Origin of the sequence: Acinetobacter sp. TGL-Y2 (assembly GCF_001612555.1) — a bacterium.
Taxonomy (GTDB): domain Bacteria; phylum Pseudomonadota; class Gammaproteobacteria; order Pseudomonadales; family Moraxellaceae; genus Acinetobacter.
This window is the reverse complement of the sequence record NZ_CP015110.1, coordinates 1,613,687-1,671,357: the sequence shown is the minus strand read 5'-3', so window position 1 is coordinate 1,671,357 and position 57,671 is coordinate 1,613,687. Positions and strand designations below refer to the sequence as shown.

The following is a 57,671-nucleotide window of genomic DNA, read 5'->3' as shown; positions in this document are numbered from 1 at the left end:
GGGCGGAATCACCATTGTGCTCGCCTCGATTACCGCAGCTTTATGCATGGGTAAAGATGCGCATGAGCTCAAAGATAAACGTTATATCGCAGGCGTTGCAAATGGGTTGTTCTACATCTTAGGTGGACTCTTTGCAGGCAGTATCGTGATGTTGTTTAGCTTATTGCCTAAAGAGTTGGTGGCAGCCTTGGCAGGCTTGGCATTGCTTGGTGCCATTGGGATCAATATCAGCACTGCAATGAAAGATGAAAATCAACGTGATGCAGCGCTGATTACTTTTTTAGCCACTGCATCTGGTATGCAATTTCTGGGTTTAAGTTCGGTTTTTTGGGGGATTTGTATTGGCATCATTGCACATCTTATCCTCAGCAAAAAAAACCGTACATCGCCAGCAGTGAACACTTCAACTTCTCTCCCTGAATCCAAACAATGAAGTTCATACAGATAGATTTAGCACAGCTTAAGTAGGATACATTATGATCGATAAAAGCTCCGCTTCTTTAAAAGAAGCCCTTTCTCAAATCAAAGATGGTGCAACCATCATGATTGGTGGTTTTGGTACAGCAGGACAACCGGCAGAACTCATTGACGGTTTGATTGATCTGGGTGTGAAAGATTTGGTCATTGTGAACAACAACGCAGGAAATGGCGACTACGGTCTAGCAAAACTGCTGAAAACTGGCGCGGTACGTAAAATCATTTGCTCATTCCCTCGCCAATCTGATTCTTATGTATTTGATGAAATTTATCGCGCAGGAAAAATCGAACTCGAACTGGTGCCACAAGGCAACTTAGCATGTCGTATTCAAGCGGCAGGTATGGGGCTTGGACCGATTTATACGCCAACAGGGTTTGGAACATTGTTGGCTGAAGGTAAACCAACACTCAATTATGAAGGTAAAGACTTTGTCTTGGAAAATCCGATTAAAGCTGATTTTGCTTTAATCAAAGCCCATCAAGGCGATCGTTGGGGCAATTTGGTCTATAACAAATCTGCACGTAACTTTGGCCCCATCATGGCCATGGCGGCAGACGTGACCATTGCTCAAGTTTCTGAAGTTGTTGAACTGGGTACACTTGATCCTGAGCATATTATTACTGCGGGAATTTTTGTACAGCATGTGGTTGCGGTAATGCCGTCTACCCCAGATATTCAAGCCTAAGCGTTCAGGAGAAGCGAATGAGCTATAACAAATTAACACGTGACCAAATTGCTGAGCGTGTGGCACAAGATATTCCAGACGGCGCTTATGTCAACTTAGGCATTGGCTTACCGACTAAAATTTCAAATTATTTACCCTCAGACAAAGACGTTTTTTTACATTCTGAAAATGGATTACTGGCATTTGGCCCACCTCCTGCGAAAGGTGAAGAAGATCCAGAACTGATCAATGCAGGCAAAGAGTTTGTGACCCTGCTAGAAGGTGGTGCTTATTTCCATCATGGGGATTCATTTGCCATGATGCGCGGAGGTCATTTGGATATTGCAGTGCTGGGTGCATTTCAAGTCGCTGAAAACGGGGATCTTGCCAACTGGCATACTGGTGCTCCAGATGCGATTCCTGCGGTGGGCGGTGCGATGGATTTGGCTGTGGGTGCCAAAAAAGTCTTTATTACCACCGATCATGTCACTAAAAAAGGCGAACCAAAAATTGTCGCTGAGCTGTCTTATCCTGCAACTGGACTTCAATGTGTCGATCGTATTTATACCGACCTGTGTGTGATTGATGTCACAAACGACGGTATGAAAGTGATTGAGAAAGTCGAAGGACTGTCTTTTGAGGAATTGCAGTCGATGACGGGCGCGAAGCTGATTGATGCAACAACCTAAAGCGAAAAGTCTCTCCTTTCTTAAAGGCGGGATGAGGAGTACTGCTCCGCAAGGAGGATTAATACTCAAAGTTAATTTCCTTTAAATCCCTCCCAACCTCCCTTTAAAAAGGGAGGAGCTTAGTTTCAAGGATTCATAGAATGAAAAATGCATATATTATTGATGCCATTCGCACCCCTTTTGGTCGTTATGCAGGGGGACTCGCTCCTGTCCGTGCGGATGATCTAGGTGCATTACCCATCAAAGCCTTAATTGAACGTAACCCAAGCATCAATTGGGAAAAAATCGATGACGTGATCTACGGCTGTGCCAACCAAGCAGGTGAAGACAACCGTAATGTCGGACGCATGTCTGCACTTTTAGCAGGTTTGCCATATCAAGTGCCTGCGACCACAGTAAACCGTTTATGTGGATCATCACTCGATGCTGTTGCTATGGCAGCACGTGCGATTAAAGCGGGTGAAGCAGATCTCATCATTGCAGGTGGTGTCGAGAGTATGTCTCGTGCGCCGCTGGTGATGGGCAAATCTGAAAGTGCTTATGGTCGTGCTCAAAAGCTTGAAGACACCACCATGGGTTGGCGCTTCATCAATCCAAAGCTTAAAGAACTGTATGGTGTTGAAACTATGCCTCAAACCGCGGAAAACGTAGCGGAACAATTCAATATCAATCGTGCTGATCAGGACCAGTTTGCGCTGAATAGTCAACAACGTACAGCAGCAGCCCAAGCACGGGGCTTCTTTGAAAATGAAATCGTGCCTGTAGTGATTCCACAGCGTAAAGGTGAGCCTGTGGTGGTCGATAAAGACGAACATCCGCGTGCATCGACCACACTTGAAGCTTTGACTAAACTAAAACCTGTAGTCAAAGCCGATGGCACAGTCACTGCTGGGAATGCATCAGGAATTAATGACGGTGCAGCTGCACTTCTAATTGCATCGGAAGACGCAGTGACGCAGTACGGCTTAAAAGCACGCGCGAAAATCATCGGGGCGACCGTAGTCGGTGTTGAACCACGCATCATGGGTTTTGGTCCAGCGCCTGCTATTAAAAAACTCTTGGCACAAACAGGATTTACTTTAGCGCAAATGGATGTCATTGAGCTGAATGAAGCATTTTCGGCTCAAGCTTTGGCGGTCACCCGTGATTTAGGTCTGGCGGATGGCGCAGCGCACGTCAATCCTAATGGTGGTGCAATTGCGATGGGTCATCCGCTGGGTGCATCTGGCGCACGTCTTGTTACCACAGCCCTAAATCAGCTTGAACAAACAGGTGGGAAATATGCCCTATGTTCAATGTGTATTGGTGTCGGTCAAGGCATCGCTTTAATTATTGAACGTGTTTAATCGTCAAACAAGCCCTTTTGATCAAAGTAAACTTTAGCGGATTCAAAAAAGATTAAGGATAGATAACAATGCCAACTTTCATCTCAAACGATGCCGAAATTCATTACCAAACCTTTGGTGATCATACACAACCTGCGCTGATTTTCTCTAACTCGCTGGGTACAAATTTCAGTATGTGGCAGCCACAAATTGATGCCCTACAACATGACTTTTATATCGTGTGCTACGACACGCGTGGCCATGGTGAGTCTTCTGCACCCCAAGGTCCTTATAGCATTGATCAACTCGGCACAGATATGATTCATTTGCTTGATCATTTGCATATTAATAAAGCAATTTTTTGTGGTATTTCAATGGGTGGACTCACAGGTCAATGGCTCGCGATTCATCATCCAGACCGTTTCAACCATGTCATGATTTGTAATACTGCGGCTAAAATTGGTCAAGAAAGCGCATGGAATGAACGTGCTCAACTGGTTCGTGAGCAAGGTTTAGACGGTATTGCCTCAACTGCGGCATCACGCTGGTTTACGCCAATGTTTATTGAGCATCATGCAGAGATCGTCACCACCCTGTCAAATAATCTGGCAGCGGGTAGCCCTGAGGGTTATGCAAGTTGTTGTGAGGCATTATCTCAAGCAGATTTACGCGAACAATTAAAGGATATTCGTATACCTGTGCTTGTGGTTGCAGGCAGCAAAGACCCTGTGACCACTGTTGCAGATGCACAATATATGGTGAATAACATTAAAAGCAGTGCGCTGTTTGAAATTGATGCCTCACATATTTCCAATATTGAACAACCTGAAATGTTTAATCTGGCATTGAAGCAATTTATAGCCGCTTAAAGCCCATAAAACCGGACACATGTTCCGATTTTATTTTATTTAATTTTTCAGTTAATAAATAGATATTGTGACCTGAGCAGTGAACAGCGCCATAGCAAGGTATTGACATTAATCGATCGAATATCGATAGCATGTAAGATAATCATGGTTCAACGCACTGACAAATCGACAAATCAGTTCTGCACAGGTCATTTCCTGCGAAATTTACGGTAGTAAAATCCTACTGGTATAGTCCGGAAGATGCTGGTCGTCCAAATTATCCGAGTATGTAATATGGATAATTCTGTGAATGAACAGGTGATCTTGTTCATTCATTTATCCCCATGTTGAGTTTATCACTCTTCATTTTTTAATTTTTATATAGATAGCCAACTTAATCAACATAACATTAAGAATTAATACTTTTTGTTAAAATTAGGCTTTTATGACACTAAAGCCAATAAAGTTTCAGCATTTTCGTTCTTTAGCATTTGATAAATTTCTGCATTCAAATAATCTAATTCATTGATGTGATGGGTCACATAGATGATCGGTAAATCAAGCTCATTTATAATCCTTTTTAAAAACGGTAAAATTTGTTGTTTTAAATGTAAATCTAGCCCAGTTAAAGGTTCATCAAGCAATAATAAATTCGGGGAAGATAACAATGCCCGACCAATCGCCACCCGCTGAGCTTCACCACCTGAAAGTTGTGCTGCTTGACGTTTCAATAAAGGCTCTAACTCTAGCAGTGCTACAACCTCTTTAAACTGAAATTTTCGCTCTAAACTCGCCCCCCATTTTTCGGCATAATTTAGATTTTGCGCGACATTCATATGTGGAAATAGCAACGCATTTTGAAAAACCAAGGCAATTTTACGGCGATACATGGGAATATCAATATTTTGCTGTGTATCTAATAATCGCTGCTCATTAAACTCAATAGAGCCTTGTTGAGGCTTCAATAGTCCAACAATATTTTTTAGCAATGTGCTTTTACCACTGCCAGATACACCCACAATACCGCATAATTTATGCTGCATATCCAACTTTACATTCAGCTTAAAGTCTGCATGTTGATATTGAAAATTAAATTTCAGCATTTTAAGCTCCCAATTTGCGCTGATACTTTTGCAAAATAAAATAATTCGCAATTAATGCGGAAAATGCCAAAAGCAAAGATAAGCTCACCAAACGCATCGCCATTTCCTCGCCATTGGGTTGTTGCAAAAATGAATAAATGGCAATGGGAATGGTTCTGGTTTCCTCTGGAATATTGCCAACAAAGGTCATGGTTGCTCCAAACTCTCCCAAACTTCGGCTAAAACACAAAATACTGCCTATTAAAATTCCGGGGATCGCTAAAGGTAAATGAATGCTAAAAAATATTTTAATAGGCGACGCACCCAGAGAACCTGCAATCTGCTCAAGTTGTGGATTCATTAACTGAAAAGACAAACGAATGGGTTGTACTATCAATGGAAATGCCACAATCATGGAAGCCAAAACAGCACCTTTCCAGTTAAATGCCAGTTGTATGCCAAATGCATTTAAGTATTTACCAATCATGCCCTGATTGCCAAACAGGACCAACAGCAAATAGCCCAGCACAACAGGAGGTAAAACCATGGGCAACTGTAATAATGCTTCTACAATAAACTTAAGCCGAAATTCATAACGGGCCAGATACCAGCCCAATGCTATAGCAAAGGGTAAAGAAAAAACTGTTGCAAATAAGGCAACTTTCGCAGACAAATAAAGCGCGCTCAGCTCTTCTGGACTCAACATGCGCAGTTCCTGTTATTTTAATGTGAACATAAAGCCATACTTTTGAAAAATAGCTTTGGCTTTTGGACTGTGTTTAACAAAGTGTTCAAAGTGCACAGCCTGTTTATTGAGTCTACCTTGCCGGGTCAATGCGACTGGATAAACAATAGGGCGATGGGAATGAGTCGGAAATACGCCAATGATTTTGACTTTAGCACTCATTAAAGCATCCGTTTTATAGACAATCCCAACGTCGCATTCGCCACGCTCTACAAAAGCCAATGCTGCACGAACATCATCTGTCCCTACAATGCGACCTTTCAAGCTCTTGAACCAATTTAAGTGAATCAGACTTTGTTTGGCATATTTACCCACAGGTACAGATTCCATTTGTCCTGTACACAAATGCCCCTTAAACGCTTGCGCAAAATTGAAATTTGGTTGTGCTTGAAATGTAATATTTAAATTTTTAGGGCTGATGACCACCAGTTGATTGAATAGGAAGGGTTTAACCAAATTTGAATCGATTCGTTTTTTTTGAACTAAATAATTCATCCATTCTCGATCGGCAGAAAAAAATACATCACTGCTTGCCCCTGCTTCAATTTGTTTGGCGAGTACTGAAGTCGCACCAAATACAGCTATTATTTTAGTTTTAGGATGTTGTATTTGATAAATTTTTGCAATATCGGTCATAGCATTGCTTAAACTAGCAGCTGCATACACTTTTACCGTATCCGCATAAGAAGTTGAAGAAATGGCATAGCCTAAACAAATTGCTAAAAACACAGACTTTTTCATACATATTTCCTAAATCAATGTATAAACAGACCTTGCACGATGTGCCCTTTAGTTAAACCTTGACCCGCGGGAATACGTACCAGACAATTGGCCTGCATTAGATTACTCAGCATATGTGCCTGTTGGTTCGATAAACTGGTGACTTTCAAAATAGATTGATCAAAATGCGCCGACATTCTTAAAAAGCGTTCTCTAGCGTCCATTTTTAAATCATGGGTCAGTACTGCACTAAACCAATTGGGCAGTTGCTTTTGTCCTTGGAGTGCATTGAGTAATACTGATGTGTAAATCTGCATTCCCACATAAACCGCTGCAGGGTTACCTGGTAAACCGAGTAAATAACAAGCTGAAGTATCCTCTCGTTCCAATACGGCAAAAAATATCGGCTTGCCCGGTTTTTGTTTGACCTTCCAAAAAATTTGCTCAAAACCCAAAGCCAAGGTTACTGGCCGAATAAAATCATAATCCCCTACCGATACTCCACCCGTGGTCAGAATCAAGTCATAACTTTTTGATAATTTTTGGATTAAATCTTTTACAGCAACTTCTGTATCAGCCACATGGAAAATTTCAACCTGTTGCCCTTGCTTTTGGAAACATGTCTCAATTAAAGGTCCATTGGCATCAAAAATCTTGCCTGTGCTGTAATCCTCCATATCTCGTGCAACTTCATCTCCTGTAATCACCACCGCAACTTTGGGATAACGAAAAACTTCGACGTGTTGAATACCTGCCATACTCAAAGCGGCAATTGCACCCACAGAAAGTTGTTGTCCAGCAGGTGTCAGTAACTGACCCTCTGAAATTTCCTCACCGAGATCACGTATATCTACATGGGGTTTTAAAGGTGCTCTTATTTCAATTTTGGATAGGTCAAAGACCTGTACAATTTCTTGACGTGCAATGGTTGTCGTTCCAATCGGAGTTTCCGCACCGGTAAAGATTCGAACCGCTTGACCTACTTTGAGGTGTAACGCGGACGAATGCCCGGCTTGAATTTCACCCATTAGTTCAAATTCAGTATCAGACTCAATCATTGATGTTGCACAAATGGCGTAACCATCGACTGCACTTTGTGCGAATAATGGCAAGTTTATAGGTGAGTAAAGATCCGTTGCTAAATAACGATTTAAAGCCTGTTTTAATTCAATGATTTCAGTGCTTAGGGGTTGAATCCGAGTGAACATGAGATCCAAGGCTTGATCTACTGTGATCAAGCCTTGTTCAGCACCACATCCTAAGCCATGGCTATTCATTGATAACCGCCTGAGTGAGGTATGTTTTTTTGAACATCAAATAAATGCACCAAGGCAGGCAGCACAGCAATCAAAGATTCCTTTGCACCTTGACGGCTACCAGGTAAGGTCATGACCAGACTGCTGTCGATATAACCTGCGACACCACGACTTAAAGCTGCATATGGTGTGCGTTTTTGGCCAAAACTACGCGACGCTTCCATCAATCCCGGAATTTCTCGTTTTAATAAAGGTTGAATCGTCTCAACCGTTAAATCTTTCGGTCCGAGTCCTGTACCGCCGACAGTTAAGATCAAAGGATAGTGATTTTTTTGTGATTCAATCAATGCTAAAAGTTGCTCTGGACTGTCTGGAATCACCAGATAAGAAATATCGCTAAAGTTTGCTTCTTGCAACATTTCCAAGACATTTTGGCCTGCTGTATCTGGTTTTTTTCCTGATGCGACGGTATCCGAAAGCACAATAATCGATGCCGATAAAGGCTCTTTGAGTACACGGGTGAAATGAGATTTACCGCCTTTTTTCTGGCGTAGTTTCACCTGATCCATACATAAATTTTCAGGTTCGCAGTGCGGTTTCAGCATGTCATATAAGGTTAAACCCGCCAGACTGACCGCGGTCAAAGCTTCCATTTCCACACCTGTCGGGCCAATCGTTTCAACTGTGGCTATGATTTCCACAAAAGCATCACCCAGTTCATACTCAACTTCAGCACGGTAAATCGGCAGTGGATGACACAGTGGAATCAGCTCATCGGTACGTTTCGCCGCTAAAATGCCCGCAATGCGTGCCGTTTTCAGTGCATCGCCTTTTTCAGTCTGACCGCTACGCAGTAGTTCAATACAATGCGGTGGTGCATGCAAAATCCCTGTTGCGATCGCGACCCGATAACTCTCAGCTTTCATCCCAACATTTTTCATTACGTGATCCTATTTTAATATATTTAATTTTTACAACATTAAATTCTAAACATTGCTGCTTATAGATCAGTGCTGACACGAATGATGATGCTGAGTTGTATGTAGGGAAGTTTCTTGAATGGGTTTAACATCCGCGTCTTTACGAATACAGCAGCCCTCGACAAATTGACTGCTACCATCGGTATAGAATTCTTCTTTCCAAACAGGGACTTCATGCTTGACCCGCTCTACCGCTTCTTCACAGGCTGCAAAAGCTTCACGGCGATGGGCTGCATAGGCAATCGCGATAATAGCTTTCTCTCCAATCTCTAAAGCGCCTACACGGTGGATCACTCGGACATAGGACACCGCATATTTTTGCTGAATATCCTGCTCAATCTGACGAATCATTTTCTCAGCCACTGGTGCATAAGCTGTATATTTCAGCGCTTTCACTGCTTTTCCATCATGATGATTGCGCACAATACCGACAAAAACACCAACACCCCCACACTCAGGAAAAGTTTCAATTTCATCAAAATGATTCAAACTTAAGGCTGTATTTTGAATTCGTGAAAACTGTTTCAACATATGCATGTTCAGCCTCCAGCTACAGGTGAAAGTAGCACTAAGGTCATGTCCAAGTTAAGTTTGCGTTGACGTGAGATAATATCCTCTCCAATGGCGCAGGCGCAGCGTTCAATCATGGCCCTTGCTTCTGGATATCCTTGTCCAACTTGATCTAAAACCGTAGCAACAGTGCTATTTATAGGACATATCATTTCTAAATCTTGAGGCAACTGCTGTCCTACTGCACCAAAGGCGTCAATTTTGATCTTGATTTTTGACATCTTAACCTCCCAGCATATGCATGCTGATTTTACGACTTTTTTTATCCATACTTTTTTTATCCATACTTGGATTGTTTAAACGCTGCTGAATGGCGTGGAAACCGGCCTCTTTATTCCAAATATAAGCAGACAAAATACGGTATAAACTCACATCACTGAAAGTTTGAGATGTAGTGAGCGCTTTAATTTCTGTTTTAAGATCTAAGCCTTTTGGAGCAAATAAGCAGTTATAAAATTCACCTTGTGCCGTTAGGCGTATACGATCACAAGTGCCACAGAATGAATGAGTTATGGTCGATATAATTCCAATCGGATGACCATCAATAAAATATTGTCGTGCTGGATCTGAGCTTGCATGCGCTGAAGCTAAATGACTTGAATGAGAATGAAGTGAATCAGTCGCTTGATGAGTCATCGCATGTTTGGTCACGGCAAATTCAGTGGTTAAAGTGTCTAAAATCTGTTGTTCACTGACCACATGTTGGCTCGACCATTTTCGATCACCATCGAGCGGCATAAATTCGATAAAACGTACGCTCATTTTTTCTTGAACTGACCAACGTGCCAAAGGCAAAATCTGATCGTCATTAATCCCATTGATTAATACGCAATTCATCTTTATTGGAAATCCAACCGCTTGAGCTTCGCGAATGCCATCCAATACTGGTGACAAGTCTTTTTTCGTCAGCTGTCGAAACTGATCAGCATTCAAACTGTCTAAACTGATATTTAAATCATCGAGTCCCGCTTGTTTCAAAGCGTATGCATATTGTTTGAGATAATGCGCATTGGTGGTCATGGAAATGCGTTTAAGACCGAGCTTTTTTAAATTTTGCAACCGCGCGATAAAATGCACGAGTCCTTGTCGCATTAATGGCTCACCTCCGGTGATTCGAATAGACTCAATGCCATGGCGCACCATAAAATCACAAAATGTATAAAGTTCTTCAAAACTGAGTAAATCTTGTTTTTTTATCCAGTCTGGATGTTCGGGCATGCAATAGACACACTTAAAATTACAGCGATCGGTCACTGAAATCCGTAGCTTGCGCTTGATACGACCAAACTGATCGACAAATTGCACGTCATTTTCAAACTCAGGTCTATGCTGAGGGTTAAGCTGAGGTTTAAGCTCAAAGTTAACCAATGTCATCAGATTCATGTTCAACATCCATCTTTAGCGATTCAGCTATGGCTGCACCGATTTTGTGCGCAAGCATTCAATCGCCCCATCTTGTTCAGATATATCTTGCAATAAATGTTCCAGCTTTGTGCCAAAAAGCCAAATATTAAAATTTAAGCAGGAGCATTCGGTTTTAATGCAAAAATTTGAGTTGTTGATGCTGTTGCAATTCATCCATAGAATTAATACTGTGAAAAAATAGGGTGTGATTTTTAAAATGTGCCACTTGTGCGTGCAAATTTGTAAAACAGTGCTTTAGACTGCGCTGTTTTTGTTCAAGATGCAGCGTCAAAGTGGCTAAACTGCTGCGCTTCACCAAGCAGAATGGGTACAGTGCCTGTTTATTTATTTCTACATAGGCCACTTCTGCCAAGCCATTTTTGGCCAAAGCTTGATGTAATTTTAAAATCACCTTTGAAGGAATATAGGTCACGTCACAAGGTACGAACAGTACATAGTCTGCTTGTACATGTGACCAAGCACTTTTCATCCCCATGAGTGGTCCTAAAAAACCGCTTTCATCATCTTGATAGCAATGAATGCTCGGAATTATCTTTTGATAGATCGAATCGTCACGATGGCTATTGATCCATACCTGTGCAACATCTGATTTGAGTTGCTGATGAATCTTGATCAGCTGAATTTGATCATCAAATTTCTGCAATAACTTGTTGATGCCATTCATGCGCCGTGCTTGTCCACCCGCTAAAATCACCAAATCAGTGCTTGGATAAATGAATGGGTTGATTTGTTTTTCTATGTGTTTTTTTATTGTGCTATTCATTCCGCCCTCTCCGCTTGACAGACTTTGATCAATCCACGAATTTCAGGCAGACATGACCCGCAATTGCCACCTGCTTTTAAACAGGCGGTGACTTGTTTTTCATCATTCATATTTTGAGTTTTAATGGCTTCAATAATGCGGTTTTTACCCACTTTAAAGCAGCTACAGACCAATGGACCTTCATTGTTCGTCCTAGACATCGGTTGCCCCGCAAGCAGTGCCTTACGATGCACCGCACTCAAACGCTCACGCTTGAATAGACTTGCGACCCAATCTCGATCGGGTAGCAATGCATAAGGGGCGATATATAAACTTGCTATTAAACGTCCATCTTGGAGCACCACCGTGTGACTGATATGCGCCGTTTGATCTTCAATATTCAGCCACTCAAAGCTTTCATCGTCAAAGGGCAATCGCGCCTTTAACTGTTCCGTAATCTGAGTAAATTTGCGACGGTCTGCGAGTTCATATCGCACAGCTTTGGGAGTGGTGATTTTGGTCCACCATACACTATTTTCAATCGAAGCTTGTACGATGTGTTGAAAGCTCTGACGCACGTAAAATACGCCTTGCCACTGGCTATAAAAAGGATGAATGATCACTGGTGTATATTTAAATTCAGGTTCACCAGAAATCGCATCTACAACAGGATTAACCACTTTACCAATACGAGCGTCAGAGGCGACTTGATCGTTCCAGTGAATCGGCGCAAAGACTTGTCCGCGGCGAATATCATCGCTCAGCGTTGCTCGTAAAACACAGTTACCCCATTTCGATTTAACCTCAACCAACTCACCCGCTTTCACTCCATATTTCAATGCATCATGCGGATGAATCTCACAATACGGTTCTGCACGGTGGCCACTTAAATTCGCGGATAAACCCGTACGGGTCATGGTGTGCCATTGGTCACGAATGCGACCAGTATTTAAAATCAATGGAAATTCTTCGCAGACAAGGTGAACTGGATCAACTGCCGACGTCGCAATAAACTTGGCTTTGCCATCTACATGACTAAATTGTCCTTGAGTATATAAGCGAGCAACCACACCTTCTGCCTGATTTTTGGTCCAGACCGGCCATTGCACCGGTTTCAGCTCATCATATTCAGGCAAAGTTAAATCCGTTAAGCCGTTTAGATTGAAATAACGGAAGTTGGAGATGGTGCTTCGCGAATCAAGATGCGCGTTTTGGCAAGCAGATAATCGCGCATGTTCTAAAAAAATCTCATGACTATTGTTAAAATCAAAACCGGTAAAGCCCATCTTTTTTGCCACCTGACTGATGGCCCACCAATCTGCCTGTGCGTCTTTAGGTGCCGCTAAAAAACGACGTTGTCTTGAAATACGGCGCTCCGAATTGGTCACTGTACCGTCTTTTTCGCCCCAACCTAAAGCAGGTAAAAGTACATCCGCATATTGCGTGGTGTCGGTGTCTTGACAAATATCAGAGACCACCACAAATTCACATTTCTCTAAAGCCCGTTTGACTTGATCTGCATCGGGCAGACTGACTACAGGATTGGTTGCCATAATCCAAATGGCTTTAATTTTGCCACTTTCTACCGCATGAAATAGATCAACCGCCTTATAACCTGCTTGCTGAGCAATGAAAGGACTTTGCCAAAAGTTTTGCACCAATTGTTGATGGCTTTGATTTTCCAGTTCTAAATGTGCCGCCAACATATTGGCCAGCCCCCCCACTTCACGTCCTCCCATCGCATTCGGTTGACCGGTCATGGAAAATGGCGCTGCGCCCAGTTTGCCTATTTTTCCAGTCAGTAAATGACAGTTGGTGATGCTGTTGGCTTTATTGACGCCCTGTGAAGATTGATTAACGCCCATGGAAAATAGGCTCATCACTTTTTCTGTTTGGGCAAATTTTTCATAAAAGATCTGCAGTTTTTCTAAGGAAATTCCCGTACGCTGGGCAACATCTTCAATGGATGCTTCACTTTGACTGTTCGCTAACGCCTGCTCTAAACCTTGTGTATGGGATGCAATAAAATCCTGATCTACATGACCCTTTTTAAAGAGATACTGCAATAAACCATTAAATAAAGCCACATCTTGTCCGGGTAAAATCGGTAAATGTAGATCCGCCGCCTCACACGTACTGGTAAAGCGTGGATCAATCACCACCACAAACACATCGCGTTGCTCTTTGGCTTTCATGATGCGTTGATACAACACCGGATGACACCATGCCGTGTTAGAACCGACCAAGACCACCATGTCGGTATGTTCAAAATCTGTATAGCTGGCTGGAACTATATCTTCACCAAACGCACGTTTGTGTGCGGCAACGGCGGATGACATACAAAGACGTGAATTGGTGTCAATATTGGCTGTCCCCAAATAACCTTTGACGAATTTATTCACGACATAATAGTCTTCAGTCAACAATTGCCCAGAGACATAGAAGCCAATACTGTCACGACCATATTGATCAATATATTGTTGAAATTTGTGCGCAATTAAATCTGTTGCAGTATTCCAGTCTGTAGTTTCACGCTGTTTCTTTCGACCCAGCATCGGATGGAGGACACGCGTTTCCAGTCCCAAAGTATCGGCCAAGTTACTGCCTTTTATACACAGTTTGCCGTGGTTGGCAGGATGCTGAATATCCCCCTCGACCCTCACTTTTGACCCCAATGTGGTTTCGATCACGTGTGCAGTTACACCACAGCCCACACCACAATAGGGACAGGTGGTGTTGGTCGTTGTAGTTATTAATTCTGTAGAGCTATGCAGTTCCATTACAGGGATACTATTCATTACTGCTTTGCTCCTCATTGCTACACATTCAATTGAATGTCGCGTTTAGTCATCCACATGATTTTAAAAAATCTTTGAAATTCACGAACACATTCATGATCTAAAAACATTGACGATCTAAAATATTCACGATCTAAAAATTCTAAAATCTAGAGGTGGCATGGGTGCCACCGTTTTCCTGCGTTAAATCTCGGCCATTGAACGACTCATCAACTTTATGTACTTTTCAATGACTCTATTTAAATTAACCTGTCTGTTTTAATGCAAAATCTTTACCAAAGAGCAATTTATGACGAATCGAAGATATCGGGGTTTGATCAGCAATTAACTCGGCATACCATGCACCGTCTTCAGTATCGCCAAACAAAACTGCACCAATGACTTTATCTTTTTGAATAATAACGCGTTTATAAATTTGACGTTTTTCATCATTCAAAATAATGTCTTCATAATCCTCTTGAGGCTCATGATCATCTAGATCAATTCGTCCAGCGGAAAATACATCACAGCCACTGACCTTAAGCTGAGTGGGCACTGTCGGTGCTTTAAAGGTTAAGCTGCCATGTTCAGCCAAATGTGAAGCACAAATGAAGGCTTGCCCCCAGAGTGGTTCGACCAAACCAAATGTTTGCTGACGATGTTCTATACATTCGCCTACCGCGTAAATGCTCGGATCAAAGGTTTGCATGGTGTCATTTACCATCACGCCCCGGTTGCAACGTAGACCTGCACTTTGTGCTAAAGCCATATTCGGGCGAATACCCACGGCAAAAACCACCAGATCTGCATCTAAAACAGTGCCATCCTTGAGTTGAATGTGTTTCACATGACCCTCTTCACCCATAAGCGCCTCGGTATTGGCTTGTGTGATGATATTAATACCCTTCGCTTCAATACTTTGTCTTAACAAACTGCTTGCACGACTGTCGAGTTGACGTTCCATAATCCGATCCATCAAATGTAAAACTGTCACACACATCCCGCGTTGTTTTAGACCATACGCAGCTTCAAGTCCCAGTAATCCGCCACCAATAACCACCGCATTTTTTTTGTTTTTACAGTAATCCAGCATGGTATTTACATCATTAATATCACGAAAACTGATCACGCCTTTTAAGTTCGAACCTGAAATGGGAGGAACAAAAGGTTTTGAGCCCGTGGCCATAATCAAACGGTCATAATCAACAATTTCACCTTTTTGGGTATAGACTTGTTTACGCGGACGATCAATTTTAACTGCTGGATCACCTGCAATAAAACGAATGCCTTTATCGCTATACCATGTATGTGAATGCAGCATGATGTCCTCAATGGTTTTATCTCCCGACAATACCGGTGACAGCATGATGCGGTTATAATTACCCCAAGGCTCTTCACCAATGACTGTTATTTCATAACGCTCAGGTGCCATGTCCAGTAAATCTTCCAGACAGCGCATTCCAGCCAAACCATTGCCCACCAAAACCAACTTCATTTTTTCTTGCGTCGTGCCATTATTGGTAATATAAGTCTTTTGTGGCGTTGGACTGATATAGACACGGCCATTTTTGATCTGGGTTGGAAAGACCAACAGTTTTTGATCTTTATCTTCAAGGCAACGGCCCGTTGCTAAGCTGAAATGCTGCTTATAGATCGGAGAAGCCACCACACGTTCACCTTGCAGATCACCAATAATGCCACGAGACATGACAAATGCCTTGCTGAATGGATCTTGGTTACTTAAGGCATAGACGCGTTTCTCACACCCAACACGAAATAGCGCAATTTGTTGCTCGTTGATCAATGCACCGACCCCCGTATTCGGGGTGACATCATCGAGATGACAAATTTCGACCCATTCGAGTTCTTGTATAAGGTTCATTTCTTTTAAAATCGTCATGGTTAATTTCCTTCATTGCCCCAAAATGCTTATGCTTCAACGACAGCAATACGATTGCTCTCTCGTTCCGCGAATGTTTTTGGGCGGATTTGTCCGCGCGCCTGCGTAAACTGAATATGAGGATCATTCTGCTGTTCAGCTTTGGCATTAATAAAGGTGATAAAGCGTTTACGCACCTCTGGATTTTCAACCGCGGTACGCCATTCATCTTGATAGGTGCCGACGACATGATCCATACGGCGCTCTAACTCGCTTGCCAGTCCCAAAGAATCTTCCACCACCACTGCTTTGAGATAATCCAGTCCGCCCTCTAAGTTGTCACGCCATACGGAGGTCCGCTGCAGGCGATCAGCAGTTTGAATATAAAACATATAGAATCGGTCGATATAGCGAATCAAGGTTTGAACATCCAAGTCAGAAGCAAGCAATTCAGCATGCCGCGGCTTCATTCCGCCATTTCCACAGACATACATATTCCAGCCTTTTTCAGTGGCAATTACCCCCACGTCTTTACTTTGCGCTTCAGCACATTCTCGGGTACAGCCTGAGACCGCCATTTTAAGCTTGTGGGGCGAACGTAAACCCTTGTAACGATTTTCCAGAAAAATCGCCAATTCCATTGAATCATCGACACCATAGCGACACCAGGTACTTCCCACACAGGATTTAACTGTACGCAGGGATTTGCCGTATGCATGACCAGACTCAAAACCTGCATTGATCAGTCTTTGCCAAATTTCAGGCAGCTGATGTACTTGTGCACCAAACAGGTCAATTCGTTGTCCGCCAGTAATTTTGGTATATAAGCCATAGTCTTTCGCCACTTGCCCGATGCTGATTAGGCCATCAGGCGTAATTTCACCGCCTGCAATTCGTGGCACAATCGAGTAGGTCCCATCTTTTTGAACATTACCTAAGTAGTAGTCGTTGCTGTCTTGTAGACCTGCGTGGCTGGGTTTAAGTACAAAATCATTCCAGCAAGAAGCCAAAATATTGGCAGCGGTTGGCTTACAGATATCACAGCCTAAACCATGACCATGCTGCTCAATCAAATCATCAAAGGTTTTAATTTCATTAACCCGCACCAAGTGATATAGCTCTTGGCGTGAGTAGGCAAAATGTTCACAGAGATGATTATTGACCGTTACCCCTTGACGCTGCAATTCAGATTTTAAAACTTGGGTCACTAGCGGTGCACATCCGCCACACGCTGTTGCTGCTTTGGTGCATTTTTTCAAGGCACCGAGTGAAGTGGATCCTTCAGCGACCGCGCTACAAATATCTGCTTTAGAGACGTTATTACATGAACAAATGGTGGCACTGTCGGGCAATAAGTCCACCCCGCTGCCGCCACTTTTAGACGGTGCATTGGCAAAGCCCGGCATTATCAGGCTTTCTGGATATTCAGGTAGTGCCAATCCATTTAACATCATTTGCAGCAGGTCATTGTATTCTTGGGCACAGCCGACCAGTACAGCACCTAGCAGTTTGGTTTTATCGCGATTGACCACAATTTTTTTATAAACCATCGCTGCTTCATCAGCGTAGAAATAACTCAAGGCATCCGGTGTCATGGCATGTGCATCACCCACCGATGCGACATCGACGCCCATCAGTTTAAGTTTGGTGCTCATGTCAGCACCTGCAAACGCGTTACATTGCTGATCGATCACATGCTTGGCAGCAATACGAGCCATGTCGTAACCTGGTGCCACCAAACCATAAATTTTATTTTGCCAAAGTGCACATTCACCAATGGCATAAATATCAACATTGGAGGTTTGGCAATAGTCATTAATTACGATCCCGCCACGTTCCCCCATGGCCAGTCCACTTTGACGGGCCAATTCATCCCGTGGGCGAATACCCGCCGAGAATAAAACAATATCGGTTTCAAGTTCAGAGCCATCAGCGAACTTCATCACATGTGTGGTAGACGTACCCGCTTCGATAGATGAGGTGGCTTTTTGGGTGTGTACTTTCACCCCCAAGTTTTCAATTTTAGCTCGTAAGACTTTACCCCCAAGATCATCAATTTGTACCGCCATCAGGCGAGGTGCAAACTCAACCACATGCGTTTCAAGATTTAAATCACGTAATGCTTTTGCCGCTTCTAAACCCAGTAAACCACCACCAATCACCACGCCGGTTTTGGCGTTCAAGCTTGCTTGTTTAAGTGCATCTAAATCATCAATGGTGCGGTAAACAAAGCAATTGTGACGGTCATGACCTGGAATGGGAGGAATAAAAGCATATGAACCTGTCGCCAGCACGAGCTTGTCATAAGCAATGACCTCCCCGTCATGGATGGTGACTGTTTTATTTACAGGATCGATTGCACAGGCTTTGGTGCTCAGTCGTAAATCAATCCCATAAGCATCGGCAAAATCGCTACGACACAGCGTTAAGTCTTTGGCAGATTTACCCGTGAAATATTCAGTTAAATGCACACGGTCATAGGCTAAGCGTGATTCTTCGGCCAAGATGGTGATTTCAACTTCATCACCTGCATGCTCAAGTAATGATTCAATAAATTTGTGTCCGACCATACCATGACCAATCATGACGAGTTTCATATTTGCTCTCCAAATCTTTTGATATTTCTAGTTCTGATTTTCTAGCTGTAGATTTAGGCCAAGTTATTACGTTCGAGTACCGCTGCTTCAAACAGTTGCTGTTCTTTTTCTTTATGTTCAACCGAAAAACGAATCATCAAAATGAAACTTGCGGCAACCACCACCAATCCACCCAGTGCCATTAAACAAGTTTGAATATCCAGCATCCCTTTAAGCAAAAATCCTGCTGCGACTGCACCGACGTTGCCGCCTGCGCCGATAATCCCAGCAACACCGCCCAAGGCATCACGGTCGATAAAAGGCACTAAGGCATAGGTTGCACCGCATGCCATATGGGTAAATAAACCGAATACCGTCATGATAAGAATTGCAAGCATCGGGGTATTCATTTGTGAGAATAAAATTAAGAACAAACCTTCGAGCAAGATCATGCCGAAGAGTACTTTGGTACGGCCATCGAGTCCCTTTTTGATCGCCACTTTATCTGAAACAATGCCACCTAGAGCACGGGCAAACAGGGCCAATAAACCAAAAATACCTGCGGCAAGTCCAGCTTCTTTTAAACCAAAACTAAAGTGTTCGACGTAGTACATCGCGATAATGTTATGAATAAAAATTTCAATACCAAAACATGCCGCATAAGCCCCAAATAAAATCCAAACACGGTAGTTACGTGCTGCATGCATCAGAATTGCCATGCCACCCTTTTTATTATTACCCACCTCTATACCTTGGGCACGAAGCTCTTTAAAGTTGCCTTGTGGACAGTCTTGGGTAAATTTCCAATACATCACACCAACAATAATCATCAAAATACCAGGCACCAATAAAGCAATTCTCCAGCCCAGTGCTTGTTCAACCCCAAACATCACCAGCGCTGCCAGCATTAAAGGCATTAGGGCCTGAGTTGCACCACCGCCTGCATTCCCCCAACCTGCTGATGCAGCATTGGCAGTACCGACCACATTCGGTGCAAACATAATACTGGTGTGATATTGAGTGATGACAAAGCTTGCACCAATCGCACCAATCAATAAGCGGAAGAAAAGAAAAGATTCATAGCTGTTGGCAGAGGCCACCCCAAATACAGGGATACTGCCAAGAATCAATAATGTGGTATAGGTTTTACGTGGACCATATTTGTCGCAGAGTGGCCCCACAATTAAACGCACTAAAATAGTGATTGCGACGGCGGCAATGTTAATATTGGCAATTTGGTCTTTGGTGAGATGAAACTCACCCGCAATGACTGGCATGAGCGGTGCGCAAGCAAACCAGGCGAAAAAACACACAAAAAATGCCAACCAACTCATGTGGAAGGCTTTCATCGATGCAGTTGAAAAGTTGAATAAGTTGATTTTGGTTGCTTTTTTAGCATTTAAATTTGTAGACATTGCCATCTCCACCAGAACTGAACGTATAAAGTTATTCATTACAAGGATTGCAATAAATGCGATCAGAACGGACGCCGTTGGCCGTCTTATAAATTTTCAGAGTCTTCTTTGACTCAAATGAAATAATGCATTTCGTGTGCCAACTTTCCTAAAAAAAATTAAATCATTCATTTTTAATATTTATTTAATTAAAGCAACTCAGTTTTCTTCGCCTTTAATCATGATGATTTTAGAAATATAAAGATATATCAGATCGAAGTGGGTTGAATTGCTGCCTTTTCAAGGCGCAAGCATGTTTCATTGCAGTGCATGGAAAAACATGCGGAAATTATTTTGATGATTTTTAAGTGTAATGAGCCTGTTGATTGGTATGTTTTTTGCATTGAACAACTCAGCATATTTTTCAGGCTGTTCTGAGTGCATACATGTCAAATTTAAAAATTGCCCTGATTGATGAAGATCTCGAACGTGCTACTTTTATCCAAAAATCCCTGATCGAACATGGTTTCGATGTCGTTGCTTGCTTATCTATTGACCATTTAAATAGTGCAGATTTGAATAATTTAAATGCAGATGTGATCCTGCTCGACATGGATCATCCTCATCGAGATGTTATTGAAAGTTGCGTCAGTCAATTTGATTTACCTACCGTGCTTTTCACCAAAAACTCGCATAAAGACACCATTAAAAGTGCCATTGATGCTGGGGTGACTGCCTATATTGTTGATGGAATCGAACCTGAAAAACTAGACAGCATTTTAGAGATAGCAATTGAACAATTTAAAAAACATCAAAAGTTGGTCAATGATTTGGCTGAAACCAAAGGCAAGCTTGCGGATCGTAAAGATGTTGAGAAAGCCAAAGTGTTGCTCATGCAAATTCAAAGCCTAAGTGAAGACCAAGCCTTTCAGTTACTCAGAAAAAATGCCATGAGCCAAAGAATGACCATGGGGGAAATGGCACGGCGCTTACTGGATGCCCAAGCCCTGTTGCAATCACAATTTAAGGAATAAATATGGCTGGTTTAGAAAAGCAAAAAATTCAATTGGGTTATATTCCACTATTGGATTGTGTGGCACTGCTTTGGGCGGAACATCGTGGGTTTTTTAATGAGGTTGGACTTGAAGTCGATTTAGTCAAAGAAGCGTCTTGGGCAAGTTTGCGAGATCGACTGGCCTATGGATTTTTAGATGCAGCACATTGTTTATCTGCCATGCTTCCCGCAGCAGCAGCTGGATATGACCAGTTGGGTATTCCCTTACAAACACCCCTCATTTTGAGTCAGAATCATGCCTTTATTACACTCAGCCAAAAATTATGTTTTGAGCTGAATATTGATGCTCAAGATTCCGCAGCCGAATCTGCCCAAAAAGTTATTCATGCATTTAAAAAAGGTAAGCCATTGAATTTTGCGCATGTGTTTAAACACTCTATTCATCATTACTGTTTAAGAGAATGGTTAGCCTTAGCAGATCAGAATATCGCAGAACATATTCAACTCCATACCCTTCCACCGCCCTTTATGGTCGAAGCACTTCATCAGCAAAAGATTGATGGTTTTTGTGTGGGTGAACCTTGGAATACTCAAGCTGAAGTAGAAGGTATCGGACATATTATTCAATCTGGTCAAGACATTATTCCCAATGTCGCCGATAAAGTGCTCGCGGTCACCCAAGAATGGTCGCAGCAAAATCCGAACACCTTAAAAGCACTCTGTATGGCCATAGAAAAAGCCCAACACGAATTAAGAGGCTTGGAGGAATTTAGCGAGGTTTGGAACTTGTTACAACGCTTCGATATTATTCGCTTTGCATCTTCATCTATAGTGCATGTTAAAAAATTTTACGCAATTCAAGAAATCATTCGAGGTTTAGCACCACTTCATCTACGACCTAAAACTGAAGATTTCCAATGGCTCAGTATTCAAATGCAAAAATGGGATAAAGTCATTATTACTTCCCAAGATACGACCGAAATTTGCGAGAAATGTATTGTTCTTGTTGAATGATTTTCAAGCAGAATATTTGCAAAAACCATCTCATTTTGATCTTAATTCACCCAAATTATGAATTAAATAAGAACAATATGTAATTTGAAACACATTTTATTACATGTATTAACAGTATGTAGTTTTATAGCGATGAAATGTAAAAATATTACTTTTCATGCTTTATTTGTTTAATTATGAGGTATTACAAGTCATTAGGCATGAACAATGTTTGAGTCGAATACTGGACAAATACATGATAAAAACCCTTATATTTCAGCTTTGGATTTAATCAAAAAACTTATATATCCCGCTGAAAAATATTGTTTATTTTTAGATATTGATGGAACAATATCGGAATTTCATCCAGATCCGAGCTTAAGCTTTATCTCAATAGAAACTTTAGAACAATTAAATCATATACAAGAACATAAAATTCCTATAGCAGCGATCACTGGCAGAAGCATTCAAGACGCAATTCGATTATTTAACCCACTGGAATTGCCTATTGCAGGAACACACGGTCTAGAAATTCGCTTTTCTGATAAGCACATGCTGCAAAGCCCAATGAATTGTTCAAATTTTCAACACATTTATCAAGAGATTGAAGCTGCTTGTGCCTTATATCCAAAACTGAGAATTGAACGAAAAAAATATGCTGTTGCGATTCATTTTAGAGAATATCCAGAACTTGCCCCGTTTGCTCGACAAGTCAGTGACCGTGTACTAAGCAAATATCCTGAGCTTAAACTGAGTACAGGCAAATGTGTTTATGAGCTGATCTTGGCGCAAGCAGATAAAGGCAAGGCCATTGAACAAATCTATATACACAATAAATTAAATCAATTCACGCCCATTTTTATGGGTGATGACCGCACTGATGAATCTGGATTTCAAAAAATTAATCAAATGGGAGGAATATCCATCAAGGTGGGTGAAGGAGAAACCTGTGCACAGTACCGATTTAAAAATATCAGCACGACCTGTGATTTTATTGATCATTTTTCGCAGTTAATTCAAAAGCACGCTAAAAGACAGTCTCAAGTATCAAAAAAAATGGAGAAAAAGCATGTCTAAATTAATCGTACTTTCAAATCGAGTCAATTTACCCAGCGCTAATGGACATGCCGCGGGTGGTTTAGCAGTGGCATTACAAGATGCTTTGCAGGACATGGGTGGTGTTTGGCTAGGTTGGAATGGTGAAAGAGTAGAATCTGTCGATGAACAACATTTTAGCGTATATCAAACCGAGCAGGTCGAATATGTCACCTGTCCTCTCACACACCAGCAGTATGAAGACTATTACTGTGGTTTTTCCAATAATACCTTATGGCCTGCAATGCATGACCGTGAAGACCTTATCGAATTTCAGCCTGATGAATTTCGGACCTATCAGAAAGTGAATCAACACTTTGCCTTAGAACTGAGCCGTATTGCTGAACCTGAAGATATGATTTGGGTACACGACTACCATTTTTTAAGCGTGGCACATTACTGCCGTGAATTGGGTATGAAAAATCGGATTGGCTTTTTCTTGCATATTCCGTTTGCTGGTTTGAATATTTGGAAAGATTTAGAGGTTTCGGAAAAACTGATTCAGCACTTATCTGAATACAATGTGCTCGGCTTACAAACTGAGCAAGATCAAAAACAATGTGTCGATGTTTTACAATATTACCTAGGCGGCATGCTCACCCCAGATCAAATCTTGGTTTTGGAAAATCGCGAGGTTAAAATTCAATGTTATCCCATTGGCGTTAATCCTGAACTCATACAGCAGGCTGCTATAGACGCTGAAAACGAAAGAGCGGATACCACCTTTAGTTTTGATCAAATAGATGATCATAAGACCATAATTTCTGTAGACCGCATTGATTATTCTAAGGGTTTAATTGAGCGCTTTAACGCCTTTGCTGATTTTTTAAAACAATATCCCGAATACCATCAGCTCGTGACCGATTTGCAAGTGGCTTGCCCATGTCGTATGGACATTCCAGCGTATGAGGATTTATTCAATCAAGTACAAGCCAAAGTTGATGCGATTAATCATCAGTTTTCACAAGGTGATTGGAATCCTATTCAATGTACGCATGATACTATTGCGCATGATCAACTCATGCAAATTTATCGTCAATCCGACATTTGTTGGGTCAATTCTTTACGTGATGGTATGAATTTAGTCGCCAAGGAATTTATTGCTGCACAAGACCCTGAATGTCCTGGCATTTTGATTTTATCTAAATATGCAGGTTCAGCAGAGCAAATGCCTGAAGCGATTATTGTCGATCCTGAGTCACCCAGCAGTATGGTCAATGCCTTAAAAAAAGCATTAGTCATGTCCAAATCTGAGCGTATTGAGCGCTATGAATACTTAATTAAAGGCTTAAAGCATTTTGATATTAAGGATTGGCGCAATGCTTTCTTAAATGATTTAAAAGCGATTGCACCCACCACCATAACGCAATCGGACTCACCTGCTCGAACAGTCCAACATAGAAGCTAGCTCATGCCATGCAAAATAGTAAACGACGCAGTTCAATATGCACTGCGTCGTTTTTAATAAGAGAGCGGGTCATACTCTAATAAGAATGATTTTGCTGGAGTGATTAAGCCAGTCGTTTTGAACGCGTGAACATATTCAATAATGGAATTAAAATTACAGCCACCGCGAGTACTGTAAATACAGCTGTTAAACTCAATATTTCACTACCCAGCCCAATAAATGCAGGTCCGATCAATACCCCACTATATGCCATGGTCGATACATAAGACAATGCAACTGCTTTTGGCATCACGTTTTGACGACCCACTTGAGAAAAGATAGTCGGAACAATATTTGCACAGCCCAAACCCATCAGGAAATACCCTAACAAAGCCACGGTCCAAATGGGTGCTGCAATCACAATTGATAGCCCGATCGCAGCCAAAATTGAACCGTAAATGATGGTCTTTTTTTCACCCAAGAACGTTAACACCCAATGCCCACTAAAACGCCCCATAGTCATGGCAATAGCAAAAAAGGTGTAGGCCAAACCGGAATAAGCTGCATCGATTTTAAATTGATCGACCAAATAAATTCCGCTCCATTCCATGGCAGAGCCTTCTGTTAAAAATGCAATAAAACACATCAAACCAAAGACTAAGATCAAAGGCGGAGGCATCATCCATTTATTAGCCATGTTTACACTGTGGCTAGATTCATCAGTATTTTGAGTATTTAAATCTAAGATCTCAGTTTTTTTCAAACTGTGTGGGACTGCAACACACACTAAGATGAGAAGAATAAAACCCATTAAGACGGCGCTTAAAAAAGGTGGAACACCGACAGATAACAATAATGTCACCGCCATTACCCCGCCCAAACCACCCAGACTGCACATCCCATGAAAACTAGACATTAAGTTTTGGGTCAGTTTTTTCTCCACCACCACAGCTTGGTAATTAATCACCACCCCAAGCCCTCCCGCAGCACTGCCGAAAATAAACAATAAAATAGCCAACATTGCAGCGCTCGGTGCAAGTGTCATCAGTGGCAAAGTAAACATTAGGACCAACAAAAATGCCGCAATCATAGATCTACATCCTAACTTTTGAATGAGATATCCAGTCGCAGGCATTGCAATCATTGATCCCAAACCACCGCACAGCAAGAGTCCACCAAAATCCGCATGATTAAGACTCAGCCTTTGCTGTGCATAAGGAATTAAAGGTGCCCAAGCCGCGGTACATAATCCGAGGCAAAAGAAACTGATAACCGTCGAAAGTGAATGCTGCGACTTTTGAGTTAAGGCACGTTCAATTACGTTGGGTTTGGTGATGATCATCGCTATGTTACCGCAAAATATTAGGTAAAAATTCAATCCATGCAGAGTCTAAATCCATAGAAAAACCCCTATGTGTTTATAGCCATAGCTAAAACTATATAGGGGTTATTTGGCGAAATTATATACAATAAATTTGAAAAGAAAAGCGCTGTTTTTGTTGGGGACAGAAAGTTTTGTAACGCAGATTTTATTGATCGTTATTAGCTTTGATGCATTATTTTTAATTCATTCTATTTGTTCATATTCATGTAAATTTCAAGCTTTGATCAGCAAATAATTAATCGTTATTTTATATAATTATGTATGTACGATCAAAATGGTATTTTTCACTCAGATTAAATATCGACCATCAATGTTCAATTTTAGCTCTGATTACACTCAATCGTTTTTAAAAAGTGAGCAAATCCTTCAGGCGCTCTTCCATCCAAACGGCTGCTGGTCGTGACCCTTACCCGATTCGTCCAAGTGATATTTAAATTCATGGCTTGCATTTGCTCAACCAGTCTCACATCTTCATGACAAGCTATGGGTTGAAAACCACCAGCAGCGATATATGCAGCTGCTGAAAAACTCAAATTTGCCCCATGTATATGGGTATGATTCATACAGTCCTGATACTGAGAAATGTATTCATGTTTGGTTTTTTCGGACAAGGTGTCCCAGCGGTCGACATCCACCACGCCACAAATCACATCTGCGGGCTGCGCACGAATTTGTTCTACAAGCCACAACACATCTACAGTTGAGTCCGCATCTGTACAGGCAATCCAATCTGCACCTTGTCTAATCAGCTCTCTTACCCCTAAATCACGGGCAATGCCGACTGAATTAACGTCACATTCTAAATAAGCCGCCTTAGAATTCTGAACAATAGGCAGTGAGCCATCCTTACAACTATCCAGCACCACCAAAACTTGGGCCTTGATCTCATACTCATTTTCGGGTCCAAAGCTTTTTTTTGCGCTGGATTGTCTGTTCACCTGATGTGTTGATGTTGATTGTTGATAAATCGAAATTTGCTGAATGGCGATATCAATCGAGTCTAAACAGGCTTTTAAATAGTGCTCTTCGTTGTAAGCAGGTATGACCACACCAATGATCATAATAAACCCTCCTGCTGTGCCACACTTGCTGGATGATGTGTCCAGATATCCAATACAAAATCGGGATCCGCTAAACTGAAGGAATGGTGTAAATTCAGCTCAGTTCTTAACAGCTCATGCACCGTATTGCCATTGAGCTCAAAGCCTTCGATCGGATAGCGCCAATGACAACTCAACACCACGCCATCTTTTGACAGTGATGTTTTTATCTGCTCTAAACAGGCTGTCACCTCACTTTTGCTGAGGTAATATAAAATTTCACTGACCACAATCAGATCAAATGAACCGTTTGGAAACTCATTTGGAATGCGATGTTGGATAAATTCCACATGAGCCGCAGCGTCTAAGCGCTGCTTTGCCAACTCAATCGCTTTGGGATTGGCATCTATACACAGTAATTTTTGACAGCGCTCTGCCAGTAATTCACTCAAAAAACCATTGGCACAGCCTATCTCTAACACATGCTCAAAACTCATTTTAGGTAAGACTGACATACAAATCTGACGTTTGCGCTTTTCATACCAACGGTTGGCATAATCCCACGGGTCATCACTTTCTTCGTACATTGCTTCAAAATATTGGCTTTTACTGTCCATGCATGTACACCTCATAAGGCATTAAAATTCGATCAACCACTTCACTCGATAATATCGGTGCCTGCCCTGTAGAGGAATCAATATCTAACTGACTTTTAAAACATTGAATCGCGCGATGTTTCAGTTCCAACTCAATTGAATCTAAATCTAAACGATAAGCCTGCTCCCATGCAATTTGTGCATTATTGGGCGCTGCCCAGTGCCATGCCCAAATCAACACTTGATAATATTTGAGTTGATATTTTTTGCAGATTTGAGAAACCACATATGCGCTATGCTCATGATCGGGATGACCATCTTTTTCATAGGTGGTGACTAAAATATCATTCGGCTCAAGCAACTGTTCAAGCTTTGCGTAAAACTGAGCATGCGAGATCGCAATTGCGCCATCTTGCAAATTCAGTGCTATACGCTGGATATTTTGAATATCTAAAACTTCGAGTGCCGCTTTTGACTCAGCAGGTCGAATTTGATTCAAGTGATCCTCTGTATAAAGCGTGGAGTCAGGATGACTTTTGGTGCCATTGATAACCGCAATCAAAACAATATTGCGCTGTAATTTCGACAGCTTTTGGAGCAGACCGCCGCAGCCTAAGATTTCATCATCTGGATGGGGTGCTAGAATCAAGACGCGACTGTGTTTTGGAAAGTGTGTTTCAATCTCAAAAGGCTTAAGTTCGCTTAAACCTTTCCAGTCAAGCCATTGCTGTTTGGTGGTGCCTTGCCCATAGATCAAGCGTTGCTTATTTTCTGGATCATTTGAAGCAAGATTTAAAAAAGTATGGGATGGCTGATCGACTGCTTTTAAAGTTGCCATACATTCGACTCCTCTGACACAAGCTCCCCGATTCTTTTTAAATCAAATGCCGCATGACTTTGTCTTAAAAACACAGCTAAGTCTGTTGACAGCTGAGCAAACTGCTTGTCTTCACAATAAGGCCTTGCACCCAATGCTTTACCCACATTTTTTAAAATAAGTTCTGCAGTCGATTCGGTTTGTGCTCTGAGTATTCGAATCTCTAACTCATGACTGAGATGCGGTGCTTCATCTAGTTTCTTTGCAAGTGCATAAAAAAGCTGGCGTGTGGTTTCAACGGCTGTCATGACCTCACCTAAATACATCTGCTTAAAATCATGAGGATTCGTTTTTGCAGCTTCAATTAAATAACCTGCCAAACGAAGCGCTGCGCCAAACCAACACGCCGCCACCCCTGCTGCACCATGCCAAAATCCAGCACGATTCAAATAGGCATTCGGCGCTCCGACTTTTTCAGCTTTTACATGTTGAAAATAGATCGCACTGGTTTGAGTGTACTGCATACCCAGCGCATGCCAGCCTGCTGGTCGTATCTCTATGCCTTGTTCATGCATATTTACAATGAGCAATTGAGATTGATTATTTTCGTCTTTATAGCTCATCAACCCATAATCAACCAAGCTCGCTCCAGAACACCAGTTCTTAAGACCTATACAATGTCCATGCTCAAACTTTAAAGGCTGCGGACTACCTTCTGCCGCCCATACGGCCCATAGTCCGCTTTTTACATTCGGATATTGCAACTCATTCAAAATACTCAGCGCATCTAAATGCGATTCAAACCACTTCACCAAATTTAAGTTGCTGGCGGCGACTTGTGCCAAAATTTGCCAACGCAATAAGGTTTGACCTTGAGCCGGATGTGGAATTTGCTCTGCGACAGGCAACAGTTGCATGATCGCCTGTTCTAAACGGGCTTTTTCGTCTATGTTCGATTGTTCAAATTGTTCTAATACAGTTGTAATAGCTTTGAGCATAAACACTCCCTGTATTTAAGGCATGCATGATTCATTATTTTATAAAGTGATCATTTAAACGTTATACATTTAAGTTTTATTCAATTTTACCTATATATCAAGAAGGTACAGGCTTAAATTGATTAAACCTGTATCCATTTATTTCGGCCATTTAGCATCGAAGTGCTTGAGCATATTCTCTTTATCAACATCTTCTCTTTAAAAGAAAATCGTTATGCAGGAATACCTTCAGCTGCTGCTTCTCGCGCCCAAACCCGATGTTTAATCAGCAATGTTTTTAAGCTATCTTTAACTTCATCAAAACTGTCAGCTTGCAGGGTTCCTTCATCTGGCATTAATTGCAATGCCTCGATTAATTGACCTTTGTCCCCCAAGAAAACCACAGGCTTCAAATGTTTATACGCTTCTTGAAGATAATGTTTTGCAACACCGTCGGATTGAACTACATCAAGATTATCACCATCGACGATCACCACTGCGTCATAAGCAATCGATGGCTCGCCCTTTTGCATGCCATCAGATGCCAATTGCACTTTGCCTAAGCTCGGTACAGGCGCAGGTGTTGGCGTTAAAACATGTGCAATTGCATTCTCAGCTTTTGCCCATTTTAAAATCGCATCAACATTTTTTGCATTGACTTGTGGATGAACCAAAATAGCAATTTTCTTGGCTTTAATATCAGACGGTGCAAATGCTTCAAGGGATAATTTTTTCGAGGTTTGAAGCTTGGATTGTTTCTGAGTTTTTGGATCAGTTACTTCAATGCCTAAGTTGTCACCGACTTGTTTCGCCAAATCAAAATCAATATTGGCCAACACCTCTTGTACTTCGCGCTCGCGAATGTGCGGGCGTTTGACTTTACTCAGCTCAAAAGTATACGCATCAACCACGTGTTTTTGCTCATGCGGCGCTAGACTCTGATAGTACAGGCGTGCTTGAGAGAAATGATCAGAGAAAGATTCACTGCGTTGTCGAATTTTATGACCATCTACACGTTCTTGATAACTTTCAAAACCACCATTTTGAGCAGCAGGCGCAACTTCAGCAGGCCAGTTACTGTCTATAGAATTTGGCTGATAAGAGGCCTGCCCTTTATGTACCAAAGACTGATGTATACCATCACGTTGATTATTATGGAACGGACAGACAGGCTTATTGATGGGCAACTGATGGAAATTCGGGCCACCCAAACGGCTTAACTGGGTATCTGTATAAGAAAACAATCGTGCTTGCAGCAGCGGATCGTTGGTAAAGTCGATTCCGGGTACAATATGACCTGGGCAAAATGCAATTTGTTCAATTTCAGCAAAGAAATTATCGACATTGCGGTTCAGTACAAACTTACCAATGGGGGTAACAGGCACCAATTCTTCTGGAATAATTTTGGTCGGGTCGAGTAAGTCAAAGTCAAAACTCATCTCGTCTTTTTCTTCAACGATCTGAATGCCCAATTCCCACTCAGGATAAAAACCGTTGTCAATCGCATCATATAAATCACGGCGATGGAAATCAGGATCTTTACCTGCAAGTTTTTGAGCTTCATCCCAAACCAGCTGCGCTAAGCCTTGCTTTGGCGTCCAGTGGAACTTGACAAATACGCCCTTTCCTTCAGCATTGATTAAACGGAAAGTATGTACACCAAAACCTTGAATCGATCTTAAATTACGCGGAATTGCACGATCTGACATCGCCCACATCACCGCATGTGCTGACTCAGGCACAAGTGACACAAAATCCCAAAAGGTATCATGTGCAGATCCACCCGTAGGTACTTCATTGTGCGGTTCAGGTTTTACCGCATGGACAAAATCTGGAAACTTAATCCCGTCTTGAATAAAGAAGACAGGTGCATTGTTGCCGACCAAGTCATAGTTACCTTCTTGGGTATAAAACTTGATCGCGAAACCACGAATATCACGTACAGTATCGGCTGAACCACGTGGCCCTTGCACCGTAGAAAAACGAACAAAAATCGGGGTGCGGGTAGATGGGTCTGTTAAAAATCCAGCTTTAGTAAACTTTTCATTGCCTGGATAGGCTTCAAAATAACCGTGTGCGCCCACGCCTCGCGCATGTACGATTCGCTCAGGAATACGTTCATGATCAAAATGGGTAATCTTCTCTCTGAGTATAAAGTCTTCTAATAGCGTTGAACCTCGTGGTCCACTTTTCAGGCTATTTTGATTGTCTGAGATTTTCACCCCATGATTGGTGGTGAGGTCTTGCTGAGTGGCATCACTGCGAAAACCATCAAGCTGATCAGATTTTGCAGACTGATTTTGTTTATTGTCTTGATTGGCTCCAGCCATTTCGCTTTTGTTTGCTTTATTTTTCATGTATATACCTATTAAATGATTGAATTTATTAAGACATTTTTCGGTGAAAAATTAAATTAGCTTATCGCCATTTAAACTCATACCAACACAGCATGAATTTAAATTTTTTTCGCTAGCACAAATGAATATTTGATATTTAAATGCATGAGACAGTCCCGAATCTTGATCCTCCCACTTTTTTAACCGTAGCCTAATCACACTTGATTTTTTTACAAGCGTATATTAAATATAGTCATACAATACATTTAAAGTTGTTATATTTCGTTCTCTATCAGTAATCTTTTTTTGGTAGTGCATGAATACGACGTGATAAAAATAATAAGTTATTGATATTAAAATATACAAATGAATTATTACACGTTGGTTTTTAGCACTACCCTTTTTTTAAATCGAAAATCAAAAAATTGCTTTAAGTAACTGATGCAAAAATATTATGATTAAAATCACAAGATATTTTAAACACATCAGGAGTCTTATATGAAGGATCATTGTTATAAGCGACTTGTAAAAAGAAAATTGAGTGTGGCTTTTATAGAAAGTGCCTCTGCGGGATACTTGGCCTATTGTTTTTCGCCAAGTCAGTATTCAGGTGCCATTTTGGGTAGTGCATGAATACGACGTGATAAAAATAATAAGTTATTGATATTAAAATATATAAATGAATTATTACACGTTGGTATTTAGCACTACCCCATTTTGTATGGCAGTTTGGTCTGCTATGATCTTCGGGTCAAAGAATAGGTATTAAAAATAGATAAAAAAACATCGATGAATAAACAGCCGAATCGATGCAAACCACTGAAAATATAGTCATTCAGGGTAAGCCCATATTTAAGGCAGATGTTTTAATTGCCTGTACAAGTTTACTTAAAAAAGGCGGTTCTGAGACCAAAGGCAAGCCTGTGGGTACATTTTTTATTCTATTTCTATATGTATCTATATGTAAGAGACTCATTCAACTCATTGAATAGATTTTAAGAGATGCTCAGCAATATAATGATGACTGAACAGCAAAACAAATGTATTAAAATATTAAATGGTGTTACCTAAATGATGAATATTACGCTTTAATGCATTTTATGATATTCAATCCAATACAAATATTAACATTCTAAAATATATGAGATCAAAATTTCTGTTATTAATATGAGTGTCTGATCAAATCAGATTCTATATATTTAAAAATAGTGAAGTGGATTTAAGATGTTGTCATCATCTATGAATAGATTGAATATCAACAGACTGGATTTCACTTTAATCACATTGAAAATAAGGAATCAGACTATGACTCAACCAGATCATTTAGAATCACGTAACTATTGGCGTGACAGTCACACTGAACGTCCATATTATAATGATTTAAAACGCGACATACCCGATATTGACTATGATCGTGATCTTTCATCAGCGTATGAGTTTGGACGGAATTCACGTGCTGAGTATGGCAAAGATGCTCGATTTGAAGACTCTGAAAATGATCTAAAATCAAAATGGGATCATTTTAAAGCAGATTCTCGCTTAAAGTGGGAACACGCAAAGCATGCCGTCAAAGATGCATGGGATAAAATTTATAGCTGGATTTAAATTTTAAGCTACATTGCCTTCAAGCCTAAATCGAGCGCTTCTTCTATGTTTTTGTCAAAACGGACAGCGATACTTTTAACTTTGGATTTTAGCACTGACCATGCTTTTTCAATTGGATTTAAATCTGGACTGTAAGCAGGCAAGTACATGATTCTACAGTTAAAGTCTTTGGCTAGTTTTTTGATATCTCCGTTCTTATGAATCGAAGCGTTATCTAGAATCAGCAGATGTCTTTTGGTCTTATCTTGATTATCTTTGGTTAAATTTTCAAGTAGATATCTCAACCATCCCGTGAACATTGCTCGATCGCATGAACCTTGAAAAATCAAAGGGTAAAGGAACTGATACGCTGAATTAGACCTCACAGCACTGATGATACTTAATCTTTTACCATGACCACCCAATTTTAAAGCAGCGCAACGACTGCCTAGTTTAGACCAACCATATTGCGCTGTATCTGTGGTGTTTATCCCAGACTCATCAATATAAAGAATCTGATCTTCCCCAAACGCCTCTTTCCATTGCGGAAGAAACCAGTTGAATACAGCCCTTGTTATTTTGTCGGCTTGCTTATAGAGAAAACTCTTTTTTTACGTGTCCAACCAAGTCTATGAATGGCTTTTAACAGGGTTGAGTAAAGGATTGGATACCCAAACTTTTGTTCAAATAAAGGGATGAGATCTTTCACTTGAGAAAATTCAGTAGTTTCAATAAAGTGTTTGAAAGCATCCATATCCTTGATTTTAGTGGGTCGACCTGCATTGATTTTAGGCTGTTTCAATTCTCCAGTGGTGTTTTGAAGAAGAATCCAATCATCCAAAGTGGTTCTAGATATTTTAAAGGTTTTACATGTATATGATTTGTGATTATTTTCTTCATAAAACTGCATGACTTTTTCACGTAAATCCACTGAATATACTTTAGGCATGATCTTGAACAAATTAATTTTTTATCATTGTATCCTAAAATAAGATTGCAGCTATAACACATCAATGAATGCCCACAGTATGAATGTCTCAATTATGCACCTACTGTGGGCTACCTTGAGACCTTAAGTTAAGACTGAGCTAAGCTCGCGTTGCACATTTAAATGTAAATGATGACAATATTTCACAACAAAGAATATGTAATATTTAGATTAAGCAGATGATATTACTATAAATATTTAAAAATTTTATAACCATCAAAATTATAGGAACTCAAAGATGACTGATCACATTCAGACTGTTTCAAACTTTGATTTAAATCGTTATTTGGGCACGTGGTATGAAATTGCACGCCTGCCTATGAAACATCAACATGAAGACAGTACAGATGTATCTGCGCATTATTCTTTAAATGAAAATGGCAATGTAAAAGTTCAAAACCGCTGTCTAGATGAGCATCAACAACTGGATGAATCCGTAGGCGAAGCAACCGTGGTAGATGGTCCAAACGGCAAGCTCGAAGTCAGTTTTTTCGCTGGGTGCCCTTCACCAAAGGTGATTACTGGGTGCTGAAAATTGATGAAAACTATCAGACTGCGCTTGTGGGTGAACCCAGTTTAAAATACTTGTGGATTTTGCACCGTGACACCGTGCTAGATGAACAGACTAAAAATCAATATTTGCAATATGCGCAAAGTTTAGGTTATGACTTATCAGATCTAATTCATACTGTGCATACTGGTCATAAAACAGCCTAATACTTACACGCTCATATTATGTTCAAAAACATATTGTATTCAAAGAAAAGCGCTCAACGCGCTTTTCTTTTTTTTGTGTTTAATTTTTGAGAGATCTACTGATTAAGTGCTTTTTAAGCTTTCCAATTTATATTGAGTATTCACTTAGAAAGAAATATATGACAGCATGCTTAGTGTTCACTTTTTTTCTCAAAAACGTCCTGCCATTTCGCTTGGAATTTTCAATATCATCTTTGCCGCATGGCTCGCAATTGCGCTGAATGTGAGCTTTTATCAGCATTTAATCAGCTTAACCCCAGCTGAGGGCATCCACTCGGCCCTGTTTATTGGCTCCTCTGTTCTGATTATTTTCAGTCTATATCTGCTGATTTTCCAGCTGACCCATTGGCAGTTTAATGCCAAACTCTTCATGGCAATGTGGATTATTTTGGGTGGTTTGAGTGCATACTTTGTCAACAGTCTGGGGGTCATGATTGACGCTGACCAAATTCAGAATGTCCTACAAACAGATACTCAAGAAGCTTTTGATCTGCTGACGTTTCAATTGATCTTCTGGATTTTGGCTTTTGTGGCTGCACCGTTAATCTTAATATATATTCTCCCCATTCGATCTGAACCGATAGCATCGATCTTGCTAAAAAAATTGATCACACTTCTCAGTTCATTGTTATTCATTGGTGGGTCGCTGTTTATTTATTATGTGGATTATGCGACTATTTTTCGTGAAAATCGTGAATTAAAAAGCATGATTTCTCCTCAGAATATGATTGCGTCGTCTATCTCTTATTATCGAAAACAAACACCTAAACAAAACTTACCCTTTATACACTACGGTAAAGACGCACATGTTATTCAACGCATTGCGCTGTCTACACCGCCAAAATTGATGGTTTTGGTGGTCGGTGAAACTGCACGTGCAGAAAGTTTTTCACTCAATGGTTATGCCCAAAACACCAATCCTGAATTATCCAAACTGGATATAATTAATTTTACTCAAGTCAATTCATGCGGTACTGCAACCGCAGTCTCTGTTCCCTGTATGTTTTCTGGCATGCCCCGCATCGATTATGATGCCAACTTAGCCAAACGTCGTGAAGGATTGCTCGATATTGCACAGCGTGCTGGATATAAAGTCACTTGGATTGACAATAATTCAGGCTGTAAAGGCGTCTGCGATCGTGTTGAGCAATTTCAAATTCCTGCGAGCATTCAGCAAAAATGGTGCAACGCAGAGCATGAATGTGTTGATGAAATTTTAGTCGACAGTTTAAAGAATTATCTCGCACACTTAAATCCTCATGACCTAACGCCCCGTTTAATTGTACTTCATCAAATGGGCAGTCATGGGCCTGCATATTATAAACGCACAACCGCTGCCTATCAGCCGTTTCAACCTGCCTGTCATACCAAGTCAATTCAGAGCTGTTCAACTCAAGCATTGTTAAATAGCTATGACAATTCGATTGTATATACAGATCGTGTCCTCAGCTTAATCATTCAAAATTTAGCCAAAGTTCAACATTATCAAACGGCATTTTGGTATTTGTCCGATCATGGTGAATCTACTGGAGAGCATGGTTTATATTTGCATGGCTCGCCCTATGCGATTGCACCCAGCCAACAAACCCATGTTCCCATGTTCATGTGGTTCTCTCAAACTTGGAAAAAAAATGCATCTGATCAGCTCAGTTGTTTGGTTAAACAAAAAAATAGCGTTCTTTCTCATGACAATCTGTTTCCGACTCTGTTAAGTTTATTGGATATAAGCAGTAAAACGCTTCAACAACGTCTCAATATAAGCCAGTGCCAAGCAGCCAATCCGATAAGAGCTTAAACATGCAAAACATACTCATGATTGAAGATGATTTTATGATTGCGGAGTCCACCCAAACCTTGTTGCAATACCATCAGTTTAAGGTGGATTGGGTGAATAATGGTTTGGATGGCTTAAAATATATCAAAGCTCACTCCTATGACGCGGTGTTACTGGATTTGGGCCTCCCCATGATGGATGGCATGCAGGTGTTGAAGCATATTCGAGCACAACATGCTTTATTGCCTGTACTGATTATTTCAGCACGCGATCAACTACAAAATCGTGTTCAGGGATTGAATTACGGCGCAGATGACTATTTGGTTAAGCCTTACGCGTTTGAAGAACTGCTGGCACGTCTTCATGCGTTGATCCGAAGAACGCAGCACGCTTTATCTCCTGTAAACACTGCTAACCCGCTTTTGCGCTATGGTGATTTGAGCTTGAATATAGATTTACATCTTGCTGAATTTAAAGGAGAGCAAATTGAATTTTCTAATCGTGAATGGGCGGTGCTGATTCCACTGCTGACCCATCCCAATAAGATTTTCTCCAAAAGCAATTTAGAAGAAAAAATGTATGATCTCGACAGTGATATCACTAGTAATACCATAGAGGTCTATATTCATCATATTCGGGCCAAATTAGGTAAAGACTTTATTCGAAATGTCCGCGGTTTAGGATATCGACTTGGACATTCATAAAAAAATGACCCCAAAAAACATCATCAAACCTCAGTATTCTTTAAAAAAACGGCTAATTATTTATACGTCTTTATTCAGTATATTGATGGGCTGTGTTCTAGTTTTTGCAGCCTATCGAATTGCATTAGAAGAAACCAATGAGATATTAGATGCTCAAATGAAAAATTTGGCAGAACGCGTTGCAAAGTTTAATCGTGAAGCCATTAATAGCCAATTTGATCATTCAAAACATTATAAAGAAGAGGATTTGTTTGTCGATGTATGGACGTATGAGAATCGTGCTCACCTTACTCATCCTTTGAATTTATTGGTGGATCCCGTAAAAGAAAGGGGGTTTTATCAGCACAGCACCAAACATGGCGAACTGCAGACCTATATTATTCCCTTAGAAAAACTGCAAATTCAAGTTAGCCAGCAAAAGTCCGTACGTCAAAATTTAGCGATTGAACTGGCGATCAATATGTTTCTGCCGTATTTGATCATTATGCCATTTGCAATTTGGGGCTTAAGTTACATTATTCGCCGTAGTTTTGAACCCATTGAACATTTTAAATCCGAGTTGATGCAGCGCAAACCCAACGAGCTGAGTCCGATTCCTCACGACAGCTACCCCATTGAAATCGTGCCCAGTATTGAAGAAATGAATCAGCTATTTCAGCGTATCTCTGTCGCACAGCGTGAACAAAAACAATTTATCGCTGACGCTGCACATGAACTACGTACCCCAATTACTGCCTTGAATTTACAAACAGAAATTTTACTCAGGGAAGTTCCTGATCATCCTTCTTTACTTAAACTTAACCAAGGTTTAGCTCGAATCCAACATTTGGTTAATCAATTGCTCAACTTAGCTCAGCAAGATGCCTTTGTTTTAAATCACGAACAAAATTTAGCATGTCAGATTGACGAATTAGCCGTCAATTGTATCGAGCAACTGATTCATTTGGCCCTCGAGAAAAATATCGATTTGGGTATGGAACGCCATGAACATGTAATGATTCAAAGTCAAATTTCTGCCGTACATTCGATCATTTACAATCTGATTGATAATGCCATCAAATACACACCAGTCAATGGAATCATCAATGTGTGTACTTTTTTAGAGAATCAGCATGCCGTAATTACCATTGAAGACAGTGGCTCTGGGATTTCTCCTGAATTATACGAGCAAATTAAGAAACGATTTTACCGAATGCATCATCACTTAGAGATAGGCAGTGGCTTGGGTCTATCCATCGTCGATAAAGCCACTGAGCGCTTAGGCGGTGAACTTGAATTTAATCGAAGTACGCTATTGGGCGGCTTAAAAGTTACGATTCGTCTGCCTTCGCGCTTAAATCTTGCCCCTGATGCTTAGTGGTATTTTCTTTTACACCAAAAACGCTTCGTTTGAATGTCGAATAGCTCAGTGCATATACCCCGACATTGAGTAGCCAAATCAGCCAAAGCGTCCATAAATTATGGCTGAAGAAATGTGCACCGCGCATCATCTGTGTCCAGCCCATAGCAAAACCCAACATCAGTGAACTGATTAAATAAAACAAAGCCCGTTTCGGCTCAGATATTCGATAAATAAAATAACCGACCAACAGTGCAAATCCACTCGACGCATGCCCCCCGGGGAAACAGTGTCCGTGCATTTGGTGGGCATTCCACGTATACGATGTTGATGTGCTGTTGATCATATCCCATGGGCAGGCATAATTTGACTGTGATTTGATCACCCCGATCACACTGGTGCTCAGAACCACCATAGTAAAGAAATATAAAAATGCATAACGATTGCTTTCAAAGCGCTGGAACTTATATGACGCCAGAAATGCTATGAAAAAATAACTATAAACCAATATCAAAACATATTTAACGTAGCGATGCCCCAGATCATTCAAAGCCCAATGATGTCTTAAGTAAAACTGTCCATGATGGTCAAGCCATGGCTGGATTAAATCCAGATCAATCCGCCCGTGAATGGGAAAAAAATACAGTAATGCAATCAAAGCAAAGATTAGCCAAACGAATTGAATCAACAGGAATTGATGTTGGTTTTGCATACGCACTAATAGAAAAAGAGAAAGTCAAAGCTACGGTACGCTGCTTAAAATCAGCTTAAATTGCACTTCAATTTAGCTCGAAATTAGCTTAAATTCTGCTTATTTTAAATCATTCGGCATTTTCACCAAATCGGTGATTTTTTCAAAAAAACCAATTCAACATTTCTTCAAATAAAAATGAATTGATCGATATGGCGTAATGACAAGAAAAAAATCAGCATGACTATTCACTTCGTCTATAACCAAATGAGTTCAATCTCTGGTCAGCGCTTAAACCTTTACTCCAGTGTAAAATTAGTGTATTCATTTGAATCGATGTGATCTTGTTGATCTCGCTATCATATCTAAAATTTAAAAAATGAATGGATATAACAACAAAATTCAGATCATTAAGCAATTAAAACAGATCCCAGGAGCGCCAAATGCACGGACGTATGATGTTTCAACCCCTTCTCATCAGCAGCTTATTGGAACATGCGGCAACTTATCATAGTGATACCGCTATTATTTCCAAAAATACCAACGGCACTATAACCCAAACCAATTGGGGCAATATTTCAGATAATGCTAAACGCGGTGCCAAAGCATTAGCCGATTTAAAATTAGCCCATGGTGACTGTGTTGCAACTTTGGCTTGGAATAATCATCGTCATTTAGAGTCTTGGTATGCCATTTCTGGCAGTGGTCTGATTTGTCATACCATTAACCCACGGCTATTTCCTGAACAACTTATTTTTATTATTAATGATGCCAAAGACAAAGCGATTCTTTTTGATAAAACTTTTTTACCTTTGATCATTGCAATCAAAGCGCATATTCCATTGGTTGAAAGCTATATTTGTTTAGATGAGTATGATGAAGTGGTTGCTCAGGCCCTACCTGATGTGAAGTTTTATGATGATCTCATCAAAGACTATGCCGTAGATTATGAATGGCCTGAATTTGATGAAACCACCGCAAGCTCTTTGTGCTATACCTCAGGTACGACAGGCAATCCAAAAGGTGCCCTATATACGCACCGCTCGACCCTCTTGCATAGCTTTGCTGCAAGCCTGCCAGACTCCATGAATTTGTCGGCTAAAGATATTATTTTACCGGTTGTGCCTATGTTCCACGTGCAAGCTTGGGGTACGCCGTATGCTGCAGCGATGGTCGGCGCTTCAATGATTTTTCCAGGTCCGGGTTTAGATGGAGACAGCTTGGTGCAACTGATTGATGAATACCATGTGACTATTGCCTTGGGTGTACCGACCATTTGGCAAGGTCTATTGGCTTCAGCGAAAAAATTGGCCAGCTCGCTCGATTCTTTAAAACGCAATGTGATCGGCGGTTCTGCCTGCCCACCGTCAATGCTGAATACCTTTAGAGACGTATATGGCTGCGAAACTATTCATGCTTGGGGCATGACTGAAGCAAGTCCATTGGGTACAGCCAATCAACTTAAAGCCAAACATAAAGATTTGGACACGCAGCAGCAAACTCAGATTCGACTTTCACAAGGTCGTCCGCCGTATGGCGTTGCACTACGTCTGGTCGATGGTGAAAAAGGCACACAGCTTTTGTCGCATGACGGTGAGACCATTGGTAATTTGCAAATTAAAGGCCACTGGATTATTGAGCGATATTTCGCTCAAACTGAAACCAGTTTAACCACAGATGGTTGGTTTGACACGGGTGATATTGCGTCCTTAGATCGGGATGGTTATTTACATATTAGTGACCGTGCCAAGGATTTAATTAAATCTGGTGGTGAATGGATTTCCTCGGTTGAACTTGAAAATATTGCCATGGGGCATCCTGAAATCGTGATGGCCGCGGTGATTGCAGCCACACATCCCAAATGGGATGAGCGCCCTGTTTTAATTGCGGTCAAAGCCAAGGACAGTACGCTAACTGAACATGATTTGATTAGCTTTTACCATGACAAAATTGCCAAATGGCAAATGCCAGATAAAGTGATTTTTGTTGACGCAATTCCACTCAGTGGTACTGGTAAAATGTTAAAGCGTAAGTTACGTGAAGACTTTGGTTCGGTGCTGCTGGAGGAAAATGTTTAGCTTCGTGGTTTAGTCGGCTAATAATCTGACAGTGATTTTACTGTCAGGGCTTTATCTTTTTTATGGCACATTGGGTTAGTGAGATATATCCAAACATATTGTCTCAAGCTGACTTGCTGAAGGTTAGGCTTTTAGGGTACTTTTCAAATTATGTTTAATAGTTAAATCTCTTATTTAATTCCTTATTTCACTTTATCTTTCGCAGAGTGCCTATTCTGCTAGACGGAGAGTACTTGGGTCTAAAAGTGAAATATTATATAAAGTTAATTTGACTTTCATTCATTTCATTTATTAACCATTTTAAAAAAATAATTTTACGTGGGTCTTCTTCAAAAGCAGTATGTGATAATAGATAGTACGATGAATCATCCTTGATGATGGGCGTGATTTTTTCTAAAAGTTTCCACTCAAGCTCCTTCTGGTAGTGCATGAATACGACGTGATAAAAATAATAAGTTATTGATATTAAAATATATAAATGAATTATTACACGTTGGTTTTTAGCACTACCAATAAATTAAACCTACTTTTCTTTATAAAATATATCAAAAAACCGACTCAATCGAGCCGGTTTCAAGTTCACTTAAAGAGCAATCAATCCGCAGAAATATCTTCAAATAACACAGAAGATAAATAACGCTCACCTGCATCAGGAAGCACAACCACGATTGTTTTGCCTGCATTTTCTGGACGCGCTGCCAATTGTGCAGCAGCTGCAAGTGCAGCCCCACTTGAAATCCCGACGAAGATCCCCTCTTTTGTTGCAGACTGACGCGCAACATCAATCGCCTCTTGGTTAGAAATTGCGATGACTTCATCGACCAAATCTAAATCGAGATTACCCGGAATAAAGTTTGCCCCAATCCCTTGGATTTTATGAGGACCCGGTGTCAAGGTTTCACCGCGTTTGGTTTGACCAATAATAGGTGAGTCCGCAGGCTCTACAGCCACAGAATAAATTGGCTGATTTTTCACTTTTTCAAAATAACGGGAAATGCCGGTAATCGTACCGCCTGTCCCCACACCTGCAACCAATATATCGACTTTTCCACCCGTTGCAGCCCAAATTTCGGGACCTGTGGTGTCTTCATGAATTTTTGGATTGGCGGGGTTTTCAAATTGCTGTGGCAAATAGTAAAGTTCAGGATTTTCAGTCGCCAAACGTACTGCTTCTTCAACTGCACCCTTCATGCCTTTCGCAGGTTCTGTCAGCACCAAATTTGCACCTAATGCTTTGAGTACTTTACGACGCTCAATACTCATACTTGCGGGCATGGTTAAGGTAATGTCATAGCCTTTGGCAGCAGCCACAAAAGCCAAAGCAATGCCTGTATTACCACTGGTGGGTTCTACAATGTGCATGCCTGTTTTAAGCTTGCCATTTTTTTCAGCATCCGCAATCAGTGCAGCGCCAATACGGTCTTTCACAGAAAATGCTGGGTTGCGACTTTCGATCTTAGCCAATACCGTGGCACCGCCAGTAATGAGACGATTAATCCGAACCAATGGGGTATTACCAATGGCTTCTGCATTGTTGGCGTAAACCGCAATGCCTAAATTTTCGGTTTGGGGAAATTGAGCATCAGTTGCCATGATGATTCCTTTTATATTCTTAAAACTATGCTTTTATCATAGTCTTTTTTCATTTTAGATATATAAACAATTGTAAAGATTCAATATAAAATTATGAGCTATCCTTATATAAAATAATGAATATCACTCAATATCAGCCTATCTCGAATGATCAGTGGGTTTATTTGACCTATTTGCTCGACTGAAGCGCATAAAAATTTGCAATCTGTGCAAAACATTCCGTTTGACGAAATCCACAATCCCGAAGCAGTTGATGCATATCCTCAATAGAAATCAACTCAAAATCATCTGCAATACGTTCGATCATGACTTGGCTTTGTTGTTCAGGCAAACCTAAACCTTGAGTCAAAGCTTGCAACTGTAAAATCTGCGCTTGATGCTGAAATTGCATGAGATCATAACTGAGGCAAAAGCCACCTTCCTTTAAGCTTGAATAAATGGCTTCGAAATAGGCTATTTTATGCTCTAAAGCTAAAAAATGCGAAACTAAAATCGCAAGTGCTGCATCAAATTGATCTGTATATTGAGCCAAGATTGAGGTATCACCCACATGAAACTCAATCCGATGAAGATCGGCATGATGTTCAAATCGTTGCCGAGCTTTAGCAACCATCTGCTCCGATGGATCAAATGCGACAAAATGCGCCTGTGGCAACATTCGCATTAAATATTCTAGCTCATAGCCTGTGCCGCAGCCTGCGATCACAATTCTTGCATTGGTCTTGAGCTGTATTTTTAATATCGCTTGAATCTGTAAATGTACCAACTCATAACCCGGAATTAACTTTCGAATATGTTGATCATAATGTTCAACCACTTTCGGATGGCTAAAATCCTTTGCCATGCTTATTGCTCCTCTCCTTCGTTTTTGAAAAAGCATTCTTCAAATAAAAAAGCCAATCTCATCAGAAATTGGCTATCTCTGAGCAATGAAATTAAGCCGTTTCTTCAAATAGATTAAATTCTTGCAGCTTAAATTTTTGTGCTTTACCTGACGCCGTCATGGGAAATTCTTTAAAGAATCGAACATAACGCGGCACTTTATTGTGTGAAATATGCTCTTTGCAATACGCACGAATACAATCTTCAGTGACGCTGTGACCTTCTTGTAAAATGATACACGCGCATAATTCTTCGCCATAACGCGGATCAGGCAAGCCAATCACTTGTACATCAGACACATCGGGGTGTTTATAGAGGAAATCTTCAATTTCTTTCGGAAATAGATTTTCACCGCCTCGAATCACCACATCTTTGATACGACCTTTGATTTTAATAAAGCCATGATCATCCATTTCAGCGATATCACCGGTATGCATCCATTTGGCCACATCAACCACTTCACGGGTTTTTTCTTCTTCTTCCCAGTAACCCAGCATCACGGAATAACCCCGCACACACAGCTCACCCAATTTGCCACGAGGCACAACTTTACCTTGTTCATCGACAATTTTAATTTCAATATGTGGGTGAACGCGACCCACAGTGCTGACCCGCTGTTCTAAAGAATCTGAAGTTGAGCTTTGTGCACTCACAGGTGCTGTTTCGGTCATGCCATAGCAAATGGTAATGTCACGCATATGCATACGATCGATCACACGTTGCATAATTTCACGCGGACACGGACTACCTGCCATAATGCCAGTTCTTAAACTGCTTAAATCAAATTGATCGAATTGTTCTTGCTCCAGCATGGAAATAAACATGGTCGGTACGCCATATGCTGCCGTACATTTTTCTTGTTCAATCGCTTTTAAACTCTCTAATGGATTAAATACCCCTGCTGGATAGACCATGGTTGAACCATGCGTAATACAGGCTAGATTCCCCATCACCATGCCAAAACAGTGGAACAAGGGTACAGAAATACAGACGCGATCTTGTGGGGTCAAATGAATCGCTTCACCCACAAAATAACCATTATTTAAAATATTATTATGGGTCAGCATCGTGCCTTTAGGGTTACCTGTTGTGCCTGAGGTGAACTGAATATTAATGGTGTCATCAAACTGTAAGTCAGCCGTAATCTCTGCAAGCTTTTGTAATTGTTCAGCCGTTGGCTCAGGCATCAGGTCCGCAAAACGATGAAATCCGACATGTTCGACATCATCAATTTTAATTACAAATTTTAAATGGGGAACTTTTTCTGCATTTAAAAGCTTGTCCGTGGCCTGCTTAATTTCAGGCGCAATTTTGGTGAGAATGTCTTGATAATCCGTTGTTTTAAAACTTGCAGCAATAATGAGTGCCTTACAGGAGACTTTATTGAGTACAAACTCAAGTTCGCTGCTTTTATAAGCAGGGTTTAAGTTGACCAAAATAATGCCGGCTTTAAATGCTGCGAACTGAGCAATGGTCCATTCCACACAGTTGGGTGACCAAATTCCGAGTCGATCACCTTTTTCAAGTCCGAACTTCAGTAAACTACACGCAAAGGCATTTACCTTCTGTTGTAACTGAGCATAACTGAGTCGAACATTTTGATGGACGCTGACCACGGCATCTCGATCTGCATATTGCAAACATGCTTGATCAAATTTATCTCCTATGGTCATTCCGAGTAAAGGTTGCTGGCTGGTGCCATAGGCATAACTGAGTCGTAACGGTGTCATTGAATCTTACTCCTTGATTCTGTTCTAATTCTGTATTTTTCACATTTAAATTGTGGGTCTTCGACCTGACTTTGACAAATACTCAAACATTCACATTCCGATGTGTCTGCGATTCAATACGACTATACTCCCTCCATTGGCTGAACAGCATTCACACAAAAATCAGCAATTTGTTTTACAAAGTAACCTTTATAACTCTCATCGAATATCACATTGCGAGATGGATTTAAAGGTTCAATCACCACAAAGGTCATGGCACCGACTACACACAGTGCCGCGGTATTTAAATCTTCAAACCGAAACTCTCCGCTGGTTTTTCCTTCTGCCAAAATCTCTTTGATCGACTGCTTAATCAATTGTTTACTTCGAAAACGTTCATGTTCCAAGGTTGGATCAATGGGTTCAAACATCAGAGAATATGACAATTGCGGGCTATTCAGCGCACGTTTTACAAAGGTGGTGACTGCTTTAAGTAACTTGTCTTTACTGCTCAGTTCACTTTTGGCAATGGTATTTAAAATATCCACTTCACGGGTAATGGCATTGGACAGTACCTCAATCAAAATCTGGTTTTTATTTTCAAAATAGCGATAGACCAAACCACTTGAAACACCTGATTTATCTGCAATTGCTTGCACTTGCGCGTCTTTAAAACCACCCTCAGCGATCAACTCACGCGCTGACTGCAAGATTGATTTTCTGTTTTGTGCCATACGCTCTTGCATTAAAGATGATCTTTTATAGCTCATAATCGTGTCCCCAATCAACTAAAATGAATTATAAATCATTTTATGAATATAAGTTCACTTTTTCACAAAATAAATGTATTGTATTTTCTAAGCACAAGCAAAACTGCTTTTACGGAATAAAAAATAAAACTTTAAGGAAGAATCAATATGAATCTACAGAGCATCGACTTTGGGCTAGATGAAACTTTAATCGCACTGCGTGACTCAGTGGCGGCGTTCTGTGCCAAAGAGATTGCACCCATCGCAGCGCAAGTGGATAAAGATAATCTATTCCCTGCCCATTTATGGAAAAAGTTTGGTGATATGGGGCTCATGGGTTTAACCGTTAGCGAAGAATACGGTGGCATCAATCTAGGTTATCTTGCGCATATTATCGTCATGCAAGAAATCTCTCGCGCTTCAGCCTCAATTGGCTTGTCATATGGTGCACATTCAAATCTATGTATTAACCAAATCAACCGCAATGGCTCAGAAGAGCAGAAACAAAAATACTTACCCAAACTGATTTCAGGTGACTATGTGGGTGCGCTCGCTATGTCTGAACCAAACGCTGGTTCTGATGTAGTGAGCATGAAACTCAAAGCTGAAGATCAGGGCGATCATTTTTTTTTAAATGGTTCAAAAATGTGGATTACCAACGGCGGTGATGCAGATGTACTGGTGGTCTATGCCAAAACTGATCTAAATGCGGGTGCTAAAGGCATGACCGCATTCTTGGTTGAAAAAGGCATGCAAGGTTTTAGTCATGGCACCCATTTAGACAAGCTCGGTATGCGTGGTTCAAATACCTACCCGCTATTCTTTGACAATGTCAAAGTGCCAAAAGCAAACGTCATGGGCGGTGTCGGTAATGGCACGAAAGTGCTGATGAGTGGTTTGGACTATGAACGTGCAGTGCTTAGCGGTGGCCCACTAGGTATTATGGATGCTTGTCTGGATGCGGTGATTCCATATATTCATGAACGTAAGCAGTTCGGACAATGTCTAGGTGAATTTCAATTGATGCAAGGCAAAATTGCAGACATGTATTCGACGTGGCTCGCAAGTAAAGCACTGGTTTACGCAGTTGGTGCGGCATGTGATAAAGCAGATCATGACCGTGGTCTACGTAAAGATGCGGCCAGTGCCATCCTCTACTCAGCTGAAAAAGCGACGTGGATGGCAGGTGAAGCGATTCAAACCTTAGGCGGCAATGGTTATATCAATGACTATGACACCGGTCGTTTATGGCGTGATGCCAAACTCTACGAGATTGGTGCAGGCACATCTGAGATTCGCCGTATGCTGATTGGTCGTGAACTTTTTAATGAAACTAAATAATGATGAAGTAAGCACCAGAAAATAGTACGAAATAGAAAAATACAGGGACGTGATTCATGAACGAAATTCAAAGCAAAATCAATGTTCGATCGGAAGATTTTAAAATCAACCAAGCCGCGATGCTTGCGTTAGTATATGATTTAAAACAAAAGGCACAAACCATTGCTTTAGGGGGCGGTGAAAAAGCCCGTCAAAAACATCTGGATCGTGGCAAATTACTCCCCCGTGAACGTATTGATCAATTAGTCGATGCAGGCACTGCATTTTTAGAAATTGGTCAGTTGGCTGCTTATCAAGTCTATGCTGATGATGTCCCTGCTGCGGGTGTAGTCGCAGGTATTGGTCAAGTGCATGGTGTCACCTGCATGATTGTAGCGAATGATGCAACGGTGAAAGGTGGAACCTATTATCCACTGACCGTAAAAAAACATTTAAGGGCGCAAGAAATCGCTGAACAGAACCATCTACCCTGTATTTATCTAGTCGATTCAGGTGGTGCATTTTTGCCGATGCAAGACGAAGTCTTCCCAGATCGTGATCATTTCGGGCGTATTTTCTATAATCAGGCACGTATGTCAAGCCAAGGTATTGCCCAAATTGCCGTAGTGATGGGAAGTTGTACCGCGGGTGGCGCCTATGTGCCTGCGATGTCCGATGAAACCATTATTGTGCGTAACCAAGGCACCATTTTCTTGGGCGGTCCTCCGCTAGTAAAAGCAGCAACCGGTGAAGTGGTCAGTTCTGAAGATTTAGGCGGAGGTGATGTGCATACCCGTCTTTCAGGCGTGGCGGATCATTTGGCCGAAAATGATGAACATGCGATTGCGATTGCGCGGAACATTGTGAAGAACCTCAACATCAAAGCGAATCCTCCGCTACAAGCCATTGAAGAACCGCTTTACGACCCTAAAGAGTTGTATGGCGTGATTCCAAGTGATGCGCGTAAACCTTTCGATATTCGTGAAATCATTGCACGTATTGTGGATGGTTCACGTTTAGATGAATTTAAAGCCCGTTTTGGCACCACCTTAATTACTGGTTTTGCAACACTATACGGCATGCCCGTCGGAATTATTGCCAATAACGGTATTCTATTTTCGGAATCTGCACAAAAAGGTGCGCATTTTATTGAACTGTGTACTCAGCGCAATATTCCGCTCATTTTCATTCAGAACATTACAGGCTTTATGGTCGGCCGTCAGTATGAAAATGAAGGCATCGCCAAAAATGGTGCCAAGCTGGTGATGGCGGTTGCGACTGCCAATGTACCTAAACTGACCTTAGTGGTTGGTGGTTCGTTTGGTGCGGGTAACTATGGCATGTGTGGTCGTGCCTACTCTCCTCGCTTCCTTTGGACTTGGCCAAATTCTCGTATTTCTGTGATGGGCGGTGAACAAGCCGCAAGTGTACTCTCCACTTTAAAACGTGACCAAATTGAAGCCCGTGGCGAAGCGTGGTCTGCGGAAGAAGAAGATCAATTCAAACAACCATTTCGAGATCAATTTGAAAAACAAGGTCATCCATACTATGCCTCGTCTCGCCTTTGGGATGATGGTGTGATTGATCCTGCTCAGTCTCGCCACGTGTTGGGCTTAAGTTTAGCTGCGGCGTTAAATGCTCCAATTCAACCGACCAAGTTCGGCGTGTTCCGCATGTAAGGAGTGACAGCATGACATACCAATATTTAGAACTCGAACAACGCGATCAAGTGGCAACGGTTTGGATCAATCGTGCAGAACTGCATAATGCATTTAATACGCAAGTGATTGAAGAATTGGATGCTTGTTTTACGGCCTTAAATAATCGAGACGATATTCGTGTGGTGATTTTGGCTGGACGCGGCAAAAGCTTTTCAGCAGGTGCAGACTTAAATTGGATGAAACAAGCAGGACAAGCATCTAAAGCGGATAATGAAGCGGATGCTTTAAAATTGGCGAAAATGTTGCAAAGCCTAGCGACGTTAAAACAACCAACCATTGCTCGTGTGCATGGCATCGCTTTTGGCGGTGGTATGGGTCTAGCCTCTGCCTGTGATATTTGTATAGCCAGTTTAGATGCAAAATTTGCAACATCCGAAGTTCGTTTAGGCTTAGCACCTTCAACTATTAGTCCTTATGTAATTCGTGCGATTGGTGCACGTCAGGCTTCTCGTTATTTCCTCACCGCAGAACGCATCAGTGCTGAACAAGCGCAAAACATCGGGCTCGTTCATGAAGTCAGTTCTCCAGAAGACTTAGATACTAAAGTCGATGAAATTGTACATGCATTACTATTAGGTGGCCCAGAAGCCCAAGCATCGTCTAAGCAATTGATTCAAATGGTCGATCAACAAGAACTTAACGAAGCTTTACTGCTAGAAACCGCCCAGCATATTGCCCATATTCGCCAAGGTGCTGAAGCTAAAAATGGCTTAAACGCATTTTTAAATAAACAAAGCCCAGACTGGATTAAGACTGCGGTTTAAGCGCATCAAAAAAATAAGGATATTGATTATGTTTAATAAAATTTTAATTGCGAACCGTGGTGAAATTGCTTGTCGTGTGATTCGCAGTGCAAAAAAACTCGGCATTGCAACCGTAGCAGTCTATTCAGATGCGGATGCAAATGCTCAACATGTCAAACTGGCTGATGAAGCGATTTATATTGGCGAATCCCCTGCATCACAAAGTTATTTACAAGCCGATCGTATTATTCAAGCGGCACTCGATACAGGCGCTGAAGCCATTCACCCAGGTTACGGTTTTTTATCTGAAAATGACAAATTCGCTGAAGCTTGTGAAAAAAACAACATCACTTTTATCGGGCCTCCTGTGGCTGCCATTTTAGCGATGGGGCTTAAAGCCACGTCTAAAACGCTGATGGAAAAAGCAGGTGTGCCACTTACACCCGGTTATCACGGTACAAATCAAGATGCGGATTTTTTAAAACAGCAAGCCGATGCAATTGGCTACCCTGTTCTGATTAAAGCCTCAGCCGGTGGCGGTGGTAAAGGTATGCGTTTGGTAAAACGCAGTGAAGATTTCCTCAGCTCACTTGCTTCATGTAAGAGTGAAGCCAAATCAAGTTTTGGCAATAATGATGTACTGATTGAACGCTATGTGATCAATCCACGTCATATTGAAGTGCAAGTGTTTGGTGACAAGCACGGTAACTATGTACATTTATTTGAGCGTGATTGTTCAGTACAACGCCGTCATCAAAAGGTTTTGGAAGAAGCCCCTGCGCCGAAAATGCAGGAAGCAAAATTAGAAGCGATGCGTGAGGCTGCGATCAATGCTGCGCGTGCTGTGGATTATGTCGGTGCAGGCACGATCGAGTTTATTGTTGAGCAAGACGGTACTGCCTACTTCATGGAAATGAATACGCGACTGCAAGTAGAACACCCAGTCACTGAAATGATTACACGACAAGACTTGGTGGAATGGCAACTGCGTGTCGCCTTTGGTGGGCCATTACCGAAGCAACAACATGAACTTCAAATTCATGGTCATGCGTTAGAAGCGCGTGTCTATGCAGAAGAGCCTGAAAAAGGCTTTATGCCTGCAATTGGTCAAATTAACTATCTCCATTATCCAACTCAAAATGCGTTTGTACGTGTCGACAGCGGCATTATTGAGGGCGATGAAATTACGACCTTCTACGATCCAATGATTGCGAAACTCATCGTTTGGGGTGAGAACCGTGAAGCCGCATTGGTACAGATGCATAATGCACTCAGCCAATTTCATGTAGAAGGCGTGGGTAATAACATCGCCTTTTTAGATCGTCTGGTGGCAAGTGAGTCATTCACTAACGCAAACTTGGATACCAATCTGATTCAACGTGAAGAAGATTATCTATTCAATACCACACAGCATACTTCGAACGAACTCATTGCTTCGGCAGCTTTAACTGAATTATTACTGCGTTTTACAAAAAACAAAGTAGCGAATAATGCAGTGTGGCAGGCAGATCCACTTTGGCGTAGCAATGTTCAAATTCGCTACCCTGTTAAATTTAGATTGGCTGATCAAGAGTTCAGTATTCGTTTAACTTCTCAAGGCGGCTCAATGAAACAACCACACTTCGTAGCGGAAGTGAATGGTGAACAGATTGAATTAGGGGGTGAACTGCTCAATAAAAACGCTGTGGTCATTACGTTAAATGGTAAAAAAGACAAATTGGCATTTAGCCAATCTGATAGTGCATTAACTATTTTTAAAAATGGTAAAACCTATGCCTTTAATTACATTCAAAACCATTATAACGCTGAAGAAGATCAAGGCTCAGCAGCTAACTTAAAAGCGCCAATGCCCGGTGCAATTACTCAAGTCTTTGTGACGGCAAACCAAAGCGTGAAAAAAGATGACGTATTACTTACCCTTGAAGCCATGAAAATGGAATATGCGATTCGTGCGCCGTTTGATGGTGTCGTGGTTGCTTCCTACTTCCAAAAAGGCGATCAAGTTAAAGCTGGCGATGAATTGGTTGAGTTCCAGGCGCTTGAGGAGGTTGCATGACGGTCTTATCTCACAAGCACAATCAAGATCAATCAGTCTCTAATTTTGTCAAAATCGTTGAAGTCGGTCCACGTGATGGGCTGCAAAATGAAAAGACACCATTGACCTTAGCTGATCGTAAAAACCTGATTTTAGATTTGATGAAAACGGGACTCAAAAATATTGAAGTCGGTTCATGTGTCTCAGCAAAATGGGTGCCACAAATGGCAGACAGTGATTTGCTATACACTCAATTACCTCAAGACCCTGAGGTTCAATTTAGCTTACTCACACCAAATCTAAAGGGATTTGAATCAGCACTCGCAGTGGGCTGTACTGAAGTTGCGGTGTTTACTGCAGCATCAGAAAGTTTTACCCGTAAAAATATCAATTGCACAATTGATGAAAGCTTTGAAAAGTTTGCCGATGTTTTGGCTTTAGCCAAAGCCAATAACATCAAAGTTCGTGGATATGTGTCTTGCATTGTCGACTGCCCTTATGAAGGTGTAATCGAACCACAAAAAGTCGCTTATGTGGCAAAACGCTTACTCGATATGGGCTGTTATGAAGTGTCTTTGGGTGAAACCATTGGGACTGCAACGCCAGATCGTGTCGAAAAGGTGTGGGATGCTTGCCTTGCTCAAATGGATAAGCAGTATCTGGCAGGGCATTTTCACAATACCTATGGCATGGCGATTGCCAATATTTATCAATCTTTAACACAAGGCATTCGAATTTTTGACTCATCCATTGCAGGACTTGGCGGTTGTCCTTATGCCAAAGGTGCATCAGGCAATGTCTCGACTGAAGATTTGTTTTATTTACTGTCGAAAATGGGTTATGAAACAGGTGTTGATGTCGATGCGCTCATGCTAGCATCACAAAATATTGGCCGAGTATTACAACGTCAAAATCCATCAAATTACGCCAATGCGTATTGGCAAACTCGCGGTACTGAAGATTTTAGACCAGTGAAATAAAAAACTTTTAAGCTTAATTTGGGTTATAGATCTGATTTGAAGTCTAAATACCCAATGAAGATAAGAAATCAACACCTAATGCTGAAAAGGTATTTGGCTAAAAAGTTAAAAAGAACTCAATGATTGAGAATGAGGTGTTTAATGACCAATAAAGTATATGTATCTGCTGAGGCAGCACTAAAAGGCATTGTTCAGGATGGACATACCCTTGCCGTTGGAGGCTTTGGTTTATGTGGTATTCCTGAGGCATTAATTTCAGCCTTAAAAGACACGGGTGCAAAGGATCTTACCTGTATTTCAAATAATGCTGGGGTTGATGGTTTCGGACTTGGTCTTTTGCTTGAAACCAAACAAATTAAAAAGATGATTGCGTCATATGTCGGTGAAAACAAAGAATTTGAACGCCAGTTTTTAAATGGTGAGCTTGAAGTTGAACTCACGCCTCAAGGCACATTGGCAGAAAAACTGCGTGCAGGCGGTGCGGGCATCCCTGCCTTCTTTACTCAAACAGGCGTCGGCACCCTCATCGCTGAAGGTAAAGAAGTCCGTGAATACCACGGTAAAGAATATATTTTAGAAGAATCTCTGACTGCCGACGTTGCCCTTGTGAAAGCCTACAAAGCAGATAAAGCAGGCAATTTAATCTTCCGTAAAACCGCACAAAATTTCAATCCTGTGTGTGCAATGGCGGGTAAAATTAGTATCGTAGAAGTAGAAGAAATCGTTGAGATTGGCGAACTTGATCCAGATGCGATTCATTTACCGGGCATTTATATTAATCGCATTGTGTTGAATGCAAATCCAGAAAAACGTATCGAACAAATGACGTTAAAGGCGGAGGCTTAAACCATGGCTTGGACAAGAAATGAAATGGCGCAGCGCGCAGCTTTAGAGCTTGAAGATGGCTTTTATGTGAATTTAGGCATTGGTTTACCGACCTTGGTCGCCAATTATATTCCTGACAATATCAATGTTTGGCTACAGTCTGAAAATGGTTTACTCGGTATTGGTGAATTCCCCACTGATGATACGGTCGATGCCGATTTGATTAATGCAGGTAAACAAACCGTCACCGCACGTCAAGGTGCATCATTTTTCTCAAGTGCAGACTCCTTTGCCATGATCCGTGGTGGTCATGTCAATATCGCAATTTTGGGTGCAATGGAAGTGTCTCAAACAGGCGATCTTGCCAACTGGATGATTCCAGGTAAGAAAGTCAAAGGTATGGGTGGTGCGATGGACTTGGTCGCAGGTGTGCAAAAAGTGGTGGTACTGATGGAACACTCGGCTAAGGATGGTACACCAAAAATTGTGGAGCAATGTGCTCTACCACTGACAGGTAAGGCTGTGGTTCATCGGGTCATTACTGACCTCGGTGTATTAGACATTACATCCGAAGGCGTAAAGCTGGTAGAACTTGCAACCGATGTCACTTTTGATGAGATTCAAAAAGTGACCGGTGTCACACTGATTCAATAGCTGAATATTCTTCAAAAATGCTCTATCGCTATGAGTGTGTTGAAATAGAATGTATAGAAGTAGAGCGCATTAAAATCATATTTTAAAACCTTAAAGCTCTAAGCGCTTTAAGGTTTTAACGCCTTAGGATTAAAAAAAACCAATAAAATCAAAGTAAAGAAAGTTTTAGCAAAACAAAAACGATTCAAATTAAACAATCTACACAGGAAGCAGAATTATGGATAATTCTCAAAATATCTTACAAAGATTTGCTTTAAAAGTCAGTGATTGGTCAGAGAAATGGTTTCCTGACTCCTACATCTTTGCTTTGTTGGGGGTCTTGATTGTCGCAATCTCGGCCATCGGGATCGGTGCACCGGTTCAAGATGTCGCCAATTCATTTGGAAATGGCTTTTGGAGTCTGATTCCATTTACCATGCAAATGTGTATGCTGATTATCGTCGGTTATGTCGTTTCAGTGTCTAAACCTGTTGAAATTTTAATCCAAAAAATGGCACGTATTCCAAATTCAGGACGTAGCGCGATTGTTTTGGTGGCAACTGTCAGTTTACTTATATCACTCATCAATTGGGCGATGAGCACGGTGCTGACTGCACTCTTGGTGATTGCACTGGCAAAGCGTAAAGAGCTCAATATGGACTACCGTGCCGCTGCTGCCGCTGCCATTATCGGGATGGGTGCAACTTGGGCACTTGGGATCAGTTCATCAGCAGCCCAGCTTCAAGCTAATAAAGCCAGCTTACCTGAACCGATTTATAATTTAACCGGTGTGATTCCGTTTACTGAAACCATTTTCCTGCCTCAGTCGATGATCATGACTGCGGTGCTCATTGTGGCTTCCATTGCGATTTGCTATTGGTCTGCCCCAAAAGGCAATAGCATTAAAACCATCGATCAGTTCGATATTCAGCTTGACCCAGAAAAAGAAGTGAAAGATGTAACAGCACCTAAACGGCCGGGAGATTGGTTAGAAAATTCGCCTATTTTAAGTATCTTAATTGTGGTTTTAGGGCTGCTGTGGATGTTTAATGAATTTGGTAAAAGTAATCCGATTATTGCCATTTCGAGTTTAAATACGTATAACTTTATTTTCCTGATGCTGGGTATTGCGCTGCATGGTACGCCACGTAATTTTTTAAATGCTGTGTCAAAAGCAGTCCCTGCGGTGTCTGGCGTACTGATCCAATTTCCACTGTATGGTAGTATTGCCTTTATCATGACCAATGCCATGAACAGTGCGGATCTGTCGCTGTCTCATTATATCGCTGATTTTTTTGTATCTATCGCCTCAAAAGAAACCTTTGCGATTGTCATGGGAATTTATTCTGCCATTTTGGGCTTTTTTATTCCTTCTGGCGGAGGGAAATGGATTATTGAAGCACCATATGTCATGCAAGCTGCGCAAGATTTAAAAGTACATCTGGGCTGGTCGGTACAGATTTATAATGCAGCTGAGGCGCTACCCAACTTAATCAATCCATTTTTCATGTTGCCCATGCTGGGCATTTTAAAGCTTAAGGCCAAGGACGTGATTGGATTCACGGTGACACAATTGGTTTTTCACATCCCATTGGTTTTATTTTTACTTTGGATCCTAGGCCGCACCTTAACGTATACGCCACCCGTATTTTAACACTTAAATTTTAAATACAAAAAAACCGCCTATTTAGGCGGTTTTTTAACATATATGAATACTAAAGGGCTAATAGTTTTAGCACACTCTAGACTCTAAACGGAACATTTCGTGAATACCTGTATAGAAACTACGTCCATCCAAATTAAGCTCAATTTCTACGCCTGATTGAAGTAATACTTTTTTACCTACTTCAACCCATTCGAACCCTTCACGGGTACTTTGCATTTTTTTTGATGGAACAACAGATACTAAAATTTCACGACCATTTACAGCTTTTGCAATTACATTTTCGAATTTAATCAACATTTACACCAATAATATACGACGATACAAATTCCAAAATTAGAATTTATAAAAAAACATTTCATTACGAATTAGAGATCAATATTTAAAGAGAAGATATTTAAATTTGTCTTATTGTTCAACAACAGCAATATTTCATTTTCATTTCAATGGCATACATCACGTAAAACCACTTTCAACATTAATTTAAAGCTTAAAACAACTATACATTGACCATTCTATACCAATTCCAACCTTAAACACTTTATTTAAGATTGGTAGCGGGAGCTGGATTTGAACCAACGACCTTCGGGTTATGAGCCCGACGAGCTACCAGACTGCTCCATCCCGCATCAATAGAGTCTTTATACGCCTACCACTGAAAAAAAGCAACTTATAGGTCAAAGATAGCATTCAAATGGATATAAATCACACAATTCGACTATTTATATAGATATTCATCGCAATTTTGAGTTTTAGTCTCATTGCAAAAAACACTAAGCAAATATCTGTTAAGTCGTTTCGTTGCATCCGTGAGTGGTTTATTTTTTAGTGATTTAAGCTTATATTCATCCCTCATGATAGTGATGTTACTCACCTCTTCTGTATGATTTAGGATTTTTGAATTTGCGTACTCTAGCTACAATCAGTTTTGCTCTCTTCAGCACTCTCAGTATAGGCAGCATGATTAACACGGTGAGTCATGCAAATTCTACCTTTTTAAGCGCAGATCAAGCATTTCAATTTTCCTCAGAATCCTTATCCAAAGAATCCATACAATTAAAATGGGATATCGCTCCGCATTATTATCTTTATCACGATCAGTTTATTGTTCAAA

The 57,671-nt window shown here is 41.1% G+C and carries 52 protein-coding genes, 1 tRNA gene and 2 pseudogenes (2 of these 55 running past the window's edge); 26 read left to right on the top strand and 29 right to left on the bottom strand.

Annotated features, from left to right (window positions below):
- The 5 genes from benE to pcaD all read left to right on the top strand — a co-directional run.
- Window positions 1–433: the 3' end of a benzoate/H(+) symporter BenE gene (gene benE, locus AMD27_RS07840; protein ID WP_067658619.1), read on the top strand. Its footprint begins 797 nt before the window's first position; only the last 433 of its 1,230 coding nucleotides appear in the window; the start codon falls outside the window, past its left edge; the stop codon is at window positions 431–433.
- 43 nt (window positions 434–476) lie between these two features.
- Entirely contained in the window at window positions 477–1,163 is a 687-nt protein-coding gene (locus AMD27_RS07835; RefSeq protein ID WP_067658616.1) for a 3-oxoacid CoA-transferase subunit A, read from the top strand.
- A 17-nt stretch (window positions 1,164–1,180) separates the two neighbouring features.
- Window positions 1,181–1,831: a 3-oxoacid CoA-transferase subunit B gene (locus tag AMD27_RS07830; protein ID WP_067658613.1), complete on the top strand. Its 651-nt coding sequence runs from the start codon at window positions 1,181–1,183 to the stop codon at window positions 1,829–1,831.
- A gap of 140 nt (window positions 1,832–1,971) precedes the next feature.
- The gene (gene pcaF, locus AMD27_RS07825) at window positions 1,972–3,177 is read left to right on the top strand and encodes a 3-oxoadipyl-CoA thiolase (RefSeq protein WP_067658608.1); all 1,206 of its coding nucleotides are present in this window, start codon (window positions 1,972–1,974) and stop codon (window positions 3,175–3,177) included.
- Between the two features lie 68 nt (window positions 3,178–3,245).
- Window positions 3,246–4,025, top strand: a complete 780-nt coding sequence (gene pcaD / locus AMD27_RS07820) for a 3-oxoadipate enol-lactonase (protein WP_067658605.1) — start codon at window positions 3,246–3,248, stop codon at window positions 4,023–4,025.
- A 422-nt stretch (window positions 4,026–4,447) separates the two neighbouring features.
- Here pcaD and AMD27_RS07815 read toward each other — a convergent pair whose 3' ends face one another.
- The 13 genes from AMD27_RS07815 to AMD27_RS07755 all read right to left on the bottom strand — a co-directional run bounded on the left by AMD27_RS07815 (window position 4,448) and on the right by AMD27_RS07755 (window position 20,171).
- Window positions 4,448–5,107 carry an ATP-binding cassette domain-containing protein gene (locus tag AMD27_RS07815; RefSeq protein WP_067658602.1) on the bottom strand — a complete coding sequence of 220 codons (660 nt, stop codon included), beginning with the start codon at window positions 5,105–5,107 and terminating at the stop codon, window positions 4,448–4,450.
- A gap of 1 nt (window position 5,108) precedes the next feature.
- Window positions 5,109–5,792 carry a molybdate ABC transporter permease subunit gene (gene modB, locus AMD27_RS07810; RefSeq protein ID WP_067658599.1) on the bottom strand — a complete coding sequence of 228 codons (684 nt, stop codon included), beginning with the start codon at window positions 5,790–5,792 and terminating at the stop codon, window positions 5,109–5,111.
- Window positions 5,793–5,804: 12 nt separating this feature from the next.
- The gene (gene modA, locus AMD27_RS07805; protein ID WP_067658596.1) at window positions 5,805–6,572 is read right to left on the bottom strand and encodes a molybdate ABC transporter substrate-binding protein; all 768 of its coding nucleotides are present in this window, start codon (window positions 6,570–6,572) and stop codon (window positions 5,805–5,807) included.
- Between the two features lie 14 nt (window positions 6,573–6,586).
- Window positions 6,587–7,828: a molybdopterin molybdotransferase MoeA gene (locus tag AMD27_RS07800; protein WP_067658593.1), complete on the bottom strand. Its 1,242-nt coding sequence runs from the start codon at window positions 7,826–7,828 to the stop codon at window positions 6,587–6,589.
- Window positions 7,825–8,748 (bottom strand): bifunctional molybdenum cofactor biosynthesis protein MoaC/MoaB, encoded by a 924-nt coding sequence (moaCB, locus tag AMD27_RS07795; RefSeq protein ID WP_067658589.1) that lies wholly within the window; start codon window positions 8,746–8,748, stop codon window positions 7,825–7,827. The genes AMD27_RS07800 and moaCB overlap by 4 nt, the downstream gene beginning before the upstream one ends.
- 66 nt (window positions 8,749–8,814) lie before the next feature.
- Window positions 8,815–9,324: a molybdenum cofactor biosynthesis protein MoaE gene (locus AMD27_RS07790; protein ID WP_081405950.1), complete on the bottom strand. Its 510-nt coding sequence runs from the start codon at window positions 9,322–9,324 to the stop codon at window positions 8,815–8,817.
- A 2-nt stretch (window positions 9,325–9,326) separates the two neighbouring features.
- Window positions 9,327–9,578, bottom strand: coding sequence for a MoaD/ThiS family protein (locus AMD27_RS07785; protein ID WP_067658584.1), 252 nt, complete (start codon window positions 9,576–9,578; stop codon window positions 9,327–9,329).
- Between the two features lies 1 nt (window position 9,579).
- A complete protein-coding gene (moaA, locus tag AMD27_RS07780) occupies window positions 9,580–10,731 on the bottom strand; it encodes a GTP 3',8-cyclase MoaA (protein WP_081406009.1) in 1,152 nt (383 codons plus the stop codon).
- Window positions 10,732–10,894: 163 nt separating this feature from the next.
- A complete protein-coding gene (mobA, locus tag AMD27_RS07775) occupies window positions 10,895–11,545 on the bottom strand; it encodes a molybdenum cofactor guanylyltransferase (protein ID WP_067658581.1) in 651 nt (216 codons plus the stop codon).
- Window positions 11,542–14,322 carry a nitrate reductase gene (locus AMD27_RS07770; protein ID WP_067658578.1) on the bottom strand — a complete coding sequence of 927 codons (2,781 nt, stop codon included), beginning with the start codon at window positions 14,320–14,322 and terminating at the stop codon, window positions 11,542–11,544. The genes mobA and AMD27_RS07770 overlap by 4 nt, the downstream gene beginning before the upstream one ends.
- A 244-nt stretch (window positions 14,323–14,566) precedes the next feature.
- Window positions 14,567–16,201 (bottom strand): nitrite reductase small subunit NirD, encoded by a 1,635-nt coding sequence (gene nirD, locus AMD27_RS07765; RefSeq protein WP_067658575.1) that lies wholly within the window; start codon window positions 16,199–16,201, stop codon window positions 14,567–14,569.
- A gap of 29 nt (window positions 16,202–16,230) precedes the next feature.
- On the bottom strand, window positions 16,231–18,777 hold the full coding sequence (gene nirB / locus AMD27_RS07760) for a nitrite reductase large subunit NirB (RefSeq protein WP_067658572.1): 2,547 nt from the start codon (window positions 18,775–18,777) through the stop codon (window positions 16,231–16,233).
- Between the two features lie 53 nt (window positions 18,778–18,830).
- Window positions 18,831–20,171 (bottom strand): MFS transporter, encoded by a 1,341-nt coding sequence (locus tag AMD27_RS07755; RefSeq protein WP_067658570.1) that lies wholly within the window; start codon window positions 20,169–20,171, stop codon window positions 18,831–18,833.
- 425 nt (window positions 20,172–20,596) lie between these two features.
- On the opposite strand from AMD27_RS07755, the gene AMD27_RS07750 reads away from it, so the two are divergent.
- The 4 genes from AMD27_RS07750 to AMD27_RS07735 all read left to right on the top strand — a co-directional run bounded on the left by AMD27_RS07750 (window position 20,597) and on the right by AMD27_RS07735 (window position 24,661).
- Window positions 20,597–21,184, top strand: coding sequence for an ANTAR domain-containing response regulator (locus tag AMD27_RS07750; RefSeq protein ID WP_067658568.1), 588 nt, complete (start codon window positions 20,597–20,599; stop codon window positions 21,182–21,184).
- A gap of 2 nt (window positions 21,185–21,186) precedes the next feature.
- Window positions 21,187–22,179 (top strand): CmpA/NrtA family ABC transporter substrate-binding protein, encoded by a 993-nt coding sequence (locus tag AMD27_RS07745; RefSeq protein WP_067658566.1) that lies wholly within the window; start codon window positions 21,187–21,189, stop codon window positions 22,177–22,179.
- A 207-nt stretch (window positions 22,180–22,386) separates the two neighbouring features.
- A complete protein-coding gene (gene otsB, locus AMD27_RS07740) occupies window positions 22,387–23,235 on the top strand; it encodes a trehalose-phosphatase (protein ID WP_067658564.1) in 849 nt (282 codons plus the stop codon).
- Window positions 23,228–24,661 carry an alpha,alpha-trehalose-phosphate synthase (UDP-forming) gene (locus tag AMD27_RS07735; RefSeq protein WP_067658561.1) on the top strand — a complete coding sequence of 478 codons (1,434 nt, stop codon included), beginning with the start codon at window positions 23,228–23,230 and terminating at the stop codon, window positions 24,659–24,661. The genes otsB and AMD27_RS07735 overlap by 8 nt, the downstream gene beginning before the upstream one ends.
- Window positions 24,662–24,764: 103 nt before the next feature.
- Here AMD27_RS07735 and AMD27_RS07730 read toward each other — a convergent pair whose 3' ends face one another.
- The 6 genes from AMD27_RS07730 to katE all read right to left on the bottom strand — a co-directional run bounded on the left by AMD27_RS07730 (window position 24,765) and on the right by katE (window position 31,811).
- The gene (locus AMD27_RS07730) at window positions 24,765–25,982 is read right to left on the bottom strand and encodes an MFS transporter (protein WP_067658558.1); all 1,218 of its coding nucleotides are present in this window, start codon (window positions 25,980–25,982) and stop codon (window positions 24,765–24,767) included.
- Between the two features lie 362 nt (window positions 25,983–26,344).
- Window positions 26,345–27,085, bottom strand: coding sequence for a glycosyltransferase (locus AMD27_RS07725; protein ID WP_067658555.1), 741 nt, complete (start codon window positions 27,083–27,085; stop codon window positions 26,345–26,347).
- Window positions 27,082–27,681, bottom strand: a complete 600-nt coding sequence (locus AMD27_RS07720) for a class I SAM-dependent DNA methyltransferase (RefSeq protein WP_067658552.1) — start codon at window positions 27,679–27,681, stop codon at window positions 27,082–27,084. Before AMD27_RS07720 ends, AMD27_RS07725 begins: the two co-directional genes overlap by 4 nt.
- Window positions 27,671–28,498, bottom strand: a complete 828-nt coding sequence (locus AMD27_RS07715; protein ID WP_081405949.1) for a PIG-L deacetylase family protein — start codon at window positions 28,496–28,498, stop codon at window positions 27,671–27,673. The genes AMD27_RS07720 and AMD27_RS07715 overlap by 11 nt, the downstream gene beginning before the upstream one ends.
- The gene (locus AMD27_RS07710) at window positions 28,486–29,475 is read right to left on the bottom strand and encodes an acyl-CoA dehydrogenase (protein ID WP_067658549.1); all 990 of its coding nucleotides are present in this window, start codon (window positions 29,473–29,475) and stop codon (window positions 28,486–28,488) included. The genes AMD27_RS07715 and AMD27_RS07710 overlap by 13 nt, the downstream gene beginning before the upstream one ends.
- Window positions 29,476–29,687: 212 nt before the next feature.
- On the bottom strand, window positions 29,688–31,811 hold the full coding sequence (gene katE, locus AMD27_RS07705) for a catalase HPII (RefSeq protein ID WP_067658546.1): 2,124 nt from the start codon (window positions 31,809–31,811) through the stop codon (window positions 29,688–29,690).
- A gap of 788 nt (window positions 31,812–32,599) precedes the next feature.
- On the opposite strand from katE, the gene AMD27_RS19380 reads away from it, so the two are divergent.
- Both AMD27_RS19380 and AMD27_RS07695 read left to right on the top strand, forming a co-directional pair.
- Window positions 32,600–32,782, top strand: a complete 183-nt coding sequence (locus AMD27_RS19380; RefSeq protein ID WP_067658543.1) for a hypothetical protein — start codon at window positions 32,600–32,602, stop codon at window positions 32,780–32,782.
- Window positions 32,783–33,095: 313 nt separating this feature from the next.
- On the top strand, window positions 33,096–33,395 hold the full coding sequence (locus AMD27_RS07695) for a hypothetical protein (protein WP_067658540.1): 300 nt from the start codon (window positions 33,096–33,098) through the stop codon (window positions 33,393–33,395).
- Between the two features lie 8 nt (window positions 33,396–33,403).
- On the opposite strand, the gene AMD27_RS18105 is transcribed toward AMD27_RS07695, so the two are convergent.
- Window positions 33,404–33,952, bottom strand: coding sequence for an IS630 family transposase (locus AMD27_RS18105; protein ID WP_081405914.1), 549 nt, complete (start codon window positions 33,950–33,952; stop codon window positions 33,404–33,406).
- On the bottom strand, window positions 33,949–34,323 hold the full coding sequence (locus AMD27_RS07685; RefSeq protein WP_067655598.1) for an IS630 transposase-related protein: 375 nt from the start codon (window positions 34,321–34,323) through the stop codon (window positions 33,949–33,951). The genes AMD27_RS18105 and AMD27_RS07685 overlap by 4 nt, the downstream gene beginning before the upstream one ends.
- A gap of 277 nt (window positions 34,324–34,600) precedes the next feature.
- On the opposite strand from AMD27_RS07685, the pseudogene AMD27_RS07680 reads away from it, so the two are divergent.
- The 4 genes and pseudogenes from AMD27_RS07680 to AMD27_RS07665 all read left to right on the top strand — a co-directional run bounded on the left by AMD27_RS07680 (window position 34,601) and on the right by AMD27_RS07665 (window position 38,953).
- Window positions 34,601–35,079 (top strand): annotated as a pseudogene (locus tag AMD27_RS07680) (lipocalin family protein).
- A 166-nt stretch (window positions 35,080–35,245) separates the two neighbouring features.
- On the top strand, window positions 35,246–36,913 hold the full coding sequence (locus AMD27_RS07675; RefSeq protein ID WP_067658537.1) for a phosphoethanolamine transferase: 1,668 nt from the start codon (window positions 35,246–35,248) through the stop codon (window positions 36,911–36,913).
- A gap of 2 nt (window positions 36,914–36,915) precedes the next feature.
- Window positions 36,916–37,596: a response regulator transcription factor gene (locus AMD27_RS07670; RefSeq protein WP_067658534.1), complete on the top strand. Its 681-nt coding sequence runs from the start codon at window positions 36,916–36,918 to the stop codon at window positions 37,594–37,596.
- 4 nt (window positions 37,597–37,600) lie between these two features.
- A complete protein-coding gene (locus AMD27_RS07665) occupies window positions 37,601–38,953 on the top strand; it encodes a sensor histidine kinase (RefSeq protein ID WP_067662882.1) in 1,353 nt (450 codons plus the stop codon).
- Here the strand turns inward: AMD27_RS07665 and AMD27_RS19130 are convergent.
- A complete protein-coding gene (locus AMD27_RS19130) occupies window positions 38,907–39,593 on the bottom strand; it encodes a phosphatase PAP2 family protein (RefSeq protein ID WP_416202815.1) in 687 nt (228 codons plus the stop codon). The genes AMD27_RS07665 and AMD27_RS19130 overlap by 47 nt on opposite strands.
- Here AMD27_RS19130 and AMD27_RS19125 point away from each other — a divergent pair.
- Together AMD27_RS19125 and AMD27_RS07655 are read left to right on the top strand one after the other, a co-directional pair.
- Complete coding sequence (locus AMD27_RS19125) at window positions 39,530–39,706, top strand: hypothetical protein (RefSeq protein ID WP_228140728.1); 177 nt, start codon at window positions 39,530–39,532, stop codon at window positions 39,704–39,706. The two genes, AMD27_RS19130 and AMD27_RS19125, sit on opposite strands and share 64 nt — an antisense overlap.
- Window positions 39,707–40,069: 363 nt before the next feature.
- Window positions 40,070–41,704 carry a long-chain-fatty-acid--CoA ligase gene (locus AMD27_RS07655; RefSeq protein WP_067658531.1) on the top strand — a complete coding sequence of 545 codons (1,635 nt, stop codon included), beginning with the start codon at window positions 40,070–40,072 and terminating at the stop codon, window positions 41,702–41,704.
- A 253-nt stretch (window positions 41,705–41,957) separates the two neighbouring features.
- On the opposite strand, the pseudogene AMD27_RS19375 reads toward AMD27_RS07655, so the two are convergent.
- From AMD27_RS19375 to AMD27_RS07635, 5 genes and pseudogenes are all read right to left on the bottom strand, one after another.
- Window positions 41,958–42,125 (bottom strand): annotated as a pseudogene (locus AMD27_RS19375) (LysR family transcriptional regulator); the annotation flags it as partial.
- A 173-nt stretch (window positions 42,126–42,298) separates the two neighbouring features.
- The gene (cysK, locus tag AMD27_RS07650; RefSeq protein WP_067658529.1) at window positions 42,299–43,297 is read right to left on the bottom strand and encodes a cysteine synthase A; all 999 of its coding nucleotides are present in this window, start codon (window positions 43,295–43,297) and stop codon (window positions 42,299–42,301) included.
- A gap of 169 nt (window positions 43,298–43,466) precedes the next feature.
- The gene (locus AMD27_RS07645) at window positions 43,467–44,141 is read right to left on the bottom strand and encodes a class I SAM-dependent methyltransferase (protein WP_067658526.1); all 675 of its coding nucleotides are present in this window, start codon (window positions 44,139–44,141) and stop codon (window positions 43,467–43,469) included.
- 91 nt (window positions 44,142–44,232) lie between these two features.
- Window positions 44,233–45,909: an AMP-binding protein gene (locus AMD27_RS07640; protein WP_067658523.1), complete on the bottom strand. Its 1,677-nt coding sequence runs from the start codon at window positions 45,907–45,909 to the stop codon at window positions 44,233–44,235.
- A 122-nt stretch (window positions 45,910–46,031) separates the two neighbouring features.
- Window positions 46,032–46,658 carry a TetR/AcrR family transcriptional regulator gene (locus AMD27_RS07635; protein ID WP_067658520.1) on the bottom strand — a complete coding sequence of 209 codons (627 nt, stop codon included), beginning with the start codon at window positions 46,656–46,658 and terminating at the stop codon, window positions 46,032–46,034.
- A 147-nt stretch (window positions 46,659–46,805) separates the two neighbouring features.
- On the opposite strand from AMD27_RS07635, the gene AMD27_RS07630 reads away from it, so the two are divergent.
- From AMD27_RS07630 to AMD27_RS07595, 8 genes are all read left to right on the top strand, one after another.
- A complete protein-coding gene (locus AMD27_RS07630) occupies window positions 46,806–47,978 on the top strand; it encodes an isovaleryl-CoA dehydrogenase (protein WP_067658517.1) in 1,173 nt (390 codons plus the stop codon).
- A gap of 56 nt (window positions 47,979–48,034) precedes the next feature.
- Window positions 48,035–49,636 (top strand): carboxyl transferase domain-containing protein, encoded by a 1,602-nt coding sequence (locus tag AMD27_RS07625; RefSeq protein WP_067658514.1) that lies wholly within the window; start codon window positions 48,035–48,037, stop codon window positions 49,634–49,636.
- Between the two features lie 11 nt (window positions 49,637–49,647).
- Complete coding sequence (locus AMD27_RS07620; RefSeq protein WP_067658511.1) at window positions 49,648–50,442, top strand: enoyl-CoA hydratase/isomerase family protein; 795 nt, start codon at window positions 49,648–49,650, stop codon at window positions 50,440–50,442.
- Between the two features lie 28 nt (window positions 50,443–50,470).
- Window positions 50,471–52,477, top strand: coding sequence for an acetyl/propionyl/methylcrotonyl-CoA carboxylase subunit alpha (locus tag AMD27_RS07615; protein ID WP_067658508.1), 2,007 nt, complete (start codon window positions 50,471–50,473; stop codon window positions 52,475–52,477).
- Window positions 52,474–53,436: a hydroxymethylglutaryl-CoA lyase gene (locus AMD27_RS07610; RefSeq protein ID WP_067658505.1), complete on the top strand. Its 963-nt coding sequence runs from the start codon at window positions 52,474–52,476 to the stop codon at window positions 53,434–53,436. The genes AMD27_RS07615 and AMD27_RS07610 overlap by 4 nt, the downstream gene beginning before the upstream one ends.
- A 141-nt stretch (window positions 53,437–53,577) precedes the next feature.
- Window positions 53,578–54,282 (top strand): CoA transferase subunit A, encoded by a 705-nt coding sequence (locus AMD27_RS07605; protein WP_067658502.1) that lies wholly within the window; start codon window positions 53,578–53,580, stop codon window positions 54,280–54,282.
- A gap of 3 nt (window positions 54,283–54,285) precedes the next feature.
- Window positions 54,286–54,915: a CoA transferase subunit B gene (locus AMD27_RS07600; protein ID WP_067658499.1), complete on the top strand. Its 630-nt coding sequence runs from the start codon at window positions 54,286–54,288 to the stop codon at window positions 54,913–54,915.
- Between the two features lie 217 nt (window positions 54,916–55,132).
- Window positions 55,133–56,548 (top strand): short-chain fatty acid transporter, encoded by a 1,416-nt coding sequence (locus AMD27_RS07595; protein WP_067658496.1) that lies wholly within the window; start codon window positions 55,133–55,135, stop codon window positions 56,546–56,548.
- Window positions 56,549–56,626: 78 nt separating this feature from the next.
- Here the strand turns inward: AMD27_RS07595 and AMD27_RS07590 are convergent, their stop codons facing one another.
- Both AMD27_RS07590 and AMD27_RS07585 read right to left on the bottom strand, forming a co-directional pair.
- Window positions 56,627–56,854, bottom strand: coding sequence for a hypothetical protein (locus AMD27_RS07590; RefSeq protein ID WP_067662874.1), 228 nt, complete (start codon window positions 56,852–56,854; stop codon window positions 56,627–56,629).
- Window positions 56,855–57,109: 255 nt separating this feature from the next.
- Window positions 57,110–57,186, bottom strand: a tRNA-Met gene (locus AMD27_RS07585).
- 274 nt (window positions 57,187–57,460) lie between these two features.
- Between AMD27_RS07585 and dsbD the strand changes: the two genes are divergently transcribed.
- Window positions 57,461–57,671: the start of a protein-disulfide reductase DsbD gene (gene dsbD / locus AMD27_RS07580; RefSeq protein ID WP_150115762.1), read on the top strand. The gene runs 1,676 nt beyond the window's last position; the window shows 211 of its 1,887 coding nt (coding positions 1–211); it begins with the start codon at window positions 57,461–57,463; its stop codon lies off the right edge, out of view.

Coding starts and splice junctions, on each gene's coding strand:
- moaA (WP_081406009.1), bottom strand. CDS start 10,731: ATGACATTGGTTAACTTTGAGCTTAAACCTCAGCTTAACCCTCAGCAT.
- AMD27_RS07735 (WP_067658561.1), top strand. CDS start 23,228: ATGTCTAAATTAATCGTACTTTCAAATCGAGTCAATTTACCCAGCGCT.
- AMD27_RS07640 (WP_067658523.1), bottom strand. CDS start 45,909: ATGACACCGTTACGACTCAGTTATGCCTATGGCACCAGCCAGCAACCT.
- AMD27_RS07830 (WP_067658613.1), top strand. CDS start 1,181: ATGAGCTATAACAAATTAACACGTGACCAAATTGCTGAGCGTGTGGCA.
- modA (WP_067658596.1), bottom strand. CDS start 6,572: ATGAAAAAGTCTGTGTTTTTAGCAATTTGTTTAGGCTATGCCATTTCT.
- otsB (WP_067658564.1), top strand. CDS start 22,387: ATGTTTGAGTCGAATACTGGACAAATACATGATAAAAACCCTTATATT.
- pcaD (WP_067658605.1), top strand. CDS start 3,246: ATGCCAACTTTCATCTCAAACGATGCCGAAATTCATTACCAAACCTTT.
- AMD27_RS07720 (WP_067658552.1), bottom strand. CDS start 27,681: ATGGACAGTAAAAGCCAATATTTTGAAGCAATGTACGAAGAAAGTGAT.
- cysK (WP_067658529.1), bottom strand. CDS start 43,297: ATGGCAACTGATGCTCAATTTCCCCAAACCGAAAATTTAGGCATTGCG.
- AMD27_RS19125 (WP_228140728.1), top strand. CDS start 39,530: ATGGCTGGATTAAATCCAGATCAATCCGCCCGTGAATGGGAAAAAAAT.
- AMD27_RS07755 (WP_067658570.1), bottom strand. CDS start 20,171: ATGTCTACAAATTTAAATGCTAAAAAAGCAACCAAAATCAACTTATTC.
- moaCB (WP_067658589.1), bottom strand. CDS start 8,748: ATGAAAAATGTTGGGATGAAAGCTGAGAGTTATCGGGTCGCGATCGCA.
- AMD27_RS07685 (WP_067655598.1), bottom strand. CDS start 34,323: ATGCCTAAAGTATATTCAGTGGATTTACGTGAAAAAGTCATGCAGTTT.
- AMD27_RS07770 (WP_067658578.1), bottom strand. CDS start 14,322: ATGAATAGTATCCCTGTAATGGAACTGCATAGCTCTACAGAATTAATA.
- katE (WP_067658546.1), bottom strand. CDS start 31,811: ATGAAAAATAAAGCAAACAAAAGCGAAATGGCTGGAGCCAATCAAGAC.
- AMD27_RS07615 (WP_067658508.1), top strand. CDS start 50,471: ATGTTTAATAAAATTTTAATTGCGAACCGTGGTGAAATTGCTTGTCGT.
- nirB (WP_067658572.1), bottom strand. CDS start 18,777: ATGAAACTCGTCATGATTGGTCATGGTATGGTCGGACACAAATTTATT.
- AMD27_RS07695 (WP_067658540.1), top strand. CDS start 33,096: ATGACTCAACCAGATCATTTAGAATCACGTAACTATTGGCGTGACAGT.
- AMD27_RS07815 (WP_067658602.1), bottom strand. CDS start 5,107: ATGCTGAAATTTAATTTTCAATATCAACATGCAGACTTTAAGCTGAAT.
- AMD27_RS07790 (WP_081405950.1), bottom strand. CDS start 9,324: ATGCATATGTTGAAACAGTTTTCACGAATTCAAAATACAGCCTTAAGT.
- AMD27_RS07800 (WP_067658593.1), bottom strand. CDS start 7,828: ATGAATAGCCATGGCTTAGGATGTGGTGCTGAACAAGGCTTGATCACA.
- AMD27_RS07595 (WP_067658496.1), top strand. CDS start 55,133: ATGGATAATTCTCAAAATATCTTACAAAGATTTGCTTTAAAAGTCAGT.
- AMD27_RS07835 (WP_067658616.1), top strand. CDS start 477: ATGATCGATAAAAGCTCCGCTTCTTTAAAAGAAGCCCTTTCTCAAATC.
- AMD27_RS07785 (WP_067658584.1), bottom strand. CDS start 9,578: ATGTCAAAAATCAAGATCAAAATTGACGCCTTTGGTGCAGTAGGACAG.
- AMD27_RS07675 (WP_067658537.1), top strand. CDS start 35,246: ATGCTTAGTGTTCACTTTTTTTCTCAAAAACGTCCTGCCATTTCGCTT.
- AMD27_RS07750 (WP_067658568.1), top strand. CDS start 20,597: ATGTCAAATTTAAAAATTGCCCTGATTGATGAAGATCTCGAACGTGCT.
- AMD27_RS07710 (WP_067658549.1), bottom strand. CDS start 29,475: ATGCTCAAAGCTATTACAACTGTATTAGAACAATTTGAACAATCGAAC.
- AMD27_RS07620 (WP_067658511.1), top strand. CDS start 49,648: ATGACATACCAATATTTAGAACTCGAACAACGCGATCAAGTGGCAACG.
- AMD27_RS07745 (WP_067658566.1), top strand. CDS start 21,187: ATGGCTGGTTTAGAAAAGCAAAAAATTCAATTGGGTTATATTCCACTA.
- AMD27_RS07645 (WP_067658526.1), bottom strand. CDS start 44,141: ATGGCAAAGGATTTTAGCCATCCGAAAGTGGTTGAACATTATGATCAA.
- AMD27_RS07625 (WP_067658514.1), top strand. CDS start 48,035: ATGAACGAAATTCAAAGCAAAATCAATGTTCGATCGGAAGATTTTAAA.
- AMD27_RS07725 (WP_067658555.1), bottom strand. CDS start 27,085: ATGATCATTGGTGTGGTCATACCTGCTTACAACGAAGAGCACTATTTA.
- nirD (WP_067658575.1), bottom strand. CDS start 16,201: ATGACGATTTTAAAAGAAATGAACCTTATACAAGAACTCGAATGGGTC.
- AMD27_RS07635 (WP_067658520.1), bottom strand. CDS start 46,658: ATGAGCTATAAAAGATCATCTTTAATGCAAGAGCGTATGGCACAAAAC.
- mobA (WP_067658581.1), bottom strand. CDS start 11,545: ATGAATAGCACAATAAAAAAACACATAGAAAAACAAATCAACCCATTC.
- AMD27_RS19380 (WP_067658543.1), top strand. CDS start 32,600: ATGCAAACCACTGAAAATATAGTCATTCAGGGTAAGCCCATATTTAAG.
- AMD27_RS07630 (WP_067658517.1), top strand. CDS start 46,806: ATGAATCTACAGAGCATCGACTTTGGGCTAGATGAAACTTTAATCGCA.
- AMD27_RS07610 (WP_067658505.1), top strand. CDS start 52,474: ATGACGGTCTTATCTCACAAGCACAATCAAGATCAATCAGTCTCTAAT.
- AMD27_RS07665 (WP_067662882.1), top strand. CDS start 37,601: ATGACCCCAAAAAACATCATCAAACCTCAGTATTCTTTAAAAAAACGG.
- AMD27_RS07670 (WP_067658534.1), top strand. CDS start 36,916: ATGCAAAACATACTCATGATTGAAGATGATTTTATGATTGCGGAGTCC.
- AMD27_RS07730 (WP_067658558.1), bottom strand. CDS start 25,982: ATGATCATCACCAAACCCAACGTAATTGAACGTGCCTTAACTCAAAAG.
- AMD27_RS07715 (WP_081405949.1), bottom strand. CDS start 28,498: ATGGCAACTTTAAAAGCAGTCGATCAGCCATCCCATACTTTTTTAAAT.
- AMD27_RS07600 (WP_067658499.1), top strand. CDS start 54,286: ATGGCTTGGACAAGAAATGAAATGGCGCAGCGCGCAGCTTTAGAGCTT.
- AMD27_RS07655 (WP_067658531.1), top strand. CDS start 40,070: ATGCACGGACGTATGATGTTTCAACCCCTTCTCATCAGCAGCTTATTG.
- pcaF (WP_067658608.1), top strand. CDS start 1,972: ATGAAAAATGCATATATTATTGATGCCATTCGCACCCCTTTTGGTCGT.
- modB (WP_067658599.1), bottom strand. CDS start 5,792: ATGTTGAGTCCAGAAGAGCTGAGCGCGCTTTATTTGTCTGCGAAAGTT.
- AMD27_RS07605 (WP_067658502.1), top strand. CDS start 53,578: ATGACCAATAAAGTATATGTATCTGCTGAGGCAGCACTAAAAGGCATT.